Below are 53,309 nucleotides of genomic sequence, written 5' to 3'. Positions count from 1 at the left end.
TTATATCATATTAACGCGGTGAATTAATAAAGAATAAAGATAAAATAAAAGCTGTCGAAGGTTTTTCGACAGCCTGGCGTGAATACTTCACGCCTTTTTATTCAATAACATTGGAGTTTTAGCCATTCTGCAACCTTTTCTATATCGTTAGAAAAGATGCGGTCCTGATCGATGGAGGGCACTAAATTTCTTCCTGATTCATAAAACTTTCTGGTTTGAGAAGCCATTTTATCAATGCCGCGGTATTCCACAGCCTGCATGGCACAAATAAATTCTATCGCAAGTACTCTTCTTGCATTTTGTATGATTTGATAAGCATGCCTTGCGGCGATTGTTCCCATGCTGACATGGTCCTCCTGATTGGCAGAGGATGGAATAGAATCCACACTTGCCGGATGTGCCAAGGTTTTATTTTCCGAGACAAGTGAAGCAGCTGTATATTGCATAATCATCGCTCCGGATTGCAGCCCAGGCTGTGAACTCAGAAATGGAGGCAAATCATTTAATTGCGGATTGACTAGCCTTTCGATTCGCCGCTCCGATATATTAGCAAGCTCAGCAATAGCGATTTTCATAAAATCCATTGCCAGGGCAATTGGCTGGCCATGGAAATTCCCACCGGAAATTACCTTTTGTCCATGATCAAAAATTAATGGGTTATCTGTTGCGGCATTCATTTCAATTTCTAATTTCTCTTTGACATAGTCAAGCGCCTGCCTCGAGGCACCATGCACTTGAGGGATACAGCGGAGCGAATAGGCATCTTGGACCCTTAGCTCCCCCTGTGCAGTAGTCAGCTGGCTGTCAGCAAGAAACCGGCGGATACGGGCAGCAGTTTCAATCTGCTGCTGATAACCTCGTGCTTCATGAATTTCCTCGGCAAAAGCATCGATGATTCCGTTCAGTCCTTCTATCGTCATGGATGCGATAAGATCACTATCATTCGCAAGCTGTTCTGCCTCCATATAACCAATAACCCCCATAGCTGTCATTGCCTGTGTTCCGTTTATAAGTGCGAGCCCCTCCTTCGCTTCCAGTTTAATTGGGCGTATCCCTGCCTGGCGAAGTGCCGACATTGAATCCATCCGGACCCCTTTGTAAAATGCTTCCCCCTCGCCAATTAAAACGAGGGCAAGATGGGATAACGGAGCCAGATCGCCGCTTGCCCCCAGGGAGCCTTGCTGGGGTATGACAGGAATAATCTCCTTATTAACCAGCTCAAGCAGCCTTTGGATCACTATTGGCCTGATTCCCGAATACCCTTTCAAAAGGGCATTTGCGCGGAGCAAAACCATCGCCTTTGCTGCCATTTCCGGAAATGGGTCTCCTACCCCGCATGCATGAGAACGGATTAAATTTAACTGAAGGTCATGCACGTGGTGTTGGTCGATTAGAACATCACTGAACTTTCCAAATCCTGTATTAATCCCATAAACGACTTTCCGTTCTTTAACAATTCTGTCCACAGCCTCCCTGTTCTTGGCCACTGCCTCTAAGCTGGTGTCAGATGCGGCCGCCTTTTGTTTGCGGCACAAGATTTCTTTTATTTGCTCGATGGTCAAGCCCTTTCCTGTCAAGCTAATCATCGCCCCACTCCTCTGCCACATTATCAAAATAAAGAAAGAGGCCGTCATTCCTAACCGTTTCAGATTGGGAATTCAGCCTCTTTCTCCTTGTTATTATAAATTGTATGGGAATACCTCATATGAATCATCCATTCGAAAAATGATGAATTATCATTATTTTATGTGCGGACAATTCTTTCTGTCAATAAAAGCAACTATTTTATAAAAAACATTGTTTTACTTCAGATTTAACTTTTTTAAGGCATCGGCCAATGCTGTATTAATTGGCTCTTCTTCCTTGTTCTGGTTTTTCAGATACTTCTGTACCGTACGTTTATCCACTTTCCCGGAAGATTCCTTTTTACGGCGTGCTTCAAAAGCAGATAATTTTTCACGATAGCCGCATTTACAAGCGAAAATTTGTCCTTCCCCTTCACCGCGAAGCTCCAGTTTTTTATGGCATTGCGGGCAGCGCGCATTCGTGACCCGGGAAACATTCTTGCGATGGCCGCATTCACGGTCTTGGCACACAAGCATTTTGCCTTTTTTCCCATTTACCTCAAGCATTGGCTTACCACAGTCTGGACAATTTTTGGTAGAAATATTGTCGTGCTTATACTTTTTATTGCTTGCCTTAATTTCAGCAACAATTTCTTTTGTATATTTTTTCATTTCGCTGATGAACACTTCTTTTTTCAACTTTCCATGGGCAATTTGATCAAGCTTTTGTTCCCACTCCGCCGTTAAGGCAGGAGATTTTAGTTCTTCAGGCACTAAATCCAGCAATTGGCGTCCTTTAGAGGTAAGATGAATGTCTTTTCCACGCTTTTCGATTAAGAATGAATTGAAAATCTTGTCAATAATATCAGCCCGGGTTGCAACAGTCCCTAATCCGCCAGTTGATTTCAATGTTTCTGCCAGTTGTTTATTTTTGGTTTCCATATACTTCGCAGGGTTTTCCATTGCCGAAAGCAATGTTGCCTCATTAAAACGAGCAGGCGGTTTGGTTTGGCCGGATGTTTGGACGATTAGTCTCACGTTTAAGGTGTCGCCTTTTTCAATGCGAGGTAAAATCTGTTCTTTTAGGTCGTCTGCTGCATCCTCGTCATCAAAGTGATTCTCATATACTTCTTTCCACCCCGCTGTTAAAATGGTCTTTCCCCTTGCAACGAAGTTCTCATCGCCGATTTTTGCCCGCAGCGTTAGCTGCTCATACTCAAATGCTGGAAATAACACAGCCAAGAAACGTTTTACCACTAGGTCGTAAATTTTCCTTTCTTTGTCCGTAAACGCTGAAAGGTTCACATAGCCTTCTGTCGGAATGATCGCATGGTGGTCGGATACTTTGCTGTCATCCACAAATGCTTTCGAAGCTTTTATCGGCTTACTTAAAATCTTATTTGTAAACGTGCGGTACTCCCCAACGCCGCAAGCTCGCAAGCGTTCTGGGAGCGTACCCGTGATGTCTGACGAGAGATATCGCGAATCTGTACGAGGATACGTCAGGACTTTATGCTGTTCATACAGTTTTTGCATAATGTTTAACGTTTCCTTTGCAGAATACCCAAAAATTTTGTTCGCATCGCGCTGAAGTTCAGTTAAATCATAAAGACCTGGAGAAAACGACTTTTTCGGTTTTTTCTCAATTTCAACTACTAGTGCATTTTTTTTGCCCAGCTTATTCACAATCGCATCGATTTTTTCTTTATCAAAGCTGCGGCTATTGCCTTTTGCATCCTGCCAAGTTAATTTTAAATGATCGGATGTTTGTGCCTCAATTCCATAATAGGTTTGCGGCTTAAAGTTCTTGATTTCTTCTTCGCGTGCTGCGATGATGGCAACCGTCGGGGTTTGAACCCGGCCGCAGTTTAGCTGTGCATTAAAACGGGTTGTTAATGCTCGTGTTGCATTCAGTCCTATATACCAATCCGCTTCTGAGCGAGCAACTGCGGAAGCATATAAATTTTCATAGGCTTTGCCAGGCTTCAAGTTAGCAAAGCCATCTTTAATGGCTTTATCTGTCACGGATGAAATCCAAAGACGTTTTGTAGGCTTATTTATCTTTGCTTTGGCAAGAATCCAGCGGGCGACAAGTTCTCCCTCTCGGCCGCTATCTGTCGCAATGATCACCTCTCCCACATCAGAGCGGATAAGCTGGCTTTTTACAGCTTGGAATTGCTTATTCGTTTGCTTGATGACCACAAGTTTCAACTCGTTGGGCAGCATCGGCAGATCTTCTATTTTCCACGTTTTATATTTTTCATCATAGGCTTCTGGGTCAGCCAGTGTAACTAAATGTCCTAGTGCCCATGTAACAATATATTTATCTCCTTCTAAAAAACCATTTCCTTTTTTATGGCAGTTTAAAACACGCGCAATATCGCGGGCTACGGAAGGTTTCTCAGCAATTACAACACTTTTTTTCACTTTTAAACACTCCTTCTAATAACCATTTATTATACCATTATAAACAAAAGAAACAAAGCAGCCTGAAATTCATTTTTCCGTGAGTCATTAACAACCCCACCTTATGTTGGATAATCTTCCATTCAGATAGTATGATGTTAAAGTGAGAATGTGTGAAATGGGGTTATCTATGAAAATAAGAGATTGGGATATAAATTTAAAGGTTCGATTGTTTGGGGAGGCCATGATGAACATCACCTATTGGATGTTCTTTCCCTTTTTAACGATCTACTTTGCTGACGAGTTTGGGAAAAGTAAAGCCGGGTTACTGTTAGTTTTCTCGCAAGTATTTTCAGTAATCGCCAACCTGATGGGCGGATACTGCGCAGACCGATTTGGCCGGAAACGGATGATGGTCCTCTCCTCCATTGGCCAAGGACTATCCTTCTTAGTTTTTGCAGCGGCCAGTTCCCCATGGCTTCATTCTCCATGGACGGGTTTTGTTTCCTTCGCCTGTGCTGGCGTATTTGGCTCGTTTTACTGGCCGGCCAGCCAAGCCATGGTAGCAGATGTGGTCGAGGAAAAACACCGGAGCAATGTTTTTGCGATATTTTATACAGCGATTAATATTGCGGTGGTCATTGGTCCTATTTTAGGAGCCATTTTCTATGCGGCATATCGTGTAGAATTACTGATTATTGCAGGAATTGTCTGCCTCCTGCTAGGTCTGATATTGTCCAAGTGGACACATGAGACGGCTCCAAAATCAAAATCCGCAGATCCGGATACGAATGGCAAATGGTATGACTTTCTTCTCAACCAATTAAGAGATTATTCATTAATTGTCAAGGACAGAACCTTTCTTCAATTCATTATGGCAGGTGTACTGGCGGGACAAACATTTATGCAGCTGGACTTATTGTTCCCGGTCTATATCAAGGAGGTACTCCAAGATTCCTCCTTTGCCATTGGCAATTGGTCTTTAACCGTTAGAGGCGAGCAGGCATTCGGAATTATTTTGGCTGAGAATGGTCTACTGGTAGCTTTGCTGACCGTGTCTGTAACGAAATGGATGTCTAAATATTATGAAAGAAATGTTTTTATTTTCTCATCAGTCGCTTATGCCATTTCGGTTATTATGTTTAGCCTGACCCATTCGATTTGGGGATTTATATTGTCCATGGCATTGTTTACATTTGGAGAATTAATGGGAGCCGGACTGCAGCAAAGCTTTGTATCGAAGCTTGCTCCTGAACATATGCGAGGGCAATATTTTGCGGCTGCCAGCCTGAGGTATACCATCAGCCGGACGATTGCTCCTTTATCGATTCCCATGACAGTGTGGATTGGATACAACTGGACGTTTTTTGTCCTATTTATATTAGCACTCCTTAGTGCAGCCATGTATTGGATGATGTTTCACACCTTTGAAAAAAAGAATATAAAGATGCAGCACTAGCAATGGATCAAATAACATTTCAGCTCTCATTTACTTTTTCTCTTTATACAAGTTAAAATAATAACAAAGATTCTGAAAAGGAGATGTACATATGAGCGATTTTCAAAAGAACCTTGAAAAGTATGCTGAACTCGCAGTCAAGGTCGGAGTCAACGTCCAAAGAGGACAAACCTTAGTGGTCAGCGGATCCATCGAGGCGGCAGAATTTGTTCGTCTTGTGGTCAAAAAAGCGTATGAGGTTGGTGCATTTAATGTCATTGTTAACTGGACTGACGATGTGGTCACCAAAACAAAATACGAGCTCGCCCCAGATGAAGCATTTACAGAATACCCTGAATGGCGTGCAAAGGAACAGGTAGCATTAGTTGAAAAAGGCGCAGCGTTTATGTCGATTGTGTCCTCAAGCCCTGATTTATTAAAAGGCGTAGACCCTGCGAGGATTGCCAATTTCCAGAAAACAGCCGGACAAGCACTATCAAAATATCGCCAGGCAATCCAATCTGATAAGGTCAGCTGGACAGTTATTGCTGCAGCAGCACCTGCATGGGCAGCAAAAGTTTTCCCAGATGTGCCTGCAGAGCAGCAAGTCGAAAAGCTTTGGGATGCTATTTTTAAAGCCGTTCGGGCTGATACGGAAAATCCTGTGGAGGCTTGGAAAAAGCATGATGAGATACTCCATGATAAGGTCCGTTATTTAAATGAAAAACGGTACGCTAAGCTCCATTATCGAGCTCCAGGAACAGACCTGACCATTGAGCTTCCGAAAAAGCATTTATGGGTAGGTGCCGGAAGCATAAATGAAAAAGGTTTTGAATTTATGGCTAACATGCCTACTGAGGAGGTCTTTACGGCTCCTTTAAAAACAGGTGTCAATGGAACGGTCACAAATACGAAACCGCTCAGTTACGGCGGAAATATCATAGACCGTTTTTCGCTGACCTTTGAGAATGGGAGAATTGTCAATGTTAAGGCAGAAGAAGGAGAAGAGGTCCTGAAACATTTGATAGAAACCGATGAAGGCTCCCACTACTTAGGCGAGGTAGCACTCGTTCCTTATCATTCACCAATCTCGATGTCGAATGTTTTATTTTTGAATACGCTGTTTGATGAAAATGCATCCAACCATTTGGCAATCGGAAGTGCGTATGCATTTTGTATGGAAGGCGGCAAGACTATGTCCGCCAAAGAACGTCAGGAACATGGCCTGAACGAAAGCATCACCCATGTTGATTTCATGATAGGCTCCGCTGAAATGGACATTGACGGAATCACGGCTGACGGAAAAACGGAAGCCATATTCCGCAATGGAAATTGGGCATTCTAACGATACCCCCAAAGTGATTTAGGTATATAAAAGCGAAAAATAGCAGGTGAAAGGATTCCGTTAAGGGGTGCACGCTGCAGATTGGCACACGAAATGGCATGCGAATGGAGCATGCCATTTTTGTTATGTATTAGTGGTTTTTGAAGTGTTTAAAGGAAAATTGACACGATTATCAATGAGAAAATTAGCATGTGACTATACTTATTGCACAACGACAATTTGGTGTCAAATTAGATATCCATCTATTTCAAAAATAGGTGCTTATTAAGGATATTCATTCAAAAAATTGTTGGCGGGAAAACACAGCTGAAATCAGCAAAACTGTCTTCAATCACAGCTTTTGAAGACGAAATCCGTTTGTTCGGAAATCGGCAACACTGTTCTTAATCGCTGCTGCTGACCGCTTCATGACGACAAAAATCGCTTGGAAATCGGTAAAATTGTCCTCAATCCATATCCCAAACCAAGCAAATTTTGAGAAAAAACAGCTTAGATAAAAAAGAGTGCATTTTCAATTTAAAAAGGCACTCTTTTCTATGATTTTTTGCTGCATAACGCTCTGGCATTTACTTTACCAAAACAAGGTTATCCACCTCTAAAGTGAACCCTTTAAGAGCAGGTATTCTCCTCTTTTTCTATGGGGAATAAATTATCGCTCCATCCGGTTTTTTTAACACTTTATCACGCATTTTATATAGAACGTCGATTGGATCGCCCAATATTTTTCCGAATAAATCGACCATCCCTAGTGACTTTAATAAACTGTCCTCCAAATTTCCAACCATTTGCAGAACCGATTTATTTTCTTGGCAGACCTGGTTAAGCGGTATCTTTTTGGAAATCGCTTCGTCCATTAATTCTAAGGCCAGTTGTTTGTTTATCACTCCATTGGCATCCCGTACCTTGGTACAGACCGTTTGGACAACCTGATCCGCCGCTCCAACGGTACCGCTTACAATTGGCTCCAGCGGTTTCGTCACCTGGTCAACGATCGGTTCAAGCGGTTTAGTAATCGGTTCAAGTATCGGTTCAAGCGGCTTCGTAACTGGATCAAGTATCGGCTCAAGCGGTTTTGTAACTGGATCAAGTATCGGCTCAAGCGGTTTTGTAACTGGATCAAGTATCGGCTCAAGCGGATCTAAGACAGGCTCCAATGGGTCTGTAACAACTCCAATCCCATCAGGGAGCTGCTCTATCCCAGTCCCCCTCGATGCTTCTTCTTGGATGGATCCATCACTGCATGCAAGCGGAAGCTGTCCGGACGTCATTTTTTCTATTTCCTTATCCAGTTGACTAAGCGGCAGTACAGCTAAATCTTGAAGAATTTGCAGCTGTCCCGGCTTGTTAGGCTGTGCATTTCCATTGACTGTATTTAACACTAATTGCTCAATAATACTATTCTCTGATTTCATATAATGTGCAACCATCACCACATTTTCCATACCGAGCTCCGGAATGGTCTCTCCCGCTTTCAAACAGGCTCCCTTAAAAGAAATGGCAGTGGTATCAACCGTCATGCCATACACCGTAACCGGGCCGTTTGCACTTAAAGTAATGCTGACAGTTCCCTTGCCTGTACTGACAGGTTTGGTCAACTTCATCCCGTAAATGGTTGCCGATTCATATTGAATCCTGAGCATTAGCTTACTATTGCTTGTTGAGGTTTCCTGTTTTACAATGGACGCCTTCATTCCAGTGCCGACAACTTTGTCCGCCTCAATAATAAATCCTTCTGTATTCGAATTTTCAGCTGCTTTTATACTGTTAGCAGGAGACAGCAACGGCAGGCACATGAGCGTCAAACAACAAACGATTAATATAAATTTGGTTTTCCACCACATATTTATTGCTCTCCTTTAGACCGATTGTGCCGTTTCATCAACCCCGGTTGAACGAGATTTTTTCACCTTCGCCGGCCCTAAGTGCCATGCTGTCAACAATGCTCCACCGATGATTCCAAAAATGGTCCCAAACAAGAATCCTCCTAGTGCACCAATAATAGACAGAATCGAAAGAAAGATTGTAAAGATTCCCAGAATCCTAGATGCATTTGGAAAAAACATGGCAACTACCCCAATCAAGGTAATCATTCCTCCAAACAATAAGCCGATAACAGCTATTGAACCCGGCAGAAAGGTTGCCAAATAAAGGTTTAACGGTACCCATAGAATCATGAGGCCACTAATAACGGTTAATAATGCACCCCAGAACGGCCGTTTCTTACGCCATTTTTTAAATCTCATTTATCTCCCCGCCTGACTACTTATTAATTTTTTCGATTGTCAGCTTCATGCCATTCATATTGATCGTTTTTTGAAATAAATAGTGGGTTTTTAACTTAGCATTCTCTAAAATAATGGAGGACGAGGTCTGTAAGAATTGCTTCTGCCAATCCGTGCTATTCTTCTCCTGCAGCACTAAGTCCTGGAACTTCGCATTGGCTTCAATAAGACCTGCATCGTGCTGCAATCCCGTAATTTGAACAGGCTTAGAAGCAGTTATTTTAACACGAATCCATTGGTCCCCTACATTAAAATCCTTGTACAGCTGCAAGTTGGTAATCGTTAGATTTTCAATAAGGTTCGTTCCTTGCGGCGATGAATCTGAGCTTGAGGTTTCACCCATTTTTGGATAGAAGGTATAACCCGTCCCCTCTAATTTATCGAACTCCACATAAAAGTCGCCCACCCCAGCAATCGGAACCGCGTAAGCTACACCGGAAATGCCGAAAGATACCAATAGCAGTCCAAGGGCCAATATCCCTGCAGCCATTGCTGACCAAAATACTTTCTTGCTTATTCTCCCCTCAACAAGTTGAACCGGACTCTCCATTTAATAACCCCTCCTATTTTTCTGAATTTTTAAAACACTTACTTCTTTCTATACCATACTATCCCTGTATTACTACCACAATCACGGAAAATATCGTAAAATTATGAATAACCCGTCAAATGTCGGGTGTTATTCTGTCACGGACAAATTGCTCGATCTACAAACGAATTTTTTATTACGGATTGGATGTGGGCTAAAAAAGTGGAAAAAAAAATGGAACAGCTGCTCTATAAAGGTTTTACTTTAATGAAGAGTCTGCAAACGGCTTTTTTAAATGACTGGGGAGAATTATTGTCTTCTTTAGAAAAGCAAAATGAGCATTTTGCAGTTGAGTACGGCGGGATGATCCAATATGCCATTCAGTCGCTATCTAAAGAAAAAACAAATAGTATAGACTCGTATATTCTTTCTCTGTTACAGGAGTGGCAAAGGCGGTTTTCAACTCATTACGATGAGTATGAGGCGATCTCCTTTATCACAACGATCGAAACCATTTTCCATAAACTGCTGGCTAAAGCCCCTGCCAGCACATTGCTTGATCACCAGGCTGTCCAAGCCTTCTTTTTACGAATACTTGACCAATCCTTATTAACCCAGGATTCCGGTATGAGAATCGAACGATGGGCAAGAATGATTGTATCCTCAAACTTTGTCCCAATGAAGTGGCTTGCTGTCGTAAAAAAGGGCCAGGAGGAATACCAAATTGAATATGTGACATGTTCCGACCAGCACCAAGTGGACAATCATTTGCTAGATATGTGTTTATCATTAAAGGCACAGCAGCTTGATTACCTCTCAATCGCGATCGATCGGCTGATTGGAACAAAAAAGGAGAAGGCGCCAATTATACAAATCCCCTGCTTAAACGACACACTGCTTGTCTGCTTGCTGGAAAATGGTTCAATTAGCCAGCAGCAAATCGGGGTCATTCGAGATATGTATTTGCGTCAATTGAAAGTTCAGCATCTCGAGAATAAATTGGATTTGAAAAATGCCTGTTTGCTTTTCTTACAGCATTTGCTGCCTTCCAGAAGTTCGGAAGCTGCCGTTAAAGCCATTGCGCGCGGCCTGGTTGAATATCTGCCCTTCAAGCGATGTGCATTATTTTTATATGATCACTCAGAACAAAAAGGGATCGGACTGGCCGGATATGATGTAAATCCCACCTCCATTCAGCCGATAAGAGAGAAAATATTCCAGATTCCCTTTATCCAAAAATATTTAAATAAATCAACCTATTCCCATCAGCTTTACTTTTCAAATGCTTCTGATGTGATACCCGAAAAATACATTCAGGCCTTTAAATTAAAATCAATCGTTGTGCTCCCTTTATTCGCGCCAACTAAACAGCAACTAGTAGGAATCGCCTTTTTGGATCAAGGAGAAAATTCAGAGTTTATCATTGCGCCACAAACGTTGATGACTCTTATCAAATTTGGCCAGTATGCAGGGGAACGCTTGTATTCCATCGGGGAAGAAAACCCCCAACACATTGCTGCACCCAGCACCATCCTTACACAGCGTGAACGTGAAGTATTAAAGCTGATCGCTGACGGCGCTTCCATTAGTGAGGCAGCCGAGGAGCTCCATTTAAGCAGCTATACAGTCCGGGACTATGTCTCGGTCATTATTCAAAAACTATCAGCTAAAAACAGGACGGATGCCGCTGTGAAAGCGATTAGAATGAATTTAATCTCTTAAGGCGGTTGCAAAGGATCATTTGGCAAGGTACAATTTCCCCTAAAGAAAGAGGTGGATAAGAGATGTGGAAAGAATTTAAGCAATTTGCCATGAAAGGAAATGTGCTTGATTTAGCCATTGGAGTCATTATCGGAGGGGCATTTGGAAAAATTGTTTCCTCGCTGGTTGCCGATATCATTACTCCGATTATAGTATTATTAACAGGAAGAGTGCACGTTGAAGACTTGGCCTATAAAGATATCAAATACGGTGTCTTTCTGCAAAATGTCATTGACTTTTTTGTTATTGCTTTTTCTATTTTTCTTTTCGTGAAATTTTTAAACCGGTTCAAAAGGAAAGAAGAGCCTAAGAAAGTGGAAGTCAAGCTAGAACGGAGCGAGGAACTGCTGGCCGAAATTCGCGATTTATTAAAAGAAAGACAAGATTTATTTAAAAAAGATGAAACATCTTGACCACAATATCGTATATCATAAATGTAAGAAATTATTTCAGAGGTGAAGAGGAATTGTATACACAAACATCTTCAGTTGATTTTATGCCCTCCGTGTTACGGACGTTTGCATTGTCACTTGCCATTGCCTTTGTCGGCACCATGGCAGGGTCATTCGTACCACCCGCTTTAATTTTGCCGTTATCGATTTTAGAATTAGTTATGATCATTGCCGCTGTGTTTTTTAGGCGTAAAAAAGCGATCTCTTATTCGTTCTTATATGTCTTTACGTTTATTTCGGGGATAACGTTATACCCAATTGTTGGCTATTACGTGGCCACAGCAGGTGCCAATATCGTATTGATGGCATTTGGAAGTACAACCATTGTTTTTTCAGGAATTGCCGTTTATGCCGCAAAATCAAAACGGAATTTTTCGTTTTTAAGCGGATTCCTGTTAGCGGCACTGCTCGCCCTAGTGGCTGTCGGAATTTTTAACTTGTTTGTTCCGCTAAGCTCAACTGGTATGCTGGCCTATTCCTTTATCGGGGTTCTCGTTTTCAGCGGTTATGTTTTATTTGATATCAGCCGGATGAAGCACTATGGGGTCAGGGCGGAAGATGTGCCGTTAATGGCATTAAGCTTATATTTGGACTTTATCAATCTTTTCATCAGCATCCTGCGGATACTCGGGATCTTAAACAGCAAGGATTAATGGAAAGGCCGCCATTTAGCGGCCTTTTTTTAGCGTTCCAGCGTTTTTGGCACGATCCCTCGCATGAAAAAACTGAGTCCGATTTTTTTGCAGACAGTTAAATAATGCATGAGGCATAAGAGAACCGCCCCAGTATTCAACCCAATAATGACTCCATCCATTCTCCATTCCGGCATTGATCCCAGCCAGAAAATGATGGCAAAGCTGACAATATGTGACCAAATGACATGATAAAAGGCTTCTTTGATCAAATCAAGCCCGAGTAAAAATCCCTGCAGCGGAATAATAAAATAGTGGAAAAGAAAATAGGGCCATAGTAACTGCAGATAGATGGCCGATGTGTCCGATTTAAAAAACAATCCCGTCAATTGTGGGGCGAAAAAGTAGAAAACCGCCACCGCCGCTGTTCCATATACCAAGGTAAGCTTCATTACCTGCTGGAGCATTTTTTGCAAATTTTGATAATTATTTTCTGCATGGGTTTTAGATACACCCGGAATCAGAACAATCAAGAGGGAATGGGCAATAAATGCCGGAAAAAAGCCAATTGAGGCCGCAATCCCCATCAGCATGCCAAAATGCTCGGTCGCTAATGTCTCGGTCAACCCTGAATGCTCCAACGCCGCTTTTATTAAAAAAGGCTGAATCGCACCGGTAAAGGCTGAAAACAACCGCATGCTTGTTGTTGGGATAGATACGGCCATTAAATTCTTTCTTACCGTTTTCCGGTTTAGATTTGAAAAAGGCATGCTCTTTATGTGCTGAAACTGAATCATAAATAAGTAGAACAAATAGAGAAAAGTGATCAATTCACTGCCGATAAATGTCCCAATGGCGACTAGCAGCGATGCTTGGGCATCGAAATCGAAGAGCCGAAACAAAATAAATAATGCAGCCAGCTGCACCAGCTTTCGCAAGAAGTTGGAGACAGCAATTCTCCCCATCTGCTGTCTGCCCATAAAATAGCCCCTGGCGACAGACGTAAAGGAAATAATCGGGATTAGCAGGAGGACCAGCCATCTTATATACGGATGGTAAGAATTAAAGACGGGTATAAAGGGAATCAGCACTGTACCTGCTAAAAATAAGACAACAGTAAAAATAACTGTAACCGTAATAGCGTGGTAAAGGATATTTCGGTGATACCGATCCTCCCTTTCGGCAATTAACTTGGAGATCGATACAGGCAATTCAAAGCTTGCCAATAGGACAATAAGAAAAACCGTTGGCAAAATTGACATATATAATCCTAAGCCATGAGAACCTAATTCGCGCGCCAAAATCATGTTTACCAGCATCTCGATACCTTCTCCTAAGCAGGCAGCTGCCGCTAAAAAGAAAATACTCTTGTAGTAACCTGCCATCATTGCATCTCCTTCTATTCATACTCCTTTATATACATATGAGACAAGTCCTTTGAATAGTAGGGAGAATTTTTTCATCAAAAAAGACCTTCCAAAATACGATTGGAAAGTCTCTGAATTTATTGGATTAAAGAATGCTTAAACGCATAAATTACTGCCTGCGTGCGGTCTTGCACATCCAATTTGCTGAGAATATTGCTGACATGCGTTTTAACGGTCTTGAGAGCAATAAATAACTCATCGGCGATTTCCTGATTGCTTTTTCCCTCTGCCATCAGGAGTAATATTTCCAGCTCCCGGCTGGTTAGCTCTTCATGAGGCAGATGCTGGGTTTTCTGGCGCATTTTCAGCATCATTTTTCCGGTTACTTCTGGTTCTAGCACTGATTGCCCATGGAACGTATCCCGGATGGCATTAGCGATGTCGCTTGCCTTAGACGTTTTCAGCATATAACTGGAAGCCCCTGCCTCCAGTGCCGGGTAAACTTTTTCATCATCTAGGAAGCTGGTTACAATAATGACTTTTGCTTCCGGCCATTGTTCAATAATTTTTCTAGTAGCTTCGATGCCATCCATTTCCTTCATGACTAAATCCATAAGGATGATATCTGGCCGAAGCTTAAGCGCCAGTTCTGCTCCTGTTTTTCCATTATCAGCCTCTCCAACCACTTCAATATCCGGCTGGGCGGAAAGATAGGCGGAAACGCCAATTCTCACCATTTCATGATCATCCACAAATAATACCCTAATCATGTGCATCCTCTCCCTTATTTACAACAGGAACCTTTACTTCCAGCCTTGTCCCTTTATTTTTAACGCTGATTACTTTTACCGTTCCGCCTATTTCCAAGGCACGCTCATTAATGTTTTGCATCCCATAGGAGCCCGCTTTATCTTCCTCGGCTTCGAAACCGACTCCATCATCCACCACTCTCAAGATCACTAGATCATCCCGTTTAATTAGTAGAACCTCTAAAGTGCTTGCTTTCGAATGCCGTAACGTATTGGATACAGATTCTTGCAGAATGCGGAATAAATGGTCCTCCACCCCTTTATCAAGCGGAAATTCCTCTACCTTCCAATTAATATTCATGGTGACTTTTTGGGATAATTCCATTAACAGTTCTTCCATTCCCTCTTGCAGCGATTTATTCTTCAAGGGGACAGGGCGCAAATGGAGCAGAAGGGCACGCATTTCCAGCTGGGATTGGTGGATCATCGCTTCCACCATCTTAAGCTGTTTAGTTTCATAAGTTTCTTCAGTATGCTGTTTTGTTTCATTAATCGCCGACATCATCATAGAGGCCGCAAAAAGCTGCTGACTGACGGAATCATGCAATTCCCGAGCCAGACGATTTCGTTCCTGTTCAATAATTTCTTGTATCCGGGATTCCTGTTCTTCCACTTTCTCCGTTGCCAGCCGCTGTGATAGCTTAGCCTGCTCAGATATCTGCCTGCCAATCTTCTCAATCCTTCCGGCAATGGTTTGCATCTCGGTTACAGAAGGATTGGCAGGCCATTCTAAATGTTTTCCTTCGGCTAATTGATGCAGCGATTGGTCAATCGTTAAGAACTGCCGTCTCCAGTATAGGCCGGTAACGGCTCCCAAAAGAATTCCCATTGCTAGGCTAAAGATTGGAATAAACACTATGATAGGTATATCCATAAAATGTCTTGTCCATAATTCAGACCAGTTGTGCAATGGAAAAACAACCATAAAAACAGCACCAATCATGACAGCAATCACCATGGCAAAGCCGGCACTCCAGACAATTTGACGACCTGTCGCGCTCATATCCGGCTCACCTCTAAATTTCCTACAAGAACGGAAGTAAAGATTTTCACCTTTTGCTCAGCCGTCTCATAGCCAGATGTTTTGAATTGGTAGACCTGGTTGAAGATTTTATCCTCATGGTTTTCAAATATCGTGGTTGAACCCGCTATACAGGAATGATGGACATTGACTTCAATCTCATAAGGGACAAGAATCTTTAAGTTCCCAACCAAGCTGCGGATGAAGATAACCGTTTCCCCTTTGGGCAGCATGGTATAACTTAGGTCAATGACATTATCCCCAATACCGGTTTGTATATTGATATCATTCCAGTCATAAACCCCTGCTGGCGTTTTTTGCTGCCCGATAAAATTATTTTCAAACAGCGGGGTTATTTTAATCAGCATTTCCTTTTGAGCGGCCATCCCAGGTTCCGTAATATTGAGAGCTATCTTGTTTGGCTGTCTTTTGGAGTTTAAATATTGAATAAAAAAGTGCAGTAAAATAGCAAGCAATAGAAACTTAAACGTCATCATGTTAAAAACACAAATGGCTAAGAAAGCAATGCCTCCGTAAAATAACAGCTTGCCGCTCTTTTTTCCCCGCTTTTTCCTGCCTAAATAAATCATTCCGCCAGAAATAAAGAGAGAGAATATTAGCCCTCTGTTAAAAAACAAGATTTCCAGAAGCAAAACAACCGCACCGATGAATACCAGCCATCCGGTATATTCATTCTTAAAATTTTTAAACATGGGCTCACCCTCCCTTTTTTTAGTCTATGCTTTTTTCTATGGGTAAAAAGGCGTAGAACCCTACGCCTTTTAGCATACCATGGATTGGCATTAAATGGACTTGCTTTCTTGCAATTTCATGTCTTTTTCTAACTCAGCGATTCTTGCATCGATGGTGCTGCGATAGTAAGAACTATTTACCTTTTGTTCTAAACAATCGAGATAGTTTTCAATTTCTGAAAAACGGGAAAATGGCTGGCTGGAGTCACCATTTGTTTCTAATACTTGGTTGATTCGGTGGTTAGCGCGGGCCAGATTCTCTCGGCCCATTAACTCCATTCTGCGAAGCTCCATATCTTTCAATTTATGCTTCATTTCCCCATATTTTCTTTCCAAATCTTTGAGGCCAGTCTGTGCCTGATCGAGTGAGGCTTCGAGCCGCTTTGCCCTTTCAGTAAAAGACTGATGCTCAGCCAGTGCGAATTGAGCCAGTTCAGTTTCACCGGCTTTAGAGGCAACCTCAGCTTGGTGCTTTCTTTTTTCAGCTAATCCGACTGCCTGCTGGAATTCCTTAGCAAATTCCTCTTTCAGGTTATATTGGCGTTCAAGAAGCTTGCGGACTTTTTCGGTTTCCTGCTCACATTGGCGAAGATATTGGTTAAGCATTGCGATTGGATTCTTGCTTTCCTTTTGATCCATAGCCTCATGTAAATCGGCCATCACTGTGTTTTTAATTCTGCTAAATAGGTTTGCCATCGTTTTGTCTCTCCTTTATTTTGCAATTGTATTTTTTATCCAATTTTTGTAGAATTGCTTGCTCATTTTGTAGAATAAATTGAAATTTTGAAGAATAATGCTTCTTTTTTGTAGAATCAACCTAATTTCGGATAAAGATTGGAAATTTTATCCATTTTTTGTTGAATTCATCCCTAATTTTGTAGAATTCGACCGATATTTTGTTGAATCCCTCCGTCATTTTGTAGAAAAACCACTTTTATCGGTTCAGTTCATTCCACTGCTTCTCAAAATTGACAAATGGATCTGATTCTTCCTTAATAGTAGTGTGCTTAGTTTCATTCCACTTTTTATAAACAAGGTACAGAACATATGCCGCTGCGGCTCCAATTAAGGCAGGAGCATTATGGATCGATGCCATCAGCACAACAAATCCAATGACCCCAAGAATGATTTTTGCAACCATTGAATCTGCCTTTAAAAATTGTTTAAAGATAAAATACAGTAAGGCTAAGCTAATCACTAGGCCTGCCATGGGACCAATGGTTGAAAGCAGGATAACAGCTGCAATGCCTCCAGCCAATAATAATCCAAATTTCTTCATTTCCTTTTCACTCCTTTGTTTATCTTGATTTCATCTTACCTTTTTTTAAAAGCTTTCATAATTGCGCCTAAGCTTGATTTTCAACTCGGTCTTAAGACGTAGAAAGGGCCAGCCGCTTTAAAGAGACTGACCCTTTCATTTATTTGGAGATAAACATTTGTACCCAATAATGCCCGTAGGAACCGCCTTTTGCGTAACCAACGCCAATTCGGGTATTGGCACTTAATATATTGGCCCTGTGCCCTGAACTGTTCATCCATGATTGGACCACAGCCTGCGGGGTGGTTTGTCCAGCAGCGATATTTTCTGCAGCGGACCGGTAGCTGATGCCAAAAGCCTTAATCATATCAAACGGACTGCCATAGGTGGGGCTTGTATGGCTAAAATAATTTTTGTCCCTCATATCCATCGCCTTATAGCGGGCTACCCTTGAAAGCTCCCAATCCGCTGTCATTGGCTTTAACCCGTTTTTGGCACGCTCTTGATTGGTCAAGTCAATCACTTGGCTTTCAATCGATTTCACTCCCCCTAAATCAGGAATTGTAACCTTTTGTCCCGGATAAATGAGTGCCGGGTTTTTAAATTGGGGGTTGGCCGCAATGATTTCTGAGAGACCTACTTGGTACTTGACGGCAATTTTCCAAAGTGAGTCACCCGGCTGAACTGTATAAATTTGCTGGGCAAACGAAACACTCGGAATACAGAATAAAGATAAGAAAAACAGAAACCCAATCCATAATGATTTTTTCATTTTTTCGCCTCCTCCGAATATATATTTTTGATTTGCGGTTCAAAATATACAGCAGATTTGAATTATTTTTGTCCTGCTAAAATGAAAGAATCTTAGCAAGATCCCCCCTTCTTCTGCATATATCTTTACAAAGCTTGTGAATCAACAGCCACTAAAGAAAAGGGGGATATCTCTAATGGCTCTGTGGTGGGTCACAACTATAGGATTTGTAATCTGCCTTGGCATTGCAGGCGGAGTAATGGTGCATTTTTTGAGAACGGTACTTGATACAGAGGATTCTGTTCGAATCGATAAGCTCAACAGTCCAAAAGACCAACCAAAACCCTGAATAGGGTTTTTTCATTTTAGTCACGCTGCGTCGGCATCCGTCTCAAACGTTTTCAACCACGGTGACTTGCAGGGACATTTTTCCGGCTTTATGAACCGGATTGTTCTTTTCAGAATGTTTTTTTCCCAGCCATTCGTTCTCTTAAAGAGAGAAATTTTTATTTACCGGCAAAGTTCACAATTTTACCGGCACTTTATCCAGGTTTACCGGCAAAATTCCTTCCCTTACCAACCATTTTCTCCTGTTTACCGGCACTTCCCCGCACATGATTTTTTAAAATGTAGGAAAAATTAAACAGGAATACATTATGGACAACGGGAGGTATTTTATGAGCACAAATGAAGGGATCCCGCAATTTCCGAAGCCCTATTGGCGCGATCTTGATTTGCCTTCTTTTGATAAATTGGACAACGATCTCAGCGTGGATGTGGCAATTGTAGGAGCTGGAATTACTGGGATCACAGCCGCCTACTTGTTAACAAAAGAAGGAGTAAAAACCGCTTTAATCGAAGCCGGCAGCGTTTTAAATGGCACCACCGGCCACACTACTGCCAAGCTGACGGCCCAGCACGATATAATCTACGATGAGTTAATTGGCCATTTTGGCGAAGAAAAGGCCAAGCTATATTATGAATCTCACATGGAAGCCGTAAGTTTTGTGGAAGCTGCTGCCTTAGAACACCAAATTGATTGTGATTTTAGCAAACAGGATGCCTATGTATATGCAACGACAGAACAGACCTTAGGCAGCCTGCAAACGGAACTCGATGCCTATCAAAGACTTGGAATTTCTGGAGAGCTAACAGATGCCATTCCCTTTGACATACCTGTGAAGGGTGCCCTAGTGATGCATGAACAGGCCCAATATCATCCGTTAAAATTTCTTCGGGCTTTATTGGAGGAAGCTGTCAAGACTGGCTGCTCTGTATATGAAAATACAACTGCAGCCGACATCGAGGATGATGAATCAAATCCAAAAATCATCACCAAGTCTGGGCATAAAATCACCTGCCAGCATGTTATAATGGCGTCCCACTGGCCATTCTATGACAAACCTGGGCTGTTTTTTGCCAGAATGTACGCGGACCGATCCTACGCCATCGGAATTACCACCGGCAAGGACTATCCGGGCGGCATGTATATTAGCGCTGACAGCCCATCCCGATCAATTCGCTCTACCCCAATCAATGGGAAAAATCTTCTTATCATTGGCGGGGAAGGCCACAAAACCGGTCAGGGCATAGACACTATGAAACATTTTGAAGCACTCGAAAAGTTTGCTGAAGAGGTTTTTGGAATCAAAGAGTATTTGTATCGCTGGTCAGCCCAAGATTTAGTAACCCTCGACCGAGTGCCCTATATCGGTCCTCTAACCAAAGAACGAAAAAATATTTTGGTGGCTACCGGATTTAAAAAATGGGGTATGACGACCGGAATTCTTGCCGGACATTTGCTGCGGGATTATGTTGCAGGGAAGGATAATCGGTATATGGAGCTTTATTCTCCCTCCCGTTTCCAAATGGACCCGGATGTTTGGAGTGCCATCACCACCAATCTAGATGTAGCTAAGCATTTAATTAATGGAAAACTAGAATTTGTTCCGAGAGAACCCGAGGAGCTGCTGGCAGGTGAGGGCAGCGCTGTCATGTTTAATGGTAAACGGGCAGGCGGCTATCGTGATGAAAATGGCAAGCTGTATGTTGTCGATACAACCTGTACCCATTTAGGCTGTGAATGCGAGTGGAACCATGGGGAAAAAACATGGGATTGCCCATGCCATGGCTCGCGATATGACATTAACGGGGAAGTGATTGAAGGTCCAGCAGTCAAACCGTTGACCTTGCTGAAAGAAGAATAACTTTCTTCCTGCAGCTATTGTCTTTTGGCTGCGATAAATAGATGACCAAGATGAAAGCAAAACGAATAAAGACATAACGCCTCCTGATTATGGAGGCGTCTATCTGTATGGACTATTGATCCTTTGGACGGTTCCGCTTTAAAGCTTCTCCGGTTTCGAACTCAACCAGTTCTTCCGCAGTCCGCATCGCTTTTTTTCGATTATTATTCCTCTGGGCATTGGCATTTCCTAGTTTCTGTCTTCCCATACCTGACATCTCCTTTAATAGAAAATTCAATGATAGTATGGGTGAAAAAGAAAAGGGTTATTCTTTCTCTAAGACAGGTGCCTTGCGATATTTAGTCAACCGCTCGTATGCATAGGCTGCTTCAATTAAAGCCGGTTCACTGTAAGCTGCGCCGGCAAAGGTAATGCCAACCGGTTCGCCACTGGACGTATAGCCTGCAGGCATGGCAATGGATGGGTACCCAAGCATGGCACTGATAATGGACCCTTGTTCGTGAGGGAAAATAAGCATATCCAAATGATAGGTTTCTAATGCGTAATCAATTCCTCGTTGAGAGGCATGATATAGATTATATTCTAACGAATGGATATATTCGGCTTCTTTTAACGATCCGCTTGTGGCTTCAGAAGCCGCAAGAACAGCCTGTCCGTATTTAAGCATGGCCTTTTCATGCTGTTTGTTAAATTCGATCAACCCCTTCAAAGTCCGAATTGGAATTGAGGGATGCAGCCGGGCAAAATAAGCATTTAAATCCGGTTTAAATTCATGCGTTAACACATTCATGTCCCATTCCACATTGGCACAAGGGATTTCAATATTTTCCATTACTACAGCGCCTGAGGCAGCGAATACGTTGAAGGCATTTCGTACCACCTGCTGTTTATCTTCAGGCAATTTTTCGAGAAATCCATTACAAGCAATTCCAATACGCTTGCCGCTAAGACCATTCTTTAAAAGATGCTTCGTGAAGTCCTTCTCCTCAAATGGGTTTGTTTTCGTAATCGGATCTTGCTCATCCCTTCCGCATAAAGCACTTAAAAGAATCGCAGCATCTTCGACTGTTCTTGCCATCGGACCGGCCGTATCCTGTGTATGAGAAATCGGAATAATCCCCCTTCGGCTGATAAGACCCACAGTTGGTTTAATGCCCACCAAGGAATTCTTACAGGAAGGATTTAAGATGGAGCCCGATGTTTCCGTTCCCACTGCTGCTGCTGCAAAATTGGCGGCAACAGCTGCCCCGGAACCAGAACTGGAGCCGCCAACATCAAATTTTCCTGGTCCGTACGGATTTAGAACCTGCCCGCCGCGGGAGCTGTAACCATTTTTCATATTTTCCGCCATGAAATTGGCCCATTCCGTCATATTGGTTTTACCGAGAATTACAGCACCTGCTTTGCGCAATTGTTCTGTCACATTAGCGTCTTTCAGAGCGATAGAGTCTTTTAGGGCAAGTGAACCCGCACTTGTATGCATTTTATCATGGGTATCAATATTATCCTTGATTAAGATCGGAATCCCATGTAAGCGGCTTCGGGGTCCAGAGAGCTTTCTCTCTTGGTCCAATGCCTCCGCAATATGCAATGCGTCGGGATTGATTTCAAGTATGGAGTTAATTTTCTGATCATATACTGAAATCCTATGTAAATACAAAAGCACCAATTCTTTTGAAGTAAGCTCTCCTCTTTCCAATTTTTCTTGCATTTCGTTAATGGTGGCTTCTTCCAGCCATTCCTCACTCAGTTGCTTTAATTTTGGATTCTCCACTGTTTCCCCTCCCTTTGCCTTTATTATAAATGAAATTCATTGAATTTTTTGCATTATTAATGTTAAATGGCGTTCTTTGTTCGACTTTTCATAAATCCATTAGTCACGTATCTTGATTGATAACATATCCTAATGGCAGAGGTACTTAAAAAAACGACCGAAGCTTATTCAGCCCGGTCCCATAAACGCAAGATGGTTATGAATAATCCATCCTCATTAAAACAGGGTGGATTATTCTTTTTGTTTTTCATCCTCATCTCTCATCACTCTCTGCCAGCCATAATCAAAACGTTTTCAGACTAAAGCGCACCGCCAAAAAGCCAAGAAACCCAATAATAGAGAACGACTAAGGTAAATAATGTTGCCGGCGGGATGACTAGTGCTGTTGTTTTCATATATTCTTTCCAGGTTATCATCACTTTGCCTTTCCTGACAATATGCATCCACATAAGTGTAGCCAATGTTCCTATTGGCAAGAGCAATGATCCCATGTCACTTCCAATGACATTTGCCAAGTAGGCGATTTTTAAGGATAGGTGATCGAGATTCATGTTCATTAAGGTGAATGTTCCAATCATAAGAGCGGGGTGGTTATTAAAAATGTTGGACATTACTAGCAGCAGAACACCCATTAATACACTTGTATGAAGCAGGCTGCCAGAAACCATAGGCTGCATAAACTCAATGAGCAAGTCTGAAAGCCCCATATTATTCAAGCCATAGATAATGACATACATTCCAAAGGCGAAAACAATAATATACCAAGGGGTCTTTTTCAGCATATCCTTCGGAGGTATTTTTAAGTAAGCCCATCTCCATGCCAATAAGATACATGAACCGATAACCGCCATTAAGGGGACAGAAATACCCAAGTACGAAGCGACAAATAGGCTGACACGAACAGATAAAACAAATAACAGGACATTTCTCATAAATCTTGAACGATCCTTCTCCGAGTCATAAGTCATCGGGCTCAGTTTAAGCGGATGGTAGGAAGGAAGGGTCAAACCCTTTACTTGTTCTGGGACCTTCTTTGGGAGTACTTTTTTAAAACGAAGAAACAATAAGCATGTTAGCAGAATCAATCCAAGCGTTGCCGGAACAAACATCATGGCCGTCTGCAAATACAAATCCATGTCGACAATTTTTAAGGAGATCAGATTGACAATATTGCTGACACCGATTGGCGCACTGGAAGCCGTCGCAATTAAAGCACCTGACATTAGATAAGGTATTTTTTGATGATTTTTTAAACCCATATTATTGAGCAGCATAACTAAAATGGGTGTGGTGATTAAAATACTTCCGTCGTTATTAAAAAACAGTGTCATGAGAAAACATAATAGATTCACGTACCAAAATAACCGAATTCCTGACCCTTTCGCTCTTTCAGCCAGCTTTTCCGCCGTCCAATGAAAAAAACCGAAGCTTTCTAAAACGATTGCCATTACGATGGTGGCCATAATGGTAATCGCAGCGCCGCTAATCGTTTCAATGATCATCCTCAAGTCTGTTATGGAAACACTTCCTATGAGGATGATAATGACTGCACCAACGGATGCCGGGATGGCTTCATTCATTCCTTTTGGTCTCCAAAGTATAAATACTAGTGTAATCAAAAAAGTTATTACTGTCATCCAAGGCACTACATCTATATCTCCTTTCATCTGGCTGTTGTAGATGAGCCAATCCTTGTTGGGGCATCCTTTCATTCCTAATACTTCAGATGTCCCCCCCTTCCATCTATCCCTGTTGTTGTCTTGTACTATATCTATATGTATTGGAAGAAAGACAGGCATTAGGTTTGTACCCGTTTTTTTGGAATTCCACGGGGGTCTATACGAATGTAAAGAGGTCTGCCGGTAAATCTATCAGGCGGGACTTCGGGCCAAATAAACCAAAAAGAGCGAAATATCCTTTCGCCCAGTGCAATATGTATTCATAACATAACCTGCCCATAGTTTCAGGACAGGTTACCTTTCATGGCCAGTGTACTACTTTTATATGAGGAACTTTCCAGAAAATAGTTTCTCCGCTTGCAATATTTAACTCAGCAATATTATGGTTTACTAGTTTTAGCAGGCCAATTTTATGAGGATGGTCACCCAAATCAAATACTACTAGGTTTCCTTCTAGTTTTCTCAGCTGGTCCTCCATAGAACGCTGCAGTGGAATATTTGTAGGCTGGACCGGTAAATCTTCATTTGGGAGTGTATAGGGAGTTATATTGCTTTGGTATGGAGTAAGCCATTTTAAATGGTTTAATGAAACGAGCATTGTTTTATATACAGGAGAATAAAAAACAAAATAATCATTCAAGACACTGGTTACGTAGCCATGAATCGACCTATTTCCGGTCACAAAAATCTCCAAAAATTTTCCTTTGGCATTCATAAGTGTTTTTCTGTAAGAAATATTTTTTGATTCTTCCATAATTGGCATTTCAGGCGGGGTTCCGTCCATTTCCAATTCAATTAAATCGTCAGCCCGTAGATTATGAATATGAAAAAAAGGAATATATAAATAATCTTTTCCGTTGTAAATAACAACGATATCTGGGCCAATATCGATCAGGATACCCTGAAATAGCGTTTTTCCGGAAATCTCAATCTCGACTTTTTTTCCTTTTAATGCCATGATATTTTTCAATGGGATTTCCCCTTTTCAGCAGAAATTTCTTTAGCCCCTATCTGTTTATGCACGGTATCTTGGTTTTAGATGAAATGGATAAGATTCCAGGCATCTTTTTTATCATGAGATGCCTGGTTTTAAAACGTTATTTTATCGGGGCTTCCATACATAATCGATTTTTTTAACGACCCTTTCATATCTGGCGCCGCCGGAACTGCTCGAGCTGCTGGAGGTCCTGCTGGATTCCATTCTAGAACTTTTGCTGGTGGAACGAGCATTTTTTTCTCCGCTTTCTTCTTGAGCCTTTGAAACATCCTCATTTGAATTATTTTGCTGAGAGTTGTTGTTCTGCTTTAAGGCTCCTTTTGGTCCAGAGCTAATACTTTTAATATGATATGGATTAATCCTTAAGACTTCATCATTGCTGACAATTGTATAATGTCCACCCATCCCTTGAACAAGCACTCCCTCAATCGCCTCAGGGCCTCCCCTATTGATAGATACCCATTTATGGCTCATTTGTCCAAAAAGATCATGGAAATCATCCGCACGGTAATATTCAGGAATTTGCACTTGCTGTCCTGAATCCTGCGTGCTGCTATTTTCATTGTTATTATTGTTGTATTCACTAATGCTCTTAATATGGTGAACATTGTAGTAGACCACACCATCATCTTCAGTCAAGAGTGCTACATAATTACCGGAAGTATCCAAAAGCATACCCGTTTTCGATTCAGGTCCTCCTAGATTAATCTGAACATACTTTTCAATAAACTTCTCCATTAACAAGTCAAAGCTGCCTGCACGATAAAATTCATATGGCTCTCTTGAATTATTTTGATAGCGGGGCATAGAATTAGACTTACTGTTTTCGCTAATGCTTTGGAGATGCTGGGTCCGATAATAGACGACAGTGGGCTGTTGATTTTGGTTTTGGTTCTGGTTATTTTGATTGTTATTATTGTTGTTATTGTTGTTTTGTGCTAGAACACATATATAATCTGATTGAACATCTAGTAACGTTCCTTGTTTGCTTTCAGGGCCCCCTTTATATACCTGTACATCCTGGCCAATTAATGATTTAAGAAATGAATGGTACGCATCCAGCGGAATTGATGGATTTGATTGGTTCAGTTGATTGGAATGATTGCCTTTCCTTCCTGCCATTTAGTTATTTCCTCCTTGTCATATATCCATAGGGGATAGTTATAATTCATGTATACGTACACCTGACTAATCGTGCGATGGAGAAATTGCCTATTTATTTAAAAAGTCACTTGTGTCTATTTATTCTAAATCCATCAAGTGATTTCTTAGGTAATTCCGCCTATCTTCTATAAACTGAATAATAAACTCCGGTTCCTTGTCAAAAATATTCAATTGCCCATTTAGATAAGGATCGAGGTTATAGTGGGGGCGAATGGCAGAATGCAAATTGTTGATTTGTGGTTCCATTGCCTCTTTCGTAAAATTTTCATTTAAAATTTGTTTCAGCAATTTTGCATATTCCTTTTTAAATTGATCGATATCCAATAGTCTGGCTGTCAGGGTATTAAAACCTTGTATACGCACATAGTCATATTCCATTTCTTTTCCATAGATATCTCTTCCCCATGTCGCATCGTAATCCCATGGAATTATTTCATAGAGTCCCGTTTCACCGTTTCGGTAAATGGCATAATTATGAACAAAGCCATCGTAATTCTGCGTACAAACAACTCCTGCCAGCCAGCGGAAGTACTGATGAATATTTAATAGCTTAGGGATAACGGTCTCAAATTCCTGCTTTAAGGATGTATTCAATTGATATATGAAATCTTCAAGGGAAAGCAAGTCCTCTTTTTCTCCTATTTTCAATTCGTAGCCTGCCGATAATTTTGATTTAGCCTTGTTATCCTCCGGACTTAATAATGAAAAGTTGGCGTCGTCGTTGATGGCATAAAAGATGGGTCCCATTGGGAGATTCCTTTTTTTTAAAAAGTTATCATCAACCGATTCCAACTGAAGATAGATTCCTTCCATCTTCCCGTTAATAGAAAGGAGAATATGCCTGGAAGAAGGAGAAAGACAGCCAATTTGATGAAAGAAGTCAAGTGAAAGCTTATTGCGTATCAAGGAAGGGTCTTTGTATTCCGAGTTTAAATGTACCTCCTTTATCCCTAAAAAATTCGACCTAAAAAGTGAAATATGATAGGACTTCTTTCTAAACTTCCTTATATGTGATCCCCTGTAGGATAGGTCAATTTCTGCTCTCTTTTTTCCAATTCTTAAAGAAGCAGGAACAGGGTCATCATTCCAAATATCCGATTTAAGCTCCCGCAAGTCAGCAGGATTTATAAAAATATCAATTCTAGGCAAATTCATCACTATAAGCCTCCTTTTGCATTCAATAAATCGTATGTACCAATGCAAAAAGAAGTTCTTAAATAGACGGAAGTATATTTTTAGAAACACAGTATGTTTGTCTATTCAGAGTGGTTCCACAAACGTAAATTGTAGTACAGGGTGGAAGATGCTTTTAATTGGATCTGCCTGATGAAAAAGAATGGAGGTTTATTAATGAGGTATTACAGGAAAAGAGATATTGAACAAGCGGTTGAGGATGTAACTGCATATGGAATGGATGAATATCTAGCTCAAGAACCTGTAGCCAACAGATCTTCCTGCTGTAACAGCAGCAGGCGTTCTCGCGGCTCTGGACGCACGCGCGGTACTGGACGCATACGCGGCACTGGGCGTACACGCGGTACTGGGCGTTCCCGCCGTTCTGGATGTTCACGCCGTTCTGGACGCTCCCGCCGTTCTGGATGTTCCCGCCGTTCTGGACGTTCTCGCAAATCTGGACGTTCTCGCAAATCTGGACGTTCTCGCAAATCTGGACGTTCTCGCAAATCTGGACGTTCTCGTAAATCTGGACGTTCTCGTAAATCTGGACGTTCTCGCAAATCTGGACGTTCTTGCGGATCTGGGCGTTCTCGCCGTTCCGGGCGTTCTCGCAGATCTGGGCGTTCTCGCCGTTCCGGGCGTTCTCGCAGATCTGGACGCACTCGCGGCACTGGACGCACTCGCGGTACTGGTGGATGTTGTTCAGGGGAAGTTAATTATGCTACCAAAAAACGCATTTGGCAGAATGGAAATATGACAGAATTAAGATTAAGCCGATAATACAAGATCAAACAGGCATGCTGCAAGTGCATGCCTGTTTTCTTTATGAACTTCGTCCGCATCCGCTGATGGAATCGAAATCGGCTGGGAAGCCATGCATTTTTACCGCTTCAGCTTCTCTTCCGGTACCGCAATCTGCCCCTTATGGAAGATTCTTTTATGAAGCGAAACCTTTAATTCCTTGGAAAAACGTTTCAATTCCCTTTCTTCTCTTTCCGTTACCAGCGAAATGACGATGCCATTTGCCCCCATGCGCCCAGTCCGGCCTGCACGGTGTACATATTGAGCTAAATCCTTTGGAAAATCCACATTCACCACGTGAGAGATTCCTTCGATATCAAGTCCTCTAGCGGCAACATCAGTTGCTGCCAGCATGCCGATTTCCCCATTACGGAATGATTTAAGTGTGGACTGGCGGTCCAATTTTTTCATATCACTATGCAGAATTCCCACAGAAAGATCCTTAAAGCCCAATTTCTGATTAAAAATCTCCAACTCACCAATATCATTGATAAAAGCCAAAGATTTGCTTTTTTCTAACCGGGCAATCTTCTCCAACAGCTTAATTTTATCTCTTCTTTCACACATAAAGTAAATATGCTCGACATCTCCAGATCCAGCAGCTTGTTGATCAATCTTTATTATTTCAGGATCCTTCATGATCTCTTTCGCCTTTTGTTCAGTTTCCGGCTTCAAAGTTGCTGAAAACAGCACGATTTGGCGATCTCCCATCGTCGGCTTTATAATATTCTGTACCGTACTATAGTGTTCAGCAACCAAAAGCTGATCCCCTTCATCCAATACCAACAGCTTTACTTCATGCATCTTTACCTTTTTCTGATTGATCAATTCAAGCAATCTTCCAGGTGTTGCAAAAATAATATGAGGGCGTTTTTTTAATTTCTCCAACTGCCGCTTAGGATTGGCCCCTCCGATAATTGAAGCTCCTCTAATGCCGCTGTTCTCTGACCACTTTTGAAATTCCTTAAAAATTTGCATGGCCAGTTCCTGAGAAGAGGCTAATACAACGGCTTGCAGGGACTGTGAGTCCGCATCTATTTTCTGGAGTAAAGGCAGAAGATAGGCAAGGGTTTTTCCAGTGCCTGTCGGAGATTCAGCCAGTACATCCTTCCCTTCCAGAATAACGGGAATGGCTTTCTCTTGAATGGCAGCAGCCGATTGAAAGCCAGATTTATTCCAAGCTTCTTGAATAAAAGGTTTTAGCGTATTTAACATGTTTTACTCCTTTTTTCCAAACATTTTTCTTATTATTTCCCTAATTTCCATATCGTATTGATACTACCTAAGAAAAGCAAAGGTGTCCAACATTTTCTGTTACATATGAAAGGTATAGAGGAGAATCCAAGTCAGATGATAGAAGAGGACAGAAAAATAAAGGATGCTCGCTGAAACCATGAGCCGCTTTATTAATGCAGTTATGGGGTGTATAGTTATGAGAACAATTAAAACAATGGGCAGGAGAACTTTTATGACATAAAAATAAGACCAGTCTTTTTCTATGACAAGTTTCATAATTGGGTTGCCTTCTTCTATAACACCAGATATAATCCCATAATGTGTCAAAGCAGCATCCACCATTCCCGAAAACAGCAAAAATAATCCAAGTTTCATTGCATTCCCCTCCCCTTTTTATCATTATTGACTCTTTTACTATGTATGAACCACGATGTTTCAATCACTGGCTAATGGTGTATACCATCCAATCATACCATAAAAACCACAAATTCGTTCTTAATTAAGAACAAACTCTTTCAAAAATTGCTGTCCGTGATTTTTGAAAGGTTTGTGAACATTTTCCTAAAACTGGTTTGCCCAGTCCAAAAGGATGATAGAATAAAGCATCAAGCTCATTAACAATATAATGGAGTTGAATATAATGTTTATAAAAATTAATATAGTCTTCTCCATACTGTTTTTTCTATTAGGATCGAACGTATTGGCAGATTCTGATTGGAGAACTCCCGCCTCTTTATCAGGAGCGGCAGTTACCGAGTTTGCAATCGGCGAAGCAGCAGTATCCCAAGGTCAAACAAAGGCTTCAGAATCAGCCGCTGAAAAAGAAAAAACGTCTGGCGAATCCGTTTCGGCCATTCAATCCGTTGATCCAAAAAAGGCTCCATTACTCAACTATATACTTCCAATCTCTGTGGGAATCTTGAGCATGATCGGCATCGGAAGCTACTGGCTCATTTATCGCAGAAACCATCTCTAATCGATGTTATAAATAAAACTATTAAAAGCGTAATCCGTTATTGGACTACGCCTTTTTGCTGACTTTACATACATCCTACTTCCCTTTAAATTCTGCCTTCCTTTTAGTAAAAAAGGCGGTTACCCCTTCAATAGCATCTTCACTACCTCTCACTGCCATAATGTGTTCGAGTTCAATCGATGTTCCTTCAGTAATCGGCAGGTCACTGCCCCTATTTACAGAGTCAAGTATTCCTTTCATGGCCAGCGGCGGCCCTTCGGCCAATCGGGCGGCCCATTCAATTGCTTCATCCATGAGGTCCTCATGTGGAACAACCCGATTAATCATTCCATATCCCAATGCCTTTTGAGCAGAAATTCTCTCTCCTGACAGCATCAATTCAACAGCTCTTCGCCTTCCAATCAGCCTTGGCAGGCGCTGGGTTCCTCCATATCCTGGAATAATGCCAAGCCGGACTTCAGGAAGGCCAAATTCTGCTTCCTCCGATGCAATCGCCAAATGGCAGGCCATTTGCAGCTCATTTCCTCCTCCTAAAGCTTTTCCATTGACACAGGCAATAATCGGCTTCGGAAACTGCTCCAGACGCAGAAAAAAATCATGGACATGCTGTATATTGGCCCGAGATTGTTCTTGATCGCTCATATCACCGAATTCGGAAATATCAGCCCCGGCGGAAAAAACTCGATCACCTGCACCGGTCAAAAGAATGGACCGAATCGAATCATCCTTTTCCAGTTCGTTAAAAATGGCGGCCAATTCTGAAAGGGTACTTCTGCTTAAGGTGTTCATTGGCGGACGATTAATCGTGACGAGGGCAACCTGGCCCTTCATTTCTAATAAACAATCCATCTTACTTATCTCCCATTCTATTAGAATGTAAAAAGGTCAATGCCTCCGGCAACAGGAAGCCCTGCCCCTGTTATATATCCCGCCTGTTCTGAAACAAGGAAGGCAATAGCATTGGCAATATCTTCCGGTTCTCCCGGGCGTTTAAATGCCGTTCTGGCAATCATTCTTTCCCGCATCGAAGGATTCGTAAATTCAAACGCTTCGGTTTTGATTATTCCTGGCACGATGGCATTCACTGTTATATTGTATCTGGCTCCCTCCAAAGCAAGCGATTTGGTTAAACCCAGAATTCCAGCCTTGGTGGTCGAATAGCTAGCCTGCCCATAGCCTCCAAGCGTTCCGGCAACGGAAGCCATATTGATAATCCTTCCCCAATTCTGCTCCTTCATATAGGGCCAAACAGCTTTGCAGCAATTATAGGCACCCGTTAAGTTTACCCGTAGGTCCCGTTCCCAAAAGCCATCATTTTGGTCCTCAATTCTTGCTGTATGATCTAAAGTTCCCGCATTATTAATCAGAATATCAATCTTCCCAAATTGTTCCTTAACTTGTTTCATCACAGTCTCCACTTCAGATCGGTCGGTTACATCCATTTTAAAGGCAGCAGCCTTCCTTCCCATTTCCCGAATTTGCTCTGTAGTGGATTTCGTATAAATTTGTTTGGTCTGCGTCATGATTTGTGCGATTGGACCAAGCGACTCTGAAGTATTCTCAAGATTTTGGTCGTCCTCTATTAAAATGTCCGTTACAACCACATCCGCTCCTGCCTCGGCAAGCTTTAAAGCATCTGCTCTTCCCAAGCCCCGGGATGCCCCTGTAACCAAGGCAACTTTTCCTTCTAAAGGCAGTGTCATTTTCCTCTCTCCCCTTCTGTAAATTTCAGTGATAACCCCACTGCCGCTTCGTTAGCGGCAGTCTGCAAATCAGTAAATTTTTCTTCAGCATAGGCCAGGGCAATGACTTCTTTATATTTCCTCTGAATTTCCGGAAGACGGACTTTTAGGGAAGGTGTAAGCTCACCATCCTCTACTGTCCATTCCTTGCCAAGGACAATCACTTTTTTCGGCTGCTCATGCTTGGCAAATGGATGAGTGTACTTAACAACTTCCTTCGTCAACAGCGCCTGTACTCCTGGATGTTTGATTAATTGGCTAATATCATTTGGAAGCCCTTTCTTTTCAGCCCATGGCAAAAGAGATTCAAAGCTTGGCGTGATCATGGCAATGACATACTTTTCGTCCTGGCCGATGAGGACCGCATTTTGAATATATCTGCTTTGTGTAATGGCATTCTCCACTGGCTGGGGTGCGACATTTTTTCCCGTTTTTAACACAATGATCCGTTTTTTGCGGTCAACGATTTTTAAAAAGCCATCTTCATCCAGACTGCCGATATCACCGGTTAAAAACCAACCGTCCTCGAATACCTCCTCCGTTGCTTTGGAGTCTTTGTAGTAGCCCTTCATCACACTTGGCCCTTTTACCATCACTTCTCCATCGGGCGCTATTTTCACTTCAAGATTTGGAAGCGGCTTACCTACCGTTCCCACCTTCGTTCTCAGCATCGGATTGGTACAGACCACAGGGGATGTTTCGGTTAAGCCATAGCCCTCAAGTGCTGGAATATCAACCGCCCAAAAGAACCTCCCAATCTCAGGATTCAGTGCGCCTCCTCCAGAAATCAGCCCGCGGATTCTGCCGCCCATTTTCTGTTTCACTTTGTTATAGACTAGGGCATTGGCCAGCTTCCATTGTCTTCTGAGCTTTTTAGGGATAAAACCGTTTCTCATCATGCCATCAAAGGTCTGATTTAAATAATGTTCATATCTCCTATGGCCCACCTCGATCGCCCAGTTAAATATCTTCTTTCGCAACGGGGTACCTGATTCCACCATCTGTTGTGCCTGTGCATACACTTTTTCAAACAGCAGCGGAACACTGATTAATACAGTGGGCCTGACTTCCAGCAGATTTTCTGGGACTTTGTCAATCCCTTCTGCGTAGGCAATCGTCGATCCGGCGGATAAAGGCATAAACTGGCCTGCCATGCGTTCGAATACATGGGACAAAGGCAAATGGGACAGCAGTACATCCTTTGGAGTTGCCTCAAGCACCCAGAACTGAACCCCTTCAATGTTGGAAAGGAGGTTACCATGGGTTAACATCGCCCCCTTTGGCTTCCCCGTTGTTCCGGAAGTGTGGATAATCGTGGCAAGATCATCTCTTGAAATTTCCTTAAACTCATCTTCCCAATTTTCAATGGGATGAATCGACCCGAGATAGCCCAAATGGTCAATCGAAAAAAGCTGGTCTGTTTCTGTAAAATTCTCAAGCGGGTAAAAGATTGCTGTAGGAAGTGGCGCAGCGGCTTCTGGATGAATGATTTTCTCCAAATGATGGTGATCCTGCACAAAAATAAACTTACAATCAGCATTGTTTAAAATGTATGCAATTTGATCTGAAGGCAATGTGGAATGGATCGGCACACTAATAGCACCTAAGCTCATGATCGCCAGGTCGCTGATTGGCCAATTGGGGTTGTTTTCTGAAAGAATCGCCACTTTATCATCCTTTTTCACGCCAAAGCGGGCTAGCCCTGCTGCAACCTGTCTCACCTTAGTCCAAAAGGAAAGATAACTGATCCCTTGATAGGTTCCGTTTTTTTTCCATAAAAAGGCATCCTTTTCGGAATAACGCTCTACCGTCCGGGACACCATTTCCACTAAATTATTAGGTTTCATTTGACACCTCCTATCTAATTTCGCTAAATGCAGCTATCGTACTGCAGAGGCTGGCCGAATCCCGAATCATCGCACTCAGCCTCATACAGGGCCGCCTTATAAATGTTCCTTCACATTATATTGGCGGAGGATCCCTTCGATTTTCAGTGCTTTTCCAATATCTCCTTTAATTTTTAATTTCCCAGTCATAAAGGCTACCGTTCCATTTAACTTGCCAAGCATAAAATCATGGAAGCTTGCCAAGGACATACTCAGAGTACAATCTGCGGGGGCCTCAGCGCCTGCCTCTACAGAAGCTTTGCCATCCTGAAAACGCAGCTGATATTGTCCTCCGCCGTCCCCGGTGATGTCAAAAAGATAAGAGGCAGTAAATCCCTCAATAGGTCCTGAATTTTCATTTAGGGTGGCCTCAATTTTATTAAACAGTTCAGATAATGAATACTCTTCGATTGTTTTTGTCATGGTTTCATCCTCCAATATAGTAAATATATGAAAATATTAAACTCGAATGCCAAATGGTTCATATAAATGGCGGGCGACAATTAGCTGCTGAATTTGATTCGTGCCTTCAAAGATGTCAAAAATTTTTGCATCGCGGTACATTTTTTCTACAATATGATTTTCTAATCCAATCGGACCGAGCAGCTCTAAACATTTTGAAGTGGATTCCAGCGCCATTTTACCGGCAAAAGCTTTACACATGGCGGCCTCTTTGGCATTTGGCAAACCGAGGTCCGCCTTCCAGGCAGATTCCCATGTTAAAAGACGGGCGGCCTCAATCGATTGCTGGATGCTTGCAAGTGTTTCTGCCGCCATTTGGAACTGCCTTCCATGAAGCGGATATTCCTTTTTGATTAAATCGATGGTATATTCATAGGCTCCTCTGGCAATCCCCGTTGCCATTGCCGCTATAATCGGCCTGGTTGTATCAAATGTTTTCATTGCCACCCGAAAACCGGATGGTCCTGAACCTTTGCTTTCGTAGTACTCTTCACCGCCAAGCAAATTCTCATCTGGAACAAAGCAATCCTCAAACACAAGCTCCGCCGTTTCAGATGCCCGCAGTCCCATCTTATGGGCAACCCGGGAACAGGAGAAACCCGGTGTCCCTTTTTCTACAACGAATGCGCGATGTCCGGCACGGCCCAGTTCCTTATTAATCGTTGCAAACGCGACAACCCATGAAGCGCGTTTACCATTGGTAATAAATATTTTTTGCCCGTTTAAAATATAACCTCCTTTTGTTTTCACTGCCGTTGTCTGGATGCCTGACACATCTGAACCGGCCTCCGGCTCTGTCAGAGCATAAGCTCCCCATCGCGGTTCCTCATCGCGTGAAAAGATGGATAGAAATCGCTGTTTTTGCTCTGGCGTTCCGCTATGCTGGATGGGCGGACCGCCTAAACCTGGTCCAGGCAGGGTAAGGGCAATCGCCGCATCTCCCCATGCCAATTCCTCAGTGGCAATCACAGCGAGACGGTTTCCTTGCCGTTCCTTCTTCTGCCCCTCACTTTTCGATCCTTCCCCTAATGTGGAAGTACTCATCGAAATGCCAATATTGTTGACCTTTCTAAGCCAATCATCTGGCACATTGGCTAATTTGTCAGCCAGCATGGAGATCGGACGCATTTCATTTTCTGCAAACCAATGGACAATTTCCTTAACCTGTTGCTGCTGAGGTTCCAGTTCGTAGGATATCATCCGTTTCCCTCCTTCCCTAATAATAGGTATTCACCGCTTTTAACCAGCAGTTCAGTTTCACTTTCCCATAAGTTCACCTGTGCTTGGGCATCTCTCATCCATTTTTCCACTGGATGATCCTGTACATATCCATGACCGCCGAGCAGCTGAACAGCAGAATCTGTGACGAAACGGACGGCACGGTGAGCGAAATGGAGGGCAGACAAAGAAGCCTGAATGGCATCCGGCTCCTGGTCATCCAGTTTCTTGGCAGCATGCCACACTAAATTTCGGGCACCTTGAGTTTGTATCGCCATTTGGGCCGCAGTAAAAGAAACCCCCTGAAACTTGGCAATTTCTTGGCCAAAAGCTTTACGCCCGGCGGTATATTCTGTCGCATAAGCTAGAGCGGCTGCCATTGTCCCAACCTCTTTCGCGGCTTCTAGAATACGAATTCTCGCCAGCGCGTCTCGAGTGACTTGTCTGGCAGCTTCTCCTCTAGCAAGTACACAGTCTTCAGGCACTTCCAATTGATCGAATTGTAAACGCGCACATTTTGATGCTAATAAGCCCAGGCGCCGATCCCCAATAACGGATTTCCACTGATGTGTCTCCTTTTCAAGCAGGAGCAGTACGTCCTCCCGATTCTCATCCACTCCGGCAATAATGAGCAAGGTTGAAACCTCTCCCATTTTAACTGGAATGGATACCCCGTTTAAACGGTACCCATTGCGGTTTGTTTGGATCGTAAGTGAGTGATGAAATGGGTTCACTAATAAGGATCCGGTTGGCCGCTTATCCTTTAAGGAAACAAACAGCGGATTTTCAGGATTAGCTCGGATAAAGGACGCAGTCTCGTTAAATCCCGGCAAGCCTTGAACGGCTGCAAGATCACCAAAACTTAATGCTTCAAGAACTTGCACCTGTGACACTAATGGCAGTTCTAAACCGTCAAAGCTTTCCAGCAATTCCAGTGTGGTGAAGCCCAATTCTTGTAATTTGCCGGCCATATCGTCAGGGACTTCTCCTGTTTCTTCAATCAAACGTGATCTTGGACGCAAATGTTCAATCGCGAAGGACTTTGCAACATCCACAAAGGATATTTCATCTTCATTTGGCATAAAGGAAATCATCGGATCCCCTCCTTCTTTTTACAAATATTCAAAATATTTTATACACAAATGATACCAATACGTATTCGTACTATACAATAAAAAACGTTCGACTATTTTCGACGTTGCCCGCTTGCATATAGTAAAAACATAAAAAATGCATGAGTGCTGCTATGCAGCTCATGCATGTAAAAATTTATTCAATTGGCTAAATTTACAAATGCAGCAATGACCATTCGATTTAAAAGACGGGCAAGCTCATCAAAATGAACGATTCCATTTCCCTCATCATTGTAGTTTTGGATTACAACTTCATTAATGGCCCCGACCATCGCCTGAGAAACAATCCGGATTTCTTGTTCTAAAACGGTTTTCGGCAGCAAGCCTTGAACCATCTCAAACATCATGCCGGCAAAGCGCCGATGGGCTTCACTGCGCACTTTTTCAACCTCCGGTGAAACTCCTACTGACTCTACCAGCACAAGACTGGCCGCTTTTATATTTGTAAAGCAGATTTCAATATAACGATGAATCCCAGCATAAGCTTTATAGGCTGTCCGATGTTCATTACTGACCGCGAGCTTTACCTCTTCCATAATTTCAGCAGCCAGCACAGCAAATAGATGAGCCATTAATTGTTCCTTACTGGTGAAATGTTGATAAAAGGTGGTTTTTGAAACTCTTGCTAATTCCACTATATCCAGCACAGAGGTATTTTTAAACCCCTCATTAGTGAAAAGCACAAGACCGGCAAAGAGAATTTTCTCTTTAGCTTCTTTTGGCATTTCCGTAATAAACAGCACAATCATCCATCCAATCTTTTTTTCCACAGTATCTTTTAATTGTAGAAAAGATTTTCCTGTTTAACAAGTCGAAAAATTAAGAAATCAACTCCACCTCTCTAACTTTAATGTCCAGCTTCATTGGCAAAGGGAATCAATTGCATCCATTCCTGGTAAGTAATCATCGTATGCCAATGCCCCGTGACTTTTGCAGCCGCCACGACTAAAAAAAATAAACCAAGAAATCCAAATGGAATAATCCACTTATTAACCTTTTTATTTACAACCGTCATGTTTAATGTATCTTTTATTGGACAGGCCTCTACACAAGACATGCAGGCGTTGCAATTCAGCGAGGTAACTGCTTTTTTCGTATGCACCTTTAATCGTTGGGGACAAACCTTGGTGCACATTTCACAATTGGTACATGTTTCTTGATTACGGCGGACTTTGGTTATCCTAAAAAGGGCTCCCAACCCAATTAATGCTCCATAGGGGCAAAGAAACCTGCACCAGAAATGGCGGAAAAACAAGGATAAAACAAAAACCGCTAATAGAAATTTCAAAGCAATACCACCTATAGTAAAAAAGAATAGCAGCATTTTAACGTCTGAAATTTTGTTATATGTATCATGGATAAATAGCTGTGCTTGATAGGTGGGCATGGTGATAATCATAACGATAAAAAAGCTGAGCAGTACATATTTTATCGGTGTCAAAATCCAGGTCAGCCAAGCAGGCAAATCAAAGTTCCTTTTAAACATCTTTTTCCCAAGGTCTGCAATGAACCCACTGACGGTTCCAACCGGACAAATCCAGCTGCAAAACGCCCTGCGAAACAGGATACCTGACGCTGCGAAAAATGTTAACAAGACAAGGCCGGCAGGATGGATGGCATCAAACTCTCCAGTCGTGATCCAAACCTTAAAGGCAACAAGTGCACTAATGGGCAAAAATCCTTCGACTGCCGAAGGACGCTCCACAAATGGTTTCTCGCCAAGCGATTCAAAATGCAGATAAAATTGATAGAATTGGAATCCAACGTATAGTAAAAACAGGAGAAAAACAGTTTGTACCACATATCTTGTAATTTGCACCGGCTTGCGTTTCCACTGCTTTTTATACCATGCTTTAGACTTCATCATCCTTCCCTCCATTCTTTTTACTTTTTAAACGATACCTAACTTCAAAATTGATGAAAATATCCATCCTATTGTTTTCGAAAAGCTGTCACATTAGGTTTCTTAAATCTGTCAAATAATTTTATTAATATTGTAATAATATAATCGTTTCCCTTCACCGCCAGTTCCCATAGGGCAAAAGCGGCTTTATAAAAAATGCCAGTGGACTTAGACCCACTGGCATTTTCTTATTTTTCCGAAACAAAGATTATATTGTTCTGTTTCCTGGCTTCTTCTGTAATTCCCAGGACAATCTTGCTTAAGTTTTTTAACTCTTCATATTGCAGATCATTTTTCGCTGTAATGATGTCTGCTATGTTCATGCATTCGTACATCATATTCTCTTCTTCTAATTCCACACTCAGCACCTGAGCGTCCTTAGTATGGCTGTCGATAAAGGTAATCTTTGAAATAGGCGCCGCATCCTCCAATTGAAAAGTTCCCTTTTCGCCATGAATCTCACAAGGAAGATCAGAGTGTGATATTTTTGAACAGAGAACGGTACAGACAAAATCATTATATTCTAAGACCAACGTACCGCTGCCATCCACACCGCTCCGTAAAATAACCGGATGATAGGAAACCTTATTCGGTTTTCCAAACAGTCCCGCTGCCAAATAGGTCGGATAGACGCCCAAATCCGCTAACGCCCCTCCTGAATACTTTGCGGAAAAGATATTCGGCTCTTCTCCCTGCAAAAATAAATCATAACGCGAGGAATATTGAATGTAAGGCAGTATCGTGCTTCTTATTTTTCCTGCCCGATGAAGCTGTTCTTTTAAGATTTGAAAATTTGGCGTATGGATGTTGCGAATCGCTTCGAATAAATAAACACCATGTTCTTCTGCCGTTTGATAGGCTATTTCTAATTCCTTCAGATTTGAGAATATCGGTTTTTCACAGATAACATGCTTATTATTTTTCAAAAACAATAAGGCCTGCTCAAAATGAACGGAATTAGGTGAGGCAATATAGACTACGTCTATTTCCTGTTCTTGAGCCATCTCCTCTATATCAGTATAGACAGCTCGGGCCTGATGGGCATCTGCAAGCTGTTTGCCTTTATCAAAAGAACGGGAGTAGACCCCATGAAGCTTCAGCTGTTTACTTAAATGGGCTGCCTGAATAAAACTCTCCGTAATCCAGCCCGTTCCTACTGTTGCAAAGTTGAGCATAAATCTTCCCCTCTCGATGTCTTCTTTCAACATCCTATTTTAACTGTTTTCCTATAAGCTTTCCAATTTTGTTCTTAATAATTATTCTTTCTCTTCTATTTTTTGGATGATTTGCCGTCAATAATGGAAAAATATCAATATTTATGGTATGAATATAGGATAGATATGAAGAAAGAGGTTGAATAGGATGGATAATCAAACATCTAATTTTATAAAAGAGATCATGATAAAGGATCTAGAATCCGGAAAACACAAAACCATCGTAACCCGCTTTCCTCCGGAGCCAAACGGTTATTTACATATTGGGCATGCTAAATCCATTGTCTTAAATTTCAGCCTTGCTGACGATTTTAATGGATCCACTAATCTTCGTTTCGATGACACCAATCCTGTAAAAGAAGATATTGAGTTTGTCAATTCTATTAAAGAAGATGTGAAATGGCTTGGCTACGAGTGGGAAAATTTATGTTTTGCCTCGAATTATTTTGATGAGATGTATAAACGCGCGGTACTGTTAATAAATAAAGGGCTGGCATATGTTGACGATTTAAGCGCGGATGAAATCCGTGAATACCGCGGAACCCTTACCGAACCGGGCAAGGAGAGTCCTTTCCGAAACCGCACCGTTGAGGATAATCTTGAATTATTTGAAAGAATGCGTAACGGTGAATTTGCGAACGGCGAAAAGGTGCTTCGCGCCAAAATTGATATGTCCTCACCTAATATTAATTTACGCGATCCAGTCATTTATCGGATTTCCCATTCGACCCACCACAACACGGGCGATAAGTGGTGCATCTATCCTATGTACACCTTTGCCCATCCGCTCGAGGATGCAATTGAAGGTGTCACACATTCGATCTGTACGATTGAATTTGAGGATCAGCGGCCATTTTACAATTGGGTGGTTGAGCATTGTGAAATGGAGAGTACGCCGCAGCAAATTGAATTCGGCCGTCTGAATTTAACCAATACGGTGACAAGCAAACGGAAGCTGAAACAATTAGTCGAAGAAGGATATGTGGATGGATGGGACGACCCAAGGATGCCAACGATTTCCGGCATGCGCAGAAGAGGGTTTACTCCTGAATCGATTCGCAGCTTCATTAAAGAAACCGCAGTCTCTAAGCATAACGCTACCGTTGACTTCGAAATGCTTGAACACTTTGTCCGTGAGGACTTAAAATTGAAAGCGCCAAGGACGATGGGTGTCATTAACCCATTAAAAGTGGTTATTACGAACTATCCAGAAGGGCAAATTGAGTTATTGGATGCAGAAATCAATCCAGAAAATCCAGAAATGGGCATGAGAAAAATTCCATTTTCCCGCGAGATTTATATCGAGCAGGATGATTTTATGGAAAATCCGCCAAAAAAATATTTCCGCCTCTTCCCTGGCAATGAAGTCCGCCTAAAGCACGCTTATTTCATCAAATGTGAGGAAATCGTAAAGGATGCCAATGGGAATGTGGTAGAGCTTCGCTGTACTTATGATCCGCAAACGAAAAGCGGTACTGGTTTTACTGGACGAAAGGTTAAGGGGACGATTCACTGGGTGGAAGCGACTCATGCCGTACCGGCTGAATTCAGGCTTTATGAACCATTGATTTTGGATGACACGGAGGATGAAAACGATGAAGGGAAAACGTTCCTTGATAAGGTAAATCCGAATTCCCTTGAAATCCATCAGGGCTTTGTCGAGCCAAATATGAAGGAAAGCATGCCAAACGATAAATTCCAATTCTTCCGGCATGGTTATTTTAACGTCGACCCTCGGCTGACCACTGTCGAAAAGCTTGTGTTTAATCGGATTGTTTCATTGAAGAGCTCGTTCAAGATATAAAAAATGATGTCCATGCAATAGTGTGGACATCTTTTTTTATGTGTCAATGATGATGAATGTAGTTTTTTCGTAATGAGTAAAGTAGCAGCCCAATACCTATCAGTATTTGTAGTGAGAATAGCATTGCATCCCAAAACGGAAGAGTTGATGGTCCTTTCAAAAACCCAGGAAGAACCTTTTGCAAAGCGAACAATAGTTGAGGAATATAATAGAAAACAAATAAACTAATCGTTAAACATACGCCCAAAAAGTAAAAGATCGCATAAACATTTATGATAGACCTTTCATTCTCATACATTACAGATGAATTTGTTGATGACTTTTTCATTGAAAATATACTTTTTATTACATCCTGAGCACTTTCCATCAGATTATAACAGCCTGTGACATTTTCAAATACAAAATATAAGTCCGTTTTCATATAGATACAGCATTGATATATCACCCGAATTACGATATCTAAAACCATTACTTTTAGGATTCCAAGGAAGGTTTCTGAGCCATTTTCAAATACTATTTGACTAATTAAAGCGAGAAAAAGCACAGTTGTATCAAAGCAAAGACCTGCGAAGTATAGGACATTTCTTTCCTTTGATGGTAGTTTCCATGCCGACGACATGTCTGTTTCAAGTACAACTAGAAATAAACGGTTCCCTACTTCTAATTTAGTGGGAAGATTATGGAATCTCATAGCTAAAATATGCCCCAATTCGTGTACCAGCATCAGCACTGCTGAAATGGCAACCCAAGTAGGGATATTTAGGACCATCAAGTCGAACACAAATAAGTCTTTATATTGAGGCAATAATGAAGGTCTTAATATAAAAAGCAGGATAATAATTCCAAATAGAACTAAATAAAAATAGCGAGCAATGTGGTTAAAAAAGAGACTTCCAAACTTTGGATTAATCCATAAAAAACCTAGTTCTTCCTTTCTTTTTTTAGTTAAATGAACTTTCACCCCATCAATTTCGGCAACCAAATGAAAGTCCAAAAGTTGTTGAGCAAAGTCAAGAAGGTTAACCTCCTCATGAGGATAGGTTTTCATAAGTTCTTGTTCTACTTTTGATAAGGACTCACCGTTTTTAATCATTTTGATTGCATCAATACAGATAGTTGGCATTTCATAAAACTCACCTGTATTTGTATCTTCAACGATATATCGCTGTTTATCCTTACGAATAACAATAGGAGTTAAACATAGTCGTGAATAAATGGTGATTTTCAATTTACACCAATCCAATCCCGAAAATTAGTAATAAAATGAGGATGCAAATTTATACAATTGCATCCTCATTTAACGATTTTTACATACCTATTAAGTAACACCACCAGCAAGTAGTTTTCACCTTTTTAAGCTTACGGATTTTCATAATTCCACCTCCTTTGGCAACTCCCACTTTTTAGTCCATGGATATTTTTCATGAAATTTGACCCATTTGGGGTAGACTTTTTTAAATTCTTCAACAATCAATGGGTCAAACTGGGAACCACTACCCTCTAAAACTCTTCTGTACGCCTCGTCCACCGGCAATGCGTCCCGGTACGATCTTGATGATGTCATCGCATCAAAAGCATCTGCAACGGCAGCAACCCTAGCCAGTAATGGAATATTTTCTCCCTTTAATTGGTTAGGATATCCCTTTCCATCCCATCTTTCGTGATGAGATAGGATAACACATATACTTTCCTTTATCCCATCGACATCTTTTACTGCCTCAGCCCCGACAACAGGATGGGTTTTTATCACATCAAATTCCTCTTTCGTAAGCTTTCCAGGCTTTATAAGAATGGAATCCGGAATATTCACTTTACCAATATCGTGCAATAAGCAAGCATGGTAAAACGATTTTAGTTGTTCTTTTTTAAATTGACCCAACTGCTCCGCAAGAGAGCATGCGTAATTGGCAACTCGTTCACTATGGCCTCTTGTATAAGGGTCTTTTAATTCCAGGGTTGCTATAACCCCTTTAACAATTCCTTCTAATTTATTATCATAATTTCGGCTTAAAGCCCGTACATAACCTTGAAATCGGACCAATAAAAAGTAGGACATAATCGACAAGACCACTATAAAAAGAATTGGCATAATAACGTACGTAGTTTTCAAAATGATACCAGGAATTAAATATCTTATAGTAATCCCTATACTTACTACCCAAAAAAATCTAGAACTTAGAAATAAAGGGAGTGATAAAAGTAAAAAAACTTCTAACACATTCCCACTTCTATAGGAATCCCCTCTACCATAATACGACAAAACATCAACTAACGATGTTGACAACAAATAACTGACTACAAAAACAAATTTAATCCAAGTATGCCTACCAATTTTATTTAAATATACCGCGAGTGGAATCAATATTGCTAGCACAAAATAGGTTATAAACCAAAAATTGCTTGGAAATCCACTTTTCATTGTTGTTATATAACTTGGTGCAATAATGTAATAAAACAAATCATAGCAAACTACTATTAAATATGATATAAGCATAAACCATTTTACTGTCCGCATTTCTTCATGTGGAATCATATAATCCTCCAAAAATCCCGCATCATACATTTAACAGTTCAAATATGAGAGGAAAATAAGTTTAATTATGTTAAAATCAACAAAAATCTGCATTTATCTACATTATATCTCATAAAAAAAACCCGTAAAGCTTTTTATTTTTATGAAATTTGTTGAATTTAAGTTAATCTTTTTCACTAGATATAGGTAAAATGATAGTTACCATTGTTCCAATGCCAAGGTTACTTTTAAAAGTAATTTCCCCTCTATGTTCCTTGATTATTTGATTAGTGACCATTAATCCTAATCCGGTGCCTTCTTTTTTTGTAGAATAAAATGGTTCTCCAAGATTAGTCAAAGCTTCATTAGAAATTCCATATCCTTCATCATTAATCGTTATTTGTAGCTCCGAACTACTAATTATCATTGCTCTAATTTTTATTGTGCCCCCATCTGGCATTGCTTCAATTGCATTTTTTATTAAATTGATTAATACCTGCTTTAACTGGCTTTCATCACAATCAATCATTGGTATTGCTTCTTTAAACTCGGTTTCAATAATAATTCCTTGATTTATAGCCTGTTGGTTTGTTAATGCTACTGTATATCCAATAATTTCTTTTATGCTGGCTTTTTCAAACTTAATTTTCCTTGGTTTCCCAATGTACATTAAGTCATTGACAATGTTATTGATTCGATCAATTTCTTGAATCATTATCGGATAATATTCATTTGTATTTGGATGATTTTCCTGCTGAAGCTGCAAGAAACCTTTTAAGGAAGAAATAGGATTTCTAATCTCATGACCAATTGCCATCGCCATCTGTCCCATAACTGCAAGCTTTTCTTTATGTCTAAGCTCTTCATGTACCAATGTTAAAGAATTTATATAAGAATAAAATCTTGTTAAAAAGATGTAAGCAAGAACTAATAATATAACAATTATGGCTATAGGTGATAAAACGTTAGGATCATTTAGAATAATCCCTAAAAAAAGATACTTCCCAACAATACAAAAAGTTACAGTCCAAAAATATTTTTTATTAACAAATATTGGTGAAATAAATAAGAATAGAAGTTCCACAATATTTCCAGAGGCAAATTGACGGTCCGATCCAAGATATTTCACAAGATTATCCACTACATCAAAAATGACATATGATGCTAAAACAAAATATTTAATAATATATGGATTTCCTTTTAGATAAAGAAATATTGAGACAGGCAGAATGCATAAGACACCAAAATAGAACCAAAAACCAAGTCCATTTCCAGGAAATTGACTTCCACCATAGTCAGTAAAGTTAGGAAGAACAAAATACCAAAAAACCTCATATGAAATGAAACAGATATAAAACAACCACAGAAAGAGTTTTATGGCTTTTTTTTCTTCAAATATCAACCGAGGGCTGTTGACTCCTTCTTTCATGTACTATACTCCTCAATCAAAGAAATTATCACAAAAAATTACATTTTCTCCTACTATTCTACCACCATTCGATGAGAATGGGGCAAATTTATATAAAAAATCGATAACTTTCGACATATTTTTTGTTTTATCGACACAAAAAAAGAACCCTCCTATGAGGATTCCTTTTTAACTAGCTTATCTTTTTTATCTTTACAGGAGATTGATTAAGCGTGGAATGCTTTCGTCCATAGCCAAAGTAAACCACTAATCCAATAAATAGCCATACCACAAAACTAATCCATGTTACAGCAGGCAATTGGACCGCTAAAAATCCGCAGAATAAGAACGCAAGAATTGGAATATATGGAACAAAAGGCACACGGAAGCCAGTTGTTGGTGCCTGCTTGTTCTTTCTTAGAACTAAAATTCCGACCGATACAGTCATAAAGGCAAACAAGGTTCCAATGTTAGTTAATTCCGCCAGCTTGCTTAATGGAATGAAGCCAGAAAAAATACTGACAAGCAAACAGGTGATCCATGTATTAACCATTGGCGTTTGGCTCTTTTTATCAACCTTTGAGAACACCTTTGGCAGCAAACCATCACGGCTGATGGCATAGAATAAACGTGTCTGCCCATATAGCATAACCAGCAATACAGTTGTGATTCCTGCTATTGCTCCAAGCGAGATAAATCCTGCCACCCAGTCCTGATGAATATAGTTCAGCGCAAAGGCAACCGGATTTTTAACTCCAAGCTCTTGGTAAGGAACAATTCCTGTCAAAATACCGGATACTACAATATATAGAATCGTACAGACTAATAAGGAAGCAATTATGCCAATCGGCATATTGCGCTGCGGATTTTTTACTTCCTCCGCTGCAGTGGAAACAGCATCAAAACCAATATAAGCAAAGAATACCGTTGCTGCTCCAGCCGTTACTCCGGAAAAACCAAATGGCATAAATGGTGTCCAATTGGATGGTTTAACATACCAAACACCCACCCCAATAAACAATAGAACAACCGCCAGCTTGATAATGACCATGATCGTATTAAAGCGTGCTGACTTCTTGACCCCTTGCGTCAGCAGTAAAGTAATCACAAACACAATTAAGATGGCCGGTACATCGATGAATGTCCCATTCGCCGGATCGTAGGCACTAGACAATGCTTTTGGAAAATGAATTCCGAAGCCTGCCAGCAGCCCTTGGAAATAACCGGACCATCCGCTTGCTACCGCTGATGAAGCTAGTCCGTATTCCAAAATCAAATCCCAGCCTAGCATCCAGGCAATAATCTCTCCAAAAGTAGCATAGCTGTAGGTATAGGCACTCCCGGAAACAGGTGCTGCTGAGGCAAATTCAGCATAACAAAGGGCTGCAAACACGCAGGCAAGACCAGATAATACAAAGGATAAAATAAGGGCTGGACCTGCATGCTCAGCAGCCGCAACGCCCGTAAGAACAAAAATCCCCGTTCCGATAATCGCCCCTATACCAAGCATTGACAGGTCAAACGCACCCAATTCCTTCTTTAAGGTAACATCTTTTTGTTCGGCTTCCTGTATAAGAGTCTGGATCGACTTTTTTCTAAACATCTCCATAGGTTTTTTCCTCCGAAATAATTCACGAAATATACTAAAAAAATATATTAGAATAATATTACTTTTTGATTAAAAAATCAATATTTTTTGAAAAATTTATTTATTTATAAAAATATCTATTCACCATTTATTCATTTTTCTTCGCTTCACTTGATGATTAGAAAAAACGAAGGGTTAGAATGGATCAAACAATCACTATTTCATAAAAACCATTGACATTTTTTGTAATTCCCTTTATAATTATAAATTGTGCTTGATATTAAAAGTAACTTGAATCAGATTAATAATACTATGTAAGAATTTCTACTGGCTTTTCACTATTGTTTTATCGGAAAGACTTATTCACACTGGAACGGCCTCGGAGCCGTAAGGATGTAAGAGAGGTAGGGCTTACGTCGTTTAGGTATATAAAACCTACAGGTGAAAAATTGAACCGCGGCAAAGTTAACAATGAAATTTAATTTTTACATGATATATGAGTAACAGACACTTGCAGCCATTCAAGTTACGATAACTTAAATGAGAGCAAAAGAAGGCAGAGGAATGATCATTCCTCTGCCTTCGCCAATTTTAGATATCCATAAAGGGACTATTTTTTTGAAACTCGGTAACTAATTTTACGCTGGATTTGATTAATAACTTCAGAAAAAACTAAGCCAAAAGCGATTGCTCCTGCAAGCAGCAATGTTTTTGCTGCCAGGCCTAATGCATGATTATAATCATTTTCAACAAACTTCCTCATGGCATCATATGCCAATCCGCCAGGCACTAATGGGATAACACCCGCAACACTAAAGATAATGACCGGCGTTTTATAGATTTTTGCCATCTCCTGGCTAATGACAGCAATAAAAATCGTGGCAGACAGCGTGGCAAAAACGGCATCTCCCATATGTTTTTCAAGAACATAATAGACAAGCCAGCCGCCCATCCCAACCAGGCCGCATTTTAATAAAGATTCCTTTGGAGCATTGAATATGATTCCAAATGCCCCCGTTGCAAAAAAACTCGTGATTAACTGGGCCAAAATATCCAACTCGCCCTGCCTCCTGTTTTACAAAAATGTTAATACCACAGCGATCCCTGCCCCAATGGCAAATGCGGTTAAAAATGCCTCAGCACCTTTTGATAATCCGGCAATCAGATGTCCCGCCATTAAATCTCTAATCGCATTGGTGACTAGTAATCCCGGAACCAGGGTCATAACAGAGCCAATGATTATTTTATCCAATTCTTTTCCAAAACCAATTTGCACTAAAAGGAGAGATAATAAGCCAATAATAAATGCAGCTAAAAATTCTGAGAAAAATTTGATTGGCACAAATCGATGAAATTTTACAAAGCTAAGATAGCCTAGCCCTCCAGATATCATCGAAGGGATGAAATCAATCCATGTCCCATTAAACATAATCATAAAACAGCCGCTTGCCAGCGAGGCTGCTGCTGTTTGAACCCAAAGCGGGAATGTCAAGGTCATCGTTTCAATTTCTTGCAGCCGGTTCAGTGCCTCTTTCATGTTAAGGTCCCCGCTCGTGATCTGGCGGGACACGCTGTTTACCAATGCAACTTTTTTCAAGTCTGTCGACCGTTCTGAAATCCGAATCAGCTTGGTTTTAGTGGGCTCATCCCCTTCAGCGGAGAAAATAATCCCCGTTGGTGTTACATAGCTGTGGGATTTTTCAACGCCAAGAGCAGCGGCAATCCGCATCATCGTATCCTCCACCCGATAGGTTTCCCCGCCGCTTTGCAGCATAATTTTTCCAGCCAGTAAACAGACTTCCATGATTTCGTATGTCTTTGATGCCTGATCGTTCATTTTATTCACCCATTGTCCATGCATTTGTATCTTAGTTTAAATCATAATAAAGCTGCCGTGCAATGCTTATTATGCGTTGGCATTAACCTTCTGACATATCAAAATTATAAAAAAATGATCATTTTACTTTTATGGCGGAAAAGTATCAAGATATTGCTAGAAAAAGAACAGCCTGTCATCAAGATTGGTGACGGACTGTTCTTTTTATTGCTTCCAGATTTTCATTAACAGCAAATTCATCAAAACAATGATTCCATATACCCAAGCCCATGTCTCTCTTCCAATAAAGTATAAGACGATAACCAAAGATAATGATTTACAACAGTAGGAATGGAAACTATCATCTTTAACACTTCCACCAAGCCATCACCTTGATCCTATGAATTAGACTTCTTCAGCACTTATTCAACTGCTGCTGGCAGGGCCAAGGGTGATGCGGATTGTTTTTTAGTCCTGAAGATCAATCCGGTCAAGCAGCAGAAAAAGACAAAAGGAATACCTGCTTTATAGGTTTCGGCAAAACTGCTCGAAATCCTTTGTTTTGCATAAGTTTCTACTTTTTTGGAATAGGCTGCGGTGCTATTTACTTGTTTGGCAATTTCCTGGTCTACTTGCTGTTCTATTTGCTCAGAAATTCCCCCCTGTACACTGGCCCTTTGGCTTTCAGGTACCGCTGCCAGTGCTTTTTGGATATTTTGGTCAATTATCTGCCTGCGTTCCTGGTCGCTAATGATTTCAGGAGCAGCTTTCCGGGCGATTGACTCCCCATCAATCGCCCTTTTGGTTTCGGCCAAAATCTTCTGTTTTGCCGATTCTGGCAGGTCCAATTTGTTTAACTCTTTATTGGCATATTGAACAACCACTTGCTTTTTGGCTTGAATATTATTAGTCAATCCCGCAACAAAAATAGCAACTGCTAATACCACGCCCACTTGCCTGAGCATAGAAAAAACACTTTGTGAGGCGGTGAGCATTTCTCCTTCAAAGGAGGAGGTACTGGCCATAGTAGCCGAGGAAATGACAAAGCTAAATCCTAATCCAAGTAAACTGCAAAGAAGGATAATCTCCGAAGCGGTGCTGTGAAGATTTAAGCGATGTAGCAAATAGTAAGCTGTTCCCATAATGGCAAAGCCTGCTGCAACTGGCAGGGTATACCCGATTTTTTTGCTAAGCAGTCCGGCAACATTAGAAAATACAAAAATGGATGCTGAAACTGGGGTAACAAGAAGTGCCGCTTCGAGCTCCGATTTATGCTGGAAGCTAGTTAAGAACTGTGGCAGCAGAACCATCACACCGATCAGGAAAATAAAGCCTGCAGTTACGCTGACGACCGAACCAGTAAATAATCGATCTTTGAACAAAGCTAAATTTACCATAGGTGCCTTTGCCTTTTTCTCAGTGATAATGAATAATCCAATGGAAACAAAGGTTGTCACGTAACAAATAATCGCTTCCGCACTATCCCATCCCCATACATTTCCCTTAATTAAAACGAGATTTAGCGGAAAAATCGCGAATACGGAAAAGATAAGCCCAAACCAGTCGATTGCTGATCTTACCCGGTTTTCATTTTTTAAGGAAAGAATAAAGAGTGCAGCCATAAATGCTGCTAAGCAGATTGGCACATTGACGTAAAAAACCCAGTGCCAGCTCAGCTTCTCTGTGATAAATCCTCCTACAGCCGGCCCCAATGCAGTTGATAACCCTTGTGTTGCACCTAATAATGTTAAGGGAATGACCCGTTTCTCAATTGGCATGGCATTAATGCCAATAACCATACTGCAGGGAATAAGGATGGCCGCCCCTAAGCTTTGGACAAATCGAGCTGCAATCAGAATTTCCCCGCTGCCAGCCAGCCCGCACAAAGCCGATCCACCCCCAAAAACGAATAGGCCCACAATATAAAACTTGTTTCTTCCAAACATTTCGGCAAATCTGGCCAATGGGATGGCTAATACCGCGATCGTCATCGTATATACATTTAACATCCATGAACTTGTTTCCAAAGATGTATGGAGACTGTCCTGTATAGCCGGAAGCGTAATATTCATGATCGTCGAATCAAGCATGCAAACAAATATCCCGACACACATTAACAGTACGACCTTCATTCCTCCGTTCCCCTTCATGCGGCTACTCCCCTTTTGTTTCCAATTTATTTAACTCATCGTCAATCATCCCGATAATCATTTCCGCCTGACGGATACCAAACTGCAGGGTAAACCGTTTATGATGTTCCATATCCTGACCGTACAGGTTGTCAATTTTAGTTAAGTTTTCATACATTTCCTGTTTTTTATCCCGTTCCTGCAAAAGCCATTCCGTAATCTTTTCCTGAGTCGTAAAACCTCCGAAAAAAATGCGGATTAAGAGATCCGATCTTGTAACCGTTGGATTAATCGGGCTCTCCAAGTAATTTTGAAATTGCCTCTTCCCCATTTCCGTTATGGCAAATAAATTTTTGTTTGGTTTTCCTTCCTGCTGAATAACCTGCTTTTCAACGAGTCCCTCTTTTTCCATTTTTCTTAAGGCCGGATAAATGGCACCAAATGATGCATCAAAAAAATAGGATACAGAATTCTCCATCATTTGCTTTATATCGTAACCACTCATTGGCTCCTCGAACAAAAAGCCTAATATGACATCTTGTATATTCATATGATCCACCTCGATATTATTTATGTTTATATTATCAATGATAATATAAACAAAATCAATATTAAAATGGATTTTTCTTCTATTTTTCTTTTTTATAGAAAAAGGCAGGCAAATCGGCTGTGAAAAGTCCAAATTTCAACATAATAAGAAAGACTATTTTGGAAAGTCATTGAATTTATTTGAATTTTCTATATTATAATATTTAGTAAAACGAAATAATATTGGAAAGAAGTGTTTATTATTATTGCCAATCAAAATGATCGAGCCACCAGAAATTTAGTGATTATGTGGTTTGCCAATTTCTTTGTCGCCGGAAGCATGACCATGGTGATGCCATTTATCTCTCTGTACATTGAAACCTTTGGAGACTTTTCCGAAAAATATGTACAGCATTGGTCCGGATTAACCTTTGGAATTACCTTCGTCTCAGCCTTTCTTTTTGCACCTATATGGGGGCATATTGGAGACCACTATGGAAGAAAAAAAATTTTGATCATTTCAGGACTGGGGATGGGTTTATCGATTTTTCTGCTCAGTTTTGCCCATTCTGTCTGGCAGCTGTTGATACTCCGATTTTTCATGGGTTTTTTCTCAGGCTTTATCCCAATGTCACAAGCCTTTATCTCGACCCAAACACCGAAGGAGATTGCGGGGAGAGTGCTAGGCACCTTACAAACTGGGAGCATTACAGGTTCCTTGTTCGGTCCGCTGATTGGAGGGATATTAGCTGATAGTTTAGGATATGCCACTACTTTTAAGTGGACTGCTGCGTCCATTTTAATTTCCGCTTTGCTGGTGTTCTTGACTAAGGAATTCCGCCTTGAGGCTAAAAAAGGGGCAAAAGCCCACTATTCCAGCAAGGAAGTGTTTAGGCATATCATCAAAAACCCCGTTTTATTAACGGTTTTACTGATTTCCGCCCTCGTCCAAGTAGCACACTTCAGTATTCAGCCGATACTATCCTTATTTGTCAGCGAACTTCATGGAAAAACCAATATAGCCTTTTACTCAGGATTGGCTTTTTCTGCAGCAGGATTAGGAAACTTACTGATGTCCCGCAATTGGGGAAAAATCGCTGATAAGCATGGATACATTAAGATACTAGTTATTTTGCTCTTTCTGGCAGGTATCATTTATTTACCGGGAGCAGTGGTAACAAATATTTGGCAGCTAATTGCGATTCGGCTCGCGCTGGGGGTTGCCATTGGGGGGATCATTCCGGTGCGTATTGCTTATATACGCCAGGAGGCTCCGCTAACCATGCAGGGCGAAGTGCTTGGTTATAACACCAGCTTACGCTTCTTGGGAAATATTATTGGTCCGTTGCTCGGCGGGTATATTTCCGGTTCCTTCGGTTTTTCAGCGGTCTTCATCAGTACAAGCGCCTTGCTGATACTTAGTGGTTTTATCTTGCTATTCTCCATGTACCGCCATCCGAAACTCATCAAGCAGCATACTGCCTAAGTCATGGAAAAAGGCCCATTTTGGGCCTCAGATTGTCGAGAAAGGGTATTTTTCTCGGCAATTTTTTATTATCACAGAATCTAAATACCAAATTTATTGATT

Annotated in this window: 48 protein-coding genes; 10 read left to right on the top strand and 38 right to left on the bottom strand. The window is 41.2% G+C overall.

The window, feature by feature from the left end; all coding sequences use genetic code 11:
* Window positions 1–101: 101 nt before the first annotated feature.
* Both hutH and NFS43_RS18395 read right to left on the bottom strand, forming a co-directional pair.
* Complete coding sequence (gene hutH / locus NFS43_RS18400) at window positions 102–1,586, bottom strand: histidine ammonia-lyase (protein ID WP_251554235.1); 1,485 nt, start codon at window positions 1,584–1,586, stop codon at window positions 102–104.
* Between the two features lie 216 nt (window positions 1,587–1,802).
* Window positions 1,803–3,992, bottom strand: a complete 2,190-nt coding sequence (locus NFS43_RS18395; protein ID WP_251554234.1) for a DNA topoisomerase III — start codon at window positions 3,990–3,992, stop codon at window positions 1,803–1,805.
* 169 nt (window positions 3,993–4,161) lie between these two features.
* Here NFS43_RS18395 and NFS43_RS18390 point away from each other — a divergent pair, with 169 nt between their 5' ends.
* Entirely contained in the window at window positions 4,162–5,430 is a 1,269-nt protein-coding gene (locus tag NFS43_RS18390; RefSeq protein WP_251554233.1) for an MDR family MFS transporter, read from the top strand.
* A 91-nt stretch (window positions 5,431–5,521) separates the two neighbouring features.
* Window positions 5,522–6,754 (top strand): aminopeptidase, encoded by a 1,233-nt coding sequence (locus tag NFS43_RS18385; protein WP_251554232.1) that lies wholly within the window; start codon window positions 5,522–5,524, stop codon window positions 6,752–6,754.
* A gap of 635 nt (window positions 6,755–7,389) precedes the next feature.
* Here NFS43_RS18385 and NFS43_RS18380 read toward each other — a convergent pair.
* Genes NFS43_RS18380 through NFS43_RS18370 form a run of 3 tightly spaced genes read right to left on the bottom strand, consistent with a single transcriptional unit; the run spans window position 7,390 to window position 9,586 of the window.
* Window positions 7,390–8,595 carry a hypothetical protein gene (locus NFS43_RS18380; RefSeq protein ID WP_251554231.1) on the bottom strand — a complete coding sequence of 402 codons (1,206 nt, stop codon included), beginning with the start codon at window positions 8,593–8,595 and terminating at the stop codon, window positions 7,390–7,392.
* A 15-nt stretch (window positions 8,596–8,610) separates the two neighbouring features.
* Window positions 8,611–8,997 (bottom strand): DUF6114 domain-containing protein, encoded by a 387-nt coding sequence (locus NFS43_RS18375; RefSeq protein WP_251554230.1) that lies wholly within the window; start codon window positions 8,995–8,997, stop codon window positions 8,611–8,613.
* Window positions 8,998–9,013: 16 nt separating this feature from the next.
* Window positions 9,014–9,586, bottom strand: coding sequence for a DUF6230 family protein (locus tag NFS43_RS18370; protein ID WP_251554229.1), 573 nt, complete (start codon window positions 9,584–9,586; stop codon window positions 9,014–9,016).
* 201 nt (window positions 9,587–9,787) lie between these two features.
* Between NFS43_RS18370 and NFS43_RS18365 the strand changes: the two genes are divergently transcribed.
* From NFS43_RS18365 to NFS43_RS18355, 3 genes are all read left to right on the top strand, one after another.
* Window positions 9,788–11,287 (top strand): response regulator transcription factor, encoded by a 1,500-nt coding sequence (locus NFS43_RS18365; RefSeq protein ID WP_251554228.1) that lies wholly within the window; start codon window positions 9,788–9,790, stop codon window positions 11,285–11,287.
* Between the two features lie 62 nt (window positions 11,288–11,349).
* Window positions 11,350–11,739, top strand: coding sequence for a large conductance mechanosensitive channel protein MscL (gene mscL / locus NFS43_RS18360; RefSeq protein ID WP_251554227.1), 390 nt, complete (start codon window positions 11,350–11,352; stop codon window positions 11,737–11,739).
* An 83-nt stretch (window positions 11,740–11,822) separates the two neighbouring features.
* On the top strand, window positions 11,823–12,431 hold the full coding sequence (locus NFS43_RS18355; RefSeq protein ID WP_420910345.1) for a Bax inhibitor-1/YccA family protein: 609 nt from the start codon (window positions 11,823–11,825) through the stop codon (window positions 12,429–12,431).
* A 29-nt stretch (window positions 12,432–12,460) separates the two neighbouring features.
* Here the strand turns inward: NFS43_RS18355 and NFS43_RS18350 are convergent, their stop codons facing one another.
* From NFS43_RS18350 to safA, 7 genes are all read right to left on the bottom strand, one after another.
* Window positions 12,461–13,795, bottom strand: a complete 1,335-nt coding sequence (locus NFS43_RS18350) for a polysaccharide biosynthesis protein (protein ID WP_251554225.1) — start codon at window positions 13,793–13,795, stop codon at window positions 12,461–12,463.
* Window positions 13,796–13,914: 119 nt separating this feature from the next.
* A complete protein-coding gene (locus tag NFS43_RS18345; protein WP_251554224.1) occupies window positions 13,915–14,547 on the bottom strand; it encodes a response regulator transcription factor in 633 nt (210 codons plus the stop codon).
* Window positions 14,540–15,589 carry a sensor histidine kinase gene (locus tag NFS43_RS18340; RefSeq protein WP_251554223.1) on the bottom strand — a complete coding sequence of 350 codons (1,050 nt, stop codon included), beginning with the start codon at window positions 15,587–15,589 and terminating at the stop codon, window positions 14,540–14,542. The genes NFS43_RS18345 and NFS43_RS18340 overlap by 8 nt, the downstream gene beginning before the upstream one ends.
* Window positions 15,586–16,320, bottom strand: coding sequence for a cell wall-active antibiotics response protein LiaF (gene liaF / locus NFS43_RS18335; RefSeq protein ID WP_251554222.1), 735 nt, complete (start codon window positions 16,318–16,320; stop codon window positions 15,586–15,588). The genes NFS43_RS18340 and liaF overlap by 4 nt, the downstream gene beginning before the upstream one ends.
* 90 nt (window positions 16,321–16,410) lie before the next feature.
* On the bottom strand, window positions 16,411–17,055 hold the full coding sequence (locus NFS43_RS18330; protein ID WP_251554221.1) for a PspA/IM30 family protein: 645 nt from the start codon (window positions 17,053–17,055) through the stop codon (window positions 16,411–16,413).
* A 238-nt stretch (window positions 17,056–17,293) separates the two neighbouring features.
* Window positions 17,294–17,638, bottom strand: coding sequence for a lmo0954 family membrane protein (locus NFS43_RS18325; protein WP_251554220.1), 345 nt, complete (start codon window positions 17,636–17,638; stop codon window positions 17,294–17,296).
* Between the two features lie 139 nt (window positions 17,639–17,777).
* A complete protein-coding gene (gene safA, locus NFS43_RS18320; RefSeq protein WP_251554219.1) occupies window positions 17,778–18,389 on the bottom strand; it encodes a SafA/ExsA family spore coat assembly protein in 612 nt (203 codons plus the stop codon).
* Between the two features lie 175 nt (window positions 18,390–18,564).
* Between safA and NFS43_RS18315 the strand changes: the two genes are divergently transcribed.
* Together NFS43_RS18315 and NFS43_RS18310 are read left to right on the top strand one after the other, a co-directional pair.
* Window positions 18,565–18,717 carry a hypothetical protein gene (locus tag NFS43_RS18315; RefSeq protein ID WP_251554218.1) on the top strand — a complete coding sequence of 51 codons (153 nt, stop codon included), beginning with the start codon at window positions 18,565–18,567 and terminating at the stop codon, window positions 18,715–18,717.
* A gap of 328 nt (window positions 18,718–19,045) precedes the next feature.
* Window positions 19,046–20,575, top strand: a complete 1,530-nt coding sequence (locus tag NFS43_RS18310; protein WP_251554217.1) for an FAD-dependent oxidoreductase — start codon at window positions 19,046–19,048, stop codon at window positions 20,573–20,575.
* Window positions 20,576–20,687: 112 nt separating this feature from the next.
* Here NFS43_RS18310 and NFS43_RS24445 read toward each other — a convergent pair whose 3' ends face one another.
* The 9 genes from NFS43_RS24445 to NFS43_RS18270 all read right to left on the bottom strand — a co-directional run bounded on the left by NFS43_RS24445 (window position 20,688) and on the right by NFS43_RS18270 (window position 29,777).
* On the bottom strand, window positions 20,688–20,822 hold the full coding sequence (locus NFS43_RS24445) for a hypothetical protein (protein ID WP_277613971.1): 135 nt from the start codon (window positions 20,820–20,822) through the stop codon (window positions 20,688–20,690).
* Between the two features lie 57 nt (window positions 20,823–20,879).
* Entirely contained in the window at window positions 20,880–22,349 is a 1,470-nt protein-coding gene (locus tag NFS43_RS18305; protein ID WP_251554216.1) for an amidase family protein, read from the bottom strand.
* A 299-nt stretch (window positions 22,350–22,648) separates the two neighbouring features.
* Complete coding sequence (locus NFS43_RS18300) at window positions 22,649–24,016, bottom strand: arsenic transporter (protein WP_251554238.1); 1,368 nt, start codon at window positions 24,014–24,016, stop codon at window positions 22,649–22,651.
* 313 nt (window positions 24,017–24,329) lie between these two features.
* Window positions 24,330–24,998, bottom strand: coding sequence for a DUF2642 domain-containing protein (locus tag NFS43_RS18295; protein ID WP_420910343.1), 669 nt, complete (start codon window positions 24,996–24,998; stop codon window positions 24,330–24,332).
* Window positions 24,999–25,130: 132 nt separating this feature from the next.
* Window positions 25,131–26,147, bottom strand: a complete 1,017-nt coding sequence (locus NFS43_RS18290) for a spore coat protein (RefSeq protein ID WP_251554215.1) — start codon at window positions 26,145–26,147, stop codon at window positions 25,131–25,133.
* 120 nt (window positions 26,148–26,267) lie between these two features.
* Window positions 26,268–27,344, bottom strand: coding sequence for a CotH kinase family protein (locus tag NFS43_RS18285; protein ID WP_251554214.1), 1,077 nt, complete (start codon window positions 27,342–27,344; stop codon window positions 26,268–26,270).
* A gap of 272 nt (window positions 27,345–27,616) precedes the next feature.
* The gene (locus tag NFS43_RS18280; RefSeq protein ID WP_251554213.1) at window positions 27,617–28,036 is read right to left on the bottom strand and encodes a hypothetical protein; all 420 of its coding nucleotides are present in this window, start codon (window positions 28,034–28,036) and stop codon (window positions 27,617–27,619) included.
* 211 nt (window positions 28,037–28,247) lie between these two features.
* Window positions 28,248–29,381 (bottom strand): DEAD/DEAH box helicase, encoded by a 1,134-nt coding sequence (locus NFS43_RS18275; protein ID WP_251554212.1) that lies wholly within the window; start codon window positions 29,379–29,381, stop codon window positions 28,248–28,250.
* A 99-nt stretch (window positions 29,382–29,480) separates the two neighbouring features.
* Complete coding sequence (locus tag NFS43_RS18270) at window positions 29,481–29,777, bottom strand: DUF5658 family protein (protein ID WP_251554211.1); 297 nt, start codon at window positions 29,775–29,777, stop codon at window positions 29,481–29,483.
* Window positions 29,778–30,042: 265 nt separating this feature from the next.
* Here NFS43_RS18270 and NFS43_RS18265 point away from each other — a divergent pair, with 265 nt between their 5' ends.
* The gene (locus NFS43_RS18265) at window positions 30,043–30,378 is read left to right on the top strand and encodes a hypothetical protein (RefSeq protein ID WP_251554210.1); all 336 of its coding nucleotides are present in this window, start codon (window positions 30,043–30,045) and stop codon (window positions 30,376–30,378) included.
* 75 nt (window positions 30,379–30,453) lie between these two features.
* Here NFS43_RS18265 and NFS43_RS18260 read toward each other — a convergent pair whose 3' ends face one another.
* The 9 genes from NFS43_RS18260 to NFS43_RS18220 form a co-directional block, all read right to left on the bottom strand.
* Window positions 30,454–31,227, bottom strand: coding sequence for an enoyl-CoA hydratase/isomerase family protein (locus tag NFS43_RS18260; protein ID WP_251554209.1), 774 nt, complete (start codon window positions 31,225–31,227; stop codon window positions 30,454–30,456).
* A gap of 20 nt (window positions 31,228–31,247) precedes the next feature.
* Complete coding sequence (locus NFS43_RS18255; RefSeq protein ID WP_251554208.1) at window positions 31,248–32,081, bottom strand: SDR family NAD(P)-dependent oxidoreductase; 834 nt, start codon at window positions 32,079–32,081, stop codon at window positions 31,248–31,250.
* The gene (locus NFS43_RS18250) at window positions 32,078–33,967 is read right to left on the bottom strand and encodes an AMP-dependent synthetase/ligase (protein ID WP_251554207.1); all 1,890 of its coding nucleotides are present in this window, start codon (window positions 33,965–33,967) and stop codon (window positions 32,078–32,080) included. Before NFS43_RS18250 ends, NFS43_RS18255 begins: the two co-directional genes overlap by 4 nt.
* 96 nt (window positions 33,968–34,063) lie before the next feature.
* Window positions 34,064–34,429 carry an SCP2 sterol-binding domain-containing protein gene (locus NFS43_RS18245; RefSeq protein WP_251554206.1) on the bottom strand — a complete coding sequence of 122 codons (366 nt, stop codon included), beginning with the start codon at window positions 34,427–34,429 and terminating at the stop codon, window positions 34,064–34,066.
* A gap of 36 nt (window positions 34,430–34,465) precedes the next feature.
* Window positions 34,466–35,668, bottom strand: a complete 1,203-nt coding sequence (locus NFS43_RS18240; protein ID WP_251554205.1) for an acyl-CoA dehydrogenase family protein — start codon at window positions 35,666–35,668, stop codon at window positions 34,466–34,468.
* Window positions 35,665–36,780, bottom strand: coding sequence for an acyl-CoA dehydrogenase family protein (locus NFS43_RS18235; protein ID WP_251554204.1), 1,116 nt, complete (start codon window positions 36,778–36,780; stop codon window positions 35,665–35,667). The genes NFS43_RS18240 and NFS43_RS18235 overlap by 4 nt, the downstream gene beginning before the upstream one ends.
* Window positions 36,781–36,959: 179 nt before the next feature.
* On the bottom strand, window positions 36,960–37,589 hold the full coding sequence (locus NFS43_RS18230) for a TetR/AcrR family transcriptional regulator (RefSeq protein ID WP_251554203.1): 630 nt from the start codon (window positions 37,587–37,589) through the stop codon (window positions 36,960–36,962).
* A gap of 77 nt (window positions 37,590–37,666) precedes the next feature.
* A complete protein-coding gene (locus NFS43_RS18225; RefSeq protein WP_251554202.1) occupies window positions 37,667–38,683 on the bottom strand; it encodes a 4Fe-4S binding protein in 1,017 nt (338 codons plus the stop codon).
* Window positions 38,684–38,910: 227 nt separating this feature from the next.
* Complete coding sequence (locus NFS43_RS18220) at window positions 38,911–39,897, bottom strand: Gfo/Idh/MocA family protein (RefSeq protein ID WP_251554201.1); 987 nt, start codon at window positions 39,895–39,897, stop codon at window positions 38,911–38,913.
* A gap of 187 nt (window positions 39,898–40,084) precedes the next feature.
* Here NFS43_RS18220 and NFS43_RS18215 point away from each other — a divergent pair, with 187 nt between their 5' ends.
* Complete coding sequence (locus tag NFS43_RS18215) at window positions 40,085–41,740, top strand: glutamine--tRNA ligase/YqeY domain fusion protein (RefSeq protein WP_251554200.1); 1,656 nt, start codon at window positions 40,085–40,087, stop codon at window positions 41,738–41,740.
* A gap of 43 nt (window positions 41,741–41,783) precedes the next feature.
* Here the strand turns inward: NFS43_RS18215 and NFS43_RS18210 are convergent, their stop codons facing one another.
* The 8 genes from NFS43_RS18210 to NFS43_RS18175 all read right to left on the bottom strand — a co-directional run bounded on the left by NFS43_RS18210 (window position 41,784) and on the right by NFS43_RS18175 (window position 51,743).
* A complete protein-coding gene (locus tag NFS43_RS18210; protein ID WP_251554199.1) occupies window positions 41,784–42,968 on the bottom strand; it encodes a hypothetical protein in 1,185 nt (394 codons plus the stop codon).
* Window positions 42,969–43,109: 141 nt separating this feature from the next.
* Window positions 43,110–44,273 carry an HD-GYP domain-containing protein gene (locus NFS43_RS18205; RefSeq protein WP_251554198.1) on the bottom strand — a complete coding sequence of 388 codons (1,164 nt, stop codon included), beginning with the start codon at window positions 44,271–44,273 and terminating at the stop codon, window positions 43,110–43,112.
* A gap of 163 nt (window positions 44,274–44,436) precedes the next feature.
* A complete protein-coding gene (locus NFS43_RS18200; protein ID WP_251554197.1) occupies window positions 44,437–45,681 on the bottom strand; it encodes an ATP-binding protein in 1,245 nt (414 codons plus the stop codon).
* 172 nt (window positions 45,682–45,853) lie between these two features.
* Entirely contained in the window at window positions 45,854–47,269 is a 1,416-nt protein-coding gene (locus tag NFS43_RS18195) for a branched-chain amino acid transporter BcaP (protein WP_251554196.1), read from the bottom strand.
* Between the two features lie 589 nt (window positions 47,270–47,858).
* On the bottom strand, window positions 47,859–48,305 hold the full coding sequence (locus NFS43_RS18190) for a threonine/serine exporter family protein (RefSeq protein WP_251554195.1): 447 nt from the start codon (window positions 48,303–48,305) through the stop codon (window positions 47,859–47,861).
* A gap of 18 nt (window positions 48,306–48,323) precedes the next feature.
* Entirely contained in the window at window positions 48,324–49,085 is a 762-nt protein-coding gene (locus NFS43_RS18185; RefSeq protein ID WP_420910344.1) for a threonine/serine exporter family protein, read from the bottom strand.
* A gap of 401 nt (window positions 49,086–49,486) precedes the next feature.
* On the bottom strand, window positions 49,487–51,214 hold the full coding sequence (locus tag NFS43_RS18180) for an MFS transporter (protein WP_251554193.1): 1,728 nt from the start codon (window positions 51,212–51,214) through the stop codon (window positions 49,487–49,489).
* Between the two features lie 4 nt (window positions 51,215–51,218).
* On the bottom strand, window positions 51,219–51,743 hold the full coding sequence (locus NFS43_RS18175; RefSeq protein WP_251554192.1) for a PadR family transcriptional regulator: 525 nt from the start codon (window positions 51,741–51,743) through the stop codon (window positions 51,219–51,221).
* Window positions 51,744–52,028: 285 nt separating this feature from the next.
* On the opposite strand from NFS43_RS18175, the gene NFS43_RS18170 reads away from it, so the two are divergent.
* A complete protein-coding gene (locus NFS43_RS18170) occupies window positions 52,029–53,207 on the top strand; it encodes an MFS transporter (RefSeq protein WP_251554236.1) in 1,179 nt (392 codons plus the stop codon).
* Window positions 53,208–53,309: the final 102 nt, after the last annotated feature.

Origin of the sequence: Neobacillus muris (assembly GCF_943193175.1) — a bacterium.
In the GTDB taxonomy this organism is placed as follows: Bacteria; Bacillota; Bacilli; order Bacillales; family Cytobacillaceae; genus Neobacillus; species Neobacillus muris.
This window is presented reverse-complemented; position numbering and strand designations above follow the sequence as displayed.

What these genes read in the sequence shown, in the direction of transcription:
- NFS43_RS18285 (WP_251554214.1), bottom strand. Translation starts at nt 27,344, where the DNA reads ATGAATTTGCCTAGAATTGATATTTTTATAAATCCTGCTGACTTGCGG.
- NFS43_RS18390 (WP_251554233.1), top strand. Translation starts at nt 4,162, where the DNA reads ATGAAAATAAGAGATTGGGATATAAATTTAAAGGTTCGATTGTTTGGG.
- NFS43_RS18275 (WP_251554212.1), bottom strand. Translation starts at nt 29,381, where the DNA reads ATGTTAAATACGCTAAAACCTTTTATTCAAGAAGCTTGGAATAAATCT.
- NFS43_RS18220 (WP_251554201.1), bottom strand. Translation starts at nt 39,897, where the DNA reads ATGCTCAACTTTGCAACAGTAGGAACGGGCTGGATTACGGAGAGTTTT.
- NFS43_RS18215 (WP_251554200.1), top strand. Translation starts at nt 40,085, where the DNA reads ATGGATAATCAAACATCTAATTTTATAAAAGAGATCATGATAAAGGAT.
- NFS43_RS18200 (WP_251554197.1), bottom strand. Translation starts at nt 45,681, where the DNA reads ATGAAAGAAGGAGTCAACAGCCCTCGGTTGATATTTGAAGAAAAAAAA.
- NFS43_RS18205 (WP_251554198.1), bottom strand. Translation starts at nt 44,273, where the DNA reads ATGATTCCACATGAAGAAATGCGGACAGTAAAATGGTTTATGCTTATA.
- NFS43_RS18255 (WP_251554208.1), bottom strand. Translation starts at nt 32,081, where the DNA reads ATGACACTGCCTTTAGAAGGAAAAGTTGCCTTGGTTACAGGGGCATCC.
- hutH (WP_251554235.1), bottom strand. Translation starts at nt 1,586, where the DNA reads ATGATTAGCTTGACAGGAAAGGGCTTGACCATCGAGCAAATAAAAGAA.
- NFS43_RS18270 (WP_251554211.1), bottom strand. Translation starts at nt 29,777, where the DNA reads ATGAAACTTGGATTATTTTTGCTGTTTTCGGGAATGGTGGATGCTGCT.
- safA (WP_251554219.1), bottom strand. Translation starts at nt 18,389, where the DNA reads ATGAAAAAATCATTATGGATTGGGTTTCTGTTTTTCTTATCTTTATTC.
- NFS43_RS18245 (WP_251554206.1), bottom strand. Translation starts at nt 34,429, where the DNA reads ATGACAAAAACAATCGAAGAGTATTCATTATCTGAACTGTTTAATAAA.
- NFS43_RS18180 (WP_251554193.1), bottom strand. Translation starts at nt 51,214, where the DNA reads ATGAAGGGGAACGGAGGAATGAAGGTCGTACTGTTAATGTGTGTCGGG.
- NFS43_RS18310 (WP_251554217.1), top strand. Translation starts at nt 19,046, where the DNA reads ATGAGCACAAATGAAGGGATCCCGCAATTTCCGAAGCCCTATTGGCGC.
- NFS43_RS18340 (WP_251554223.1), bottom strand. Translation starts at nt 15,589, where the DNA reads ATGAGCGCGACAGGTCGTCAAATTGTCTGGAGTGCCGGCTTTGCCATG.
- NFS43_RS18235 (WP_251554204.1), bottom strand. Translation starts at nt 36,780, where the DNA reads ATGATTTCCTTTATGCCAAATGAAGATGAAATATCCTTTGTGGATGTT.
- NFS43_RS18300 (WP_251554238.1), bottom strand. Translation starts at nt 24,016, where the DNA reads ATGAAAGGAGATATAGATGTAGTGCCTTGGATGACAGTAATAACTTTT.
- NFS43_RS18185 (WP_420910344.1), bottom strand. Translation starts at nt 49,085, where the DNA reads ATGAACGATCAGGCATCAAAGACATACGAAATCATGGAAGTCTGTTTA.
- NFS43_RS18315 (WP_251554218.1), top strand. Translation starts at nt 18,565, where the DNA reads ATGGCTCTGTGGTGGGTCACAACTATAGGATTTGTAATCTGCCTTGGC.
- NFS43_RS18225 (WP_251554202.1), bottom strand. Translation starts at nt 38,683, where the DNA reads ATGAAGTCTAAAGCATGGTATAAAAAGCAGTGGAAACGCAAGCCGGTG.
- liaF (WP_251554222.1), bottom strand. Translation starts at nt 16,320, where the DNA reads ATGTTTAAAAATTTTAAGAATGAATATACCGGATGGCTGGTATTCATC.
- NFS43_RS18240 (WP_251554205.1), bottom strand. Translation starts at nt 35,668, where the DNA reads ATGATATCCTACGAACTGGAACCTCAGCAGCAACAGGTTAAGGAAATT.
- NFS43_RS18250 (WP_251554207.1), bottom strand. Translation starts at nt 33,967, where the DNA reads ATGAAACCTAATAATTTAGTGGAAATGGTGTCCCGGACGGTAGAGCGT.
- NFS43_RS18370 (WP_251554229.1), bottom strand. Translation starts at nt 9,586, where the DNA reads ATGGAGAGTCCGGTTCAACTTGTTGAGGGGAGAATAAGCAAGAAAGTA.
- NFS43_RS18175 (WP_251554192.1), bottom strand. Translation starts at nt 51,743, where the DNA reads ATGAATATACAAGATGTCATATTAGGCTTTTTGTTCGAGGAGCCAATG.
- NFS43_RS18330 (WP_251554221.1), bottom strand. Translation starts at nt 17,055, where the DNA reads ATGGCAAACCTATTTAGCAGAATTAAAAACACAGTGATGGCCGATTTA.
- NFS43_RS18195 (WP_251554196.1), bottom strand. Translation starts at nt 47,269, where the DNA reads ATGGAGATGTTTAGAAAAAAGTCGATCCAGACTCTTATACAGGAAGCC.
- NFS43_RS18265 (WP_251554210.1), top strand. Translation starts at nt 30,043, where the DNA reads ATGTTTATAAAAATTAATATAGTCTTCTCCATACTGTTTTTTCTATTA.
- NFS43_RS18375 (WP_251554230.1), bottom strand. Translation starts at nt 8,997, where the DNA reads ATGAGATTTAAAAAATGGCGTAAGAAACGGCCGTTCTGGGGTGCATTA.
- NFS43_RS18325 (WP_251554220.1), bottom strand. Translation starts at nt 17,638, where the DNA reads ATGAAGAAATTTGGATTATTATTGGCTGGAGGCATTGCAGCTGTTATC.
- NFS43_RS18170 (WP_251554236.1), top strand. Translation starts at nt 52,029, where the DNA reads ATGTGGTTTGCCAATTTCTTTGTCGCCGGAAGCATGACCATGGTGATG.
- NFS43_RS18345 (WP_251554224.1), bottom strand. Translation starts at nt 14,547, where the DNA reads ATGATTAGGGTATTATTTGTGGATGATCATGAAATGGTGAGAATTGGC.
- mscL (WP_251554227.1), top strand. Translation starts at nt 11,350, where the DNA reads ATGTGGAAAGAATTTAAGCAATTTGCCATGAAAGGAAATGTGCTTGAT.
- NFS43_RS18290 (WP_251554215.1), bottom strand. Translation starts at nt 26,147, where the DNA reads ATGGCAGGAAGGAAAGGCAATCATTCCAATCAACTGAACCAATCAAAT.
- NFS43_RS18350 (WP_251554225.1), bottom strand. Translation starts at nt 13,795, where the DNA reads ATGGCAGGTTACTACAAGAGTATTTTCTTTTTAGCGGCAGCTGCCTGC.
- NFS43_RS24445 (WP_277613971.1), bottom strand. Translation starts at nt 20,822, where the DNA reads ATGGGAAGACAGAAACTAGGAAATGCCAATGCCCAGAGGAATAATAAT.
- NFS43_RS18380 (WP_251554231.1), bottom strand. Translation starts at nt 8,595, where the DNA reads ATGTGGTGGAAAACCAAATTTATATTAATCGTTTGTTGTTTGACGCTC.
- NFS43_RS18385 (WP_251554232.1), top strand. Translation starts at nt 5,522, where the DNA reads ATGAGCGATTTTCAAAAGAACCTTGAAAAGTATGCTGAACTCGCAGTC.
- NFS43_RS18355 (WP_420910345.1), top strand. Translation starts at nt 11,823, where the DNA reads ATGCCCTCCGTGTTACGGACGTTTGCATTGTCACTTGCCATTGCCTTT.
- NFS43_RS18260 (WP_251554209.1), bottom strand. Translation starts at nt 31,227, where the DNA reads ATGGATTGTTTATTAGAAATGAAGGGCCAGGTTGCCCTCGTCACGATT.